General features: G+C 69.6%; 56 protein-coding genes (2 of these 56 cut by a window edge). 38 read left to right on the plus strand and 18 right to left on the minus strand.

Annotated elements, in window-relative coordinates; translation table 11 throughout:
* Together puuE and BLW83_RS01095 are read right to left on the minus strand one after the other, a co-directional pair.
* On the minus strand, window positions 1–1377 hold the 5' portion of the coding sequence (puuE, locus tag BLW83_RS01090; RefSeq protein ID WP_177172451.1) for an allantoinase PuuE. Its footprint begins 30 nt before the window's first position; the window shows 1377 of its 1407 coding nt (coding positions 1–1377); its start codon is at window positions 1375–1377; its stop codon lies off the left edge, out of view.
* A gap of 96 nt (window positions 1378–1473) precedes the next feature.
* The gene (locus tag BLW83_RS01095) at window positions 1474–2697 is read right to left on the minus strand and encodes an MFS transporter (protein ID WP_090844634.1); all 1224 of its coding nucleotides are present in this window, start codon (window positions 2695–2697) and stop codon (window positions 1474–1476) included.
* A gap of 267 nt (window positions 2698–2964) precedes the next feature.
* Here BLW83_RS01095 and BLW83_RS01100 point away from each other — a divergent pair, with 267 nt between their 5' ends.
* On the plus strand, window positions 2965–3756 hold the full coding sequence (locus tag BLW83_RS01100; protein WP_177172452.1) for a GntR family transcriptional regulator: 792 nt from the start codon (window positions 2965–2967) through the stop codon (window positions 3754–3756).
* Here BLW83_RS01100 and BLW83_RS01105 read toward each other — a convergent pair whose 3' ends face one another.
* The gene (locus tag BLW83_RS01105) at window positions 3757–4566 is read right to left on the minus strand and encodes an oxepin-CoA hydrolase, alternative type (protein WP_090844640.1); all 810 of its coding nucleotides are present in this window, start codon (window positions 4564–4566) and stop codon (window positions 3757–3759) included.
* 183 nt (window positions 4567–4749) lie between these two features.
* Here BLW83_RS01105 and BLW83_RS01110 point away from each other — a divergent pair, with 183 nt between their 5' ends.
* Together BLW83_RS01110 and BLW83_RS15375 are read left to right on the plus strand one after the other, a co-directional pair.
* Entirely contained in the window at window positions 4750–6123 is a 1374-nt protein-coding gene (locus tag BLW83_RS01110; protein ID WP_090844643.1) for a L,D-transpeptidase family protein, read from the plus strand.
* A 566-nt stretch (window positions 6124–6689) separates the two neighbouring features.
* Window positions 6690–7292 carry an extensin-like domain-containing protein gene (locus BLW83_RS15375; protein WP_143042707.1) on the plus strand — a complete coding sequence of 201 codons (603 nt, stop codon included), beginning with the start codon at window positions 6690–6692 and terminating at the stop codon, window positions 7290–7292.
* A 63-nt stretch (window positions 7293–7355) separates the two neighbouring features.
* On the opposite strand, the gene BLW83_RS01120 is transcribed toward BLW83_RS15375, so the two are convergent.
* Window positions 7356–8087 carry a Crp/Fnr family transcriptional regulator gene (locus tag BLW83_RS01120; protein WP_090845817.1) on the minus strand — a complete coding sequence of 244 codons (732 nt, stop codon included), beginning with the start codon at window positions 8085–8087 and terminating at the stop codon, window positions 7356–7358.
* A gap of 129 nt (window positions 8088–8216) precedes the next feature.
* Window positions 8217–9539 carry a FliI/YscN family ATPase gene (locus BLW83_RS01125; protein ID WP_090844650.1) on the minus strand — a complete coding sequence of 441 codons (1323 nt, stop codon included), beginning with the start codon at window positions 9537–9539 and terminating at the stop codon, window positions 8217–8219.
* Here BLW83_RS01125 and BLW83_RS01130 point away from each other — a divergent pair.
* Genes BLW83_RS01130 through BLW83_RS01175 form a run of 10 tightly spaced genes read left to right on the plus strand, consistent with a single transcriptional unit; the run spans window position 9538 to window position 15682 of the window.
* Window positions 9538–10020, plus strand: a complete 483-nt coding sequence (locus BLW83_RS01130) for a FlgB family protein (RefSeq protein WP_245728564.1) — start codon at window positions 9538–9540, stop codon at window positions 10018–10020. The genes BLW83_RS01125 and BLW83_RS01130 overlap by 2 nt on opposite strands.
* A 3-nt stretch (window positions 10021–10023) precedes the next feature.
* Complete coding sequence (gene flgC, locus BLW83_RS01135; RefSeq protein WP_090844653.1) at window positions 10024–10413, plus strand: flagellar basal body rod protein FlgC; 390 nt, start codon at window positions 10024–10026, stop codon at window positions 10411–10413.
* Between the two features lie 31 nt (window positions 10414–10444).
* Window positions 10445–10756 (plus strand): flagellar hook-basal body complex protein FliE, encoded by a 312-nt coding sequence (gene fliE, locus BLW83_RS01140; protein WP_090844657.1) that lies wholly within the window; start codon window positions 10445–10447, stop codon window positions 10754–10756.
* A complete protein-coding gene (locus BLW83_RS01145; protein ID WP_090844660.1) occupies window positions 10756–11022 on the plus strand; it encodes a flagellar biosynthetic protein FliQ in 267 nt (88 codons plus the stop codon). The genes fliE and BLW83_RS01145 overlap by 1 nt, the downstream gene beginning before the upstream one ends.
* 3 nt (window positions 11023–11025) lie before the next feature.
* Complete coding sequence (locus tag BLW83_RS01150; protein WP_090844663.1) at window positions 11026–11739, plus strand: flagellar hook-basal body complex protein; 714 nt, start codon at window positions 11026–11028, stop codon at window positions 11737–11739.
* Window positions 11740–11750: 11 nt separating this feature from the next.
* A complete protein-coding gene (gene flgG / locus BLW83_RS01155; RefSeq protein ID WP_090844666.1) occupies window positions 11751–12536 on the plus strand; it encodes a flagellar basal-body rod protein FlgG in 786 nt (261 codons plus the stop codon).
* Window positions 12536–12946: a flagellar basal body P-ring formation chaperone FlgA gene (gene flgA, locus BLW83_RS01160; RefSeq protein WP_090844669.1), complete on the plus strand. Its 411-nt coding sequence runs from the start codon at window positions 12536–12538 to the stop codon at window positions 12944–12946. Before flgG ends, flgA begins: the two co-directional genes overlap by 1 nt.
* 11 nt (window positions 12947–12957) lie before the next feature.
* Window positions 12958–13692, plus strand: a complete 735-nt coding sequence (gene flgH / locus BLW83_RS01165) for a flagellar basal body L-ring protein FlgH (RefSeq protein WP_090844672.1) — start codon at window positions 12958–12960, stop codon at window positions 13690–13692.
* 9 nt (window positions 13693–13701) lie between these two features.
* Window positions 13702–14265, plus strand: a complete 564-nt coding sequence (locus tag BLW83_RS01170; protein WP_090844676.1) for a hypothetical protein — start codon at window positions 13702–13704, stop codon at window positions 14263–14265.
* Window positions 14266–14299: 34 nt separating this feature from the next.
* On the plus strand, window positions 14300–15682 hold the full coding sequence (locus tag BLW83_RS01175) for a glycosyltransferase (RefSeq protein WP_177172453.1): 1383 nt from the start codon (window positions 14300–14302) through the stop codon (window positions 15680–15682).
* Window positions 15683–16055: 373 nt separating this feature from the next.
* Here BLW83_RS01175 and secA read toward each other — a convergent pair whose 3' ends face one another.
* Complete coding sequence (gene secA, locus BLW83_RS01180; RefSeq protein ID WP_090844682.1) at window positions 16056–18782, minus strand: preprotein translocase subunit SecA; 2727 nt, start codon at window positions 18780–18782, stop codon at window positions 16056–16058.
* A 201-nt stretch (window positions 18783–18983) separates the two neighbouring features.
* On the opposite strand from secA, the gene BLW83_RS01185 reads away from it, so the two are divergent.
* The 4 genes from BLW83_RS01185 (at window position 18984) to BLW83_RS15980 (ending at window position 22024) form a co-directional block, all read left to right on the plus strand.
* Window positions 18984–19907 carry a peptidylprolyl isomerase gene (locus BLW83_RS01185; RefSeq protein WP_245728565.1) on the plus strand — a complete coding sequence of 308 codons (924 nt, stop codon included), beginning with the start codon at window positions 18984–18986 and terminating at the stop codon, window positions 19905–19907.
* Window positions 19908–19909: 2 nt separating this feature from the next.
* A complete protein-coding gene (gene argJ, locus BLW83_RS01190) occupies window positions 19910–21292 on the plus strand; it encodes a bifunctional glutamate N-acetyltransferase/amino-acid acetyltransferase ArgJ (RefSeq protein ID WP_090844684.1) in 1383 nt (460 codons plus the stop codon).
* 67 nt (window positions 21293–21359) lie between these two features.
* Window positions 21360–21761, plus strand: a complete 402-nt coding sequence (locus BLW83_RS01195; protein WP_090844687.1) for a (deoxy)nucleoside triphosphate pyrophosphohydrolase — start codon at window positions 21360–21362, stop codon at window positions 21759–21761.
* Window positions 21762–21895: 134 nt separating this feature from the next.
* On the plus strand, window positions 21896–22024 hold the full coding sequence (locus tag BLW83_RS15980; RefSeq protein WP_090845821.1) for a hypothetical protein: 129 nt from the start codon (window positions 21896–21898) through the stop codon (window positions 22022–22024).
* Between the two features lie 217 nt (window positions 22025–22241).
* Here the strand turns inward: BLW83_RS15980 and mfd are convergent, their stop codons facing one another.
* Window positions 22242–25853 carry a transcription-repair coupling factor gene (mfd, locus tag BLW83_RS01205; protein WP_090844690.1) on the minus strand — a complete coding sequence of 1204 codons (3612 nt, stop codon included), beginning with the start codon at window positions 25851–25853 and terminating at the stop codon, window positions 22242–22244.
* 51 nt (window positions 25854–25904) lie between these two features.
* Complete coding sequence (locus BLW83_RS01210; protein WP_090844692.1) at window positions 25905–26471, minus strand: hypothetical protein; 567 nt, start codon at window positions 26469–26471, stop codon at window positions 25905–25907.
* Window positions 26472–26592: 121 nt separating this feature from the next.
* Between BLW83_RS01210 and hemB the strand changes: the two genes are divergently transcribed.
* Window positions 26593–27600, plus strand: coding sequence for a porphobilinogen synthase (gene hemB, locus BLW83_RS01215; RefSeq protein ID WP_090844695.1), 1008 nt, complete (start codon window positions 26593–26595; stop codon window positions 27598–27600).
* A gap of 175 nt (window positions 27601–27775) precedes the next feature.
* Here the strand turns inward: hemB and BLW83_RS01220 are convergent, their stop codons facing one another.
* The 4 genes from BLW83_RS01220 to BLW83_RS01235 all read right to left on the minus strand — a co-directional run bounded on the left by BLW83_RS01220 (window position 27776) and on the right by BLW83_RS01235 (window position 31003).
* Entirely contained in the window at window positions 27776–28435 is a 660-nt protein-coding gene (locus BLW83_RS01220) for a lytic transglycosylase domain-containing protein (protein WP_090844698.1), read from the minus strand.
* 331 nt (window positions 28436–28766) lie between these two features.
* Window positions 28767–29291 (minus strand): single-stranded DNA-binding protein, encoded by a 525-nt coding sequence (gene ssb, locus BLW83_RS01225; protein WP_090844702.1) that lies wholly within the window; start codon window positions 29289–29291, stop codon window positions 28767–28769.
* Between the two features lie 66 nt (window positions 29292–29357).
* On the minus strand, window positions 29358–30458 hold the full coding sequence (gene aroB, locus BLW83_RS01230) for a 3-dehydroquinate synthase (protein WP_090844705.1): 1101 nt from the start codon (window positions 30456–30458) through the stop codon (window positions 29358–29360).
* Window positions 30458–31003: a shikimate kinase gene (locus BLW83_RS01235; protein ID WP_090844708.1), complete on the minus strand. Its 546-nt coding sequence runs from the start codon at window positions 31001–31003 to the stop codon at window positions 30458–30460. Before BLW83_RS01235 ends, aroB begins: the two co-directional genes overlap by 1 nt.
* A gap of 228 nt (window positions 31004–31231) precedes the next feature.
* Between BLW83_RS01235 and BLW83_RS01240 the strand changes: the two genes are divergently transcribed.
* From BLW83_RS01240 to accC, 8 genes are all read left to right on the plus strand, one after another.
* A complete protein-coding gene (locus BLW83_RS01240) occupies window positions 31232–31474 on the plus strand; it encodes a hypothetical protein (RefSeq protein WP_090844711.1) in 243 nt (80 codons plus the stop codon).
* Window positions 31461–33086 carry a hypothetical protein gene (locus BLW83_RS01245; protein WP_245728566.1) on the plus strand — a complete coding sequence of 542 codons (1626 nt, stop codon included), beginning with the start codon at window positions 31461–31463 and terminating at the stop codon, window positions 33084–33086. The genes BLW83_RS01240 and BLW83_RS01245 overlap by 14 nt, the downstream gene beginning before the upstream one ends.
* Window positions 33087–33102: 16 nt before the next feature.
* Window positions 33103–34221, plus strand: coding sequence for a tyrosine recombinase (locus BLW83_RS01250; protein ID WP_090845823.1), 1119 nt, complete (start codon window positions 33103–33105; stop codon window positions 34219–34221).
* Between the two features lie 151 nt (window positions 34222–34372).
* Window positions 34373–36394, plus strand: coding sequence for a transketolase (tkt, locus tag BLW83_RS01255; RefSeq protein WP_090844714.1), 2022 nt, complete (start codon window positions 34373–34375; stop codon window positions 36392–36394).
* A gap of 271 nt (window positions 36395–36665) precedes the next feature.
* Window positions 36666–37598 carry a DMT family transporter gene (locus BLW83_RS01260; RefSeq protein ID WP_090844718.1) on the plus strand — a complete coding sequence of 311 codons (933 nt, stop codon included), beginning with the start codon at window positions 36666–36668 and terminating at the stop codon, window positions 37596–37598.
* Window positions 37591–38580 carry a lysophospholipid acyltransferase family protein gene (locus tag BLW83_RS01265; protein ID WP_090844722.1) on the plus strand — a complete coding sequence of 330 codons (990 nt, stop codon included), beginning with the start codon at window positions 37591–37593 and terminating at the stop codon, window positions 38578–38580. The genes BLW83_RS01260 and BLW83_RS01265 overlap by 8 nt, the downstream gene beginning before the upstream one ends.
* Before the next feature lie 49 nt (window positions 38581–38629).
* Window positions 38630–39136 carry an acetyl-CoA carboxylase biotin carboxyl carrier protein gene (gene accB, locus BLW83_RS01270; protein WP_090844725.1) on the plus strand — a complete coding sequence of 169 codons (507 nt, stop codon included), beginning with the start codon at window positions 38630–38632 and terminating at the stop codon, window positions 39134–39136.
* Between the two features lie 13 nt (window positions 39137–39149).
* Window positions 39150–40496 carry an acetyl-CoA carboxylase biotin carboxylase subunit gene (accC, locus tag BLW83_RS01275; RefSeq protein WP_090844728.1) on the plus strand — a complete coding sequence of 449 codons (1347 nt, stop codon included), beginning with the start codon at window positions 39150–39152 and terminating at the stop codon, window positions 40494–40496.
* Window positions 40497–40627: 131 nt separating this feature from the next.
* Here accC and BLW83_RS01280 read toward each other — a convergent pair whose 3' ends face one another.
* The 3 genes from BLW83_RS01280 to BLW83_RS01290 all read right to left on the minus strand — a co-directional run bounded on the left by BLW83_RS01280 (window position 40628) and on the right by BLW83_RS01290 (window position 42619).
* On the minus strand, window positions 40628–41149 hold the full coding sequence (locus BLW83_RS01280) for a gamma carbonic anhydrase family protein (RefSeq protein WP_090844731.1): 522 nt from the start codon (window positions 41147–41149) through the stop codon (window positions 40628–40630).
* Window positions 41146–41775 (minus strand): guanylate kinase, encoded by a 630-nt coding sequence (gene gmk / locus BLW83_RS01285; RefSeq protein WP_090844736.1) that lies wholly within the window; start codon window positions 41773–41775, stop codon window positions 41146–41148. Before gmk ends, BLW83_RS01280 begins: the two co-directional genes overlap by 4 nt.
* Before the next feature lie 169 nt (window positions 41776–41944).
* Window positions 41945–42619: a hypothetical protein gene (locus BLW83_RS01290; RefSeq protein WP_090844739.1), complete on the minus strand. Its 675-nt coding sequence runs from the start codon at window positions 42617–42619 to the stop codon at window positions 41945–41947.
* Between the two features lie 235 nt (window positions 42620–42854).
* On the opposite strand from BLW83_RS01290, the gene ispH reads away from it, so the two are divergent.
* From ispH to BLW83_RS01305, 3 genes are all read left to right on the plus strand, one after another.
* A complete protein-coding gene (ispH, locus tag BLW83_RS01295) occupies window positions 42855–43826 on the plus strand; it encodes a 4-hydroxy-3-methylbut-2-enyl diphosphate reductase (protein ID WP_090844742.1) in 972 nt (323 codons plus the stop codon).
* A gap of 135 nt (window positions 43827–43961) precedes the next feature.
* Window positions 43962–44411 (plus strand): ribonuclease HI, encoded by a 450-nt coding sequence (gene rnhA / locus BLW83_RS01300; protein WP_090844745.1) that lies wholly within the window; start codon window positions 43962–43964, stop codon window positions 44409–44411.
* Window positions 44411–45061, plus strand: a complete 651-nt coding sequence (locus tag BLW83_RS01305) for a trimeric intracellular cation channel family protein (RefSeq protein ID WP_090844748.1) — start codon at window positions 44411–44413, stop codon at window positions 45059–45061. The genes rnhA and BLW83_RS01305 overlap by 1 nt, the downstream gene beginning before the upstream one ends.
* Here BLW83_RS01305 and tgt read toward each other — a convergent pair.
* Both tgt and BLW83_RS01315 read right to left on the minus strand, forming a co-directional pair.
* A complete protein-coding gene (tgt, locus tag BLW83_RS01310) occupies window positions 45058–46185 on the minus strand; it encodes a tRNA guanosine(34) transglycosylase Tgt (protein WP_090844751.1) in 1128 nt (375 codons plus the stop codon). The two genes, BLW83_RS01305 and tgt, sit on opposite strands and share 4 nt — an antisense overlap.
* A gap of 141 nt (window positions 46186–46326) precedes the next feature.
* Window positions 46327–47067 carry a GNAT family N-acetyltransferase gene (locus tag BLW83_RS01315; protein WP_090845824.1) on the minus strand — a complete coding sequence of 247 codons (741 nt, stop codon included), beginning with the start codon at window positions 47065–47067 and terminating at the stop codon, window positions 46327–46329.
* A gap of 119 nt (window positions 47068–47186) precedes the next feature.
* Between BLW83_RS01315 and msrB the strand changes: the two genes are divergently transcribed.
* Window positions 47187–47585 (plus strand): peptide-methionine (R)-S-oxide reductase MsrB, encoded by a 399-nt coding sequence (gene msrB, locus BLW83_RS01320; RefSeq protein WP_090844754.1) that lies wholly within the window; start codon window positions 47187–47189, stop codon window positions 47583–47585.
* Window positions 47586–47620: 35 nt separating this feature from the next.
* Here the strand turns inward: msrB and BLW83_RS01325 are convergent, their stop codons facing one another.
* Window positions 47621–48079, minus strand: a complete 459-nt coding sequence (locus BLW83_RS01325) for an outer membrane protein assembly factor BamE (RefSeq protein WP_090844757.1) — start codon at window positions 48077–48079, stop codon at window positions 47621–47623.
* Window positions 48080–48337: 258 nt separating this feature from the next.
* Between BLW83_RS01325 and BLW83_RS01330 the strand changes: the two genes are divergently transcribed.
* The 8 genes from BLW83_RS01330 to BLW83_RS01365 all read left to right on the plus strand — a co-directional run.
* Entirely contained in the window at window positions 48338–48889 is a 552-nt protein-coding gene (locus BLW83_RS01330) for a YceD family protein (RefSeq protein ID WP_090844760.1), read from the plus strand.
* Window positions 48890–49038: 149 nt separating this feature from the next.
* Complete coding sequence (gene rpmF, locus BLW83_RS01335; RefSeq protein WP_090844763.1) at window positions 49039–49245, plus strand: 50S ribosomal protein L32; 207 nt, start codon at window positions 49039–49041, stop codon at window positions 49243–49245.
* Between the two features lie 19 nt (window positions 49246–49264).
* On the plus strand, window positions 49265–50446 hold the full coding sequence (gene plsX / locus BLW83_RS01340) for a phosphate acyltransferase PlsX (protein ID WP_090844766.1): 1182 nt from the start codon (window positions 49265–49267) through the stop codon (window positions 50444–50446).
* The gene (locus BLW83_RS01345) at window positions 50446–51417 is read left to right on the plus strand and encodes a beta-ketoacyl-ACP synthase III (protein ID WP_090844769.1); all 972 of its coding nucleotides are present in this window, start codon (window positions 50446–50448) and stop codon (window positions 51415–51417) included. Before plsX ends, BLW83_RS01345 begins: the two co-directional genes overlap by 1 nt.
* A gap of 183 nt (window positions 51418–51600) precedes the next feature.
* Window positions 51601–52362 (plus strand): imidazole glycerol phosphate synthase subunit HisF, encoded by a 762-nt coding sequence (gene hisF / locus BLW83_RS01350; RefSeq protein ID WP_090844772.1) that lies wholly within the window; start codon window positions 51601–51603, stop codon window positions 52360–52362.
* Window positions 52359–52673, plus strand: coding sequence for a phosphoribosyl-ATP diphosphatase (locus tag BLW83_RS01355; RefSeq protein ID WP_090844831.1), 315 nt, complete (start codon window positions 52359–52361; stop codon window positions 52671–52673). The genes hisF and BLW83_RS01355 overlap by 4 nt, the downstream gene beginning before the upstream one ends.
* Before the next feature lie 33 nt (window positions 52674–52706).
* Window positions 52707–53234, plus strand: a complete 528-nt coding sequence (locus BLW83_RS01360) for an MgtC/SapB family protein (protein ID WP_090844833.1) — start codon at window positions 52707–52709, stop codon at window positions 53232–53234.
* A 49-nt stretch (window positions 53235–53283) separates the two neighbouring features.
* Window positions 53284–53928: the 5' portion of a sulfotransferase family 2 domain-containing protein gene (locus tag BLW83_RS01365; protein ID WP_090844835.1), read on the plus strand. It continues 21 nt past the right edge of the window; 645 of the gene's 666 nt are visible here — the first part of the coding sequence; the start codon lies at window positions 53284–53286; its stop codon lies beyond the right edge, outside the window.

Consider the following 53928-nt stretch of genomic DNA (forward strand, 5'->3'; position numbering starts at 1 on the left):
CGCGATGCGCATCACCTGGCGTTCGGCCTCGGCGCGCTCGGCGCTGCTGTCGTTTTCCAGCCGCCGCGCCATCGCCGCCATGATCCCCGGCTTGTCGTGGTCGCGCACCGCGATGATAAAGGGAAAACCGTGGCGCGCGACGTAAGCCGCGTTCAGGCGGGTGAACTCGGCGCGCTCGGCGTCGGTCAGCGCGTCCAGCCCGGCGCTGGCCTGTTCGGCGGTCGAATCCGCGGTCAGGCGCTTTGCCGCCGCCAGCTTGCCGGCAAGGTCGGGGTGGGCGCGCAGCACCGCCAGCCGCTCATCATCGCCGGCGGCGCGGAACACCTGCGCCATGGCGCAGGCCAGCCCCGCGGCGCTGTCATGGGCGGCGCCCAGCTCGCCATCCCAGCAGCGTTCCGCGACCCAGGGGGAGTGTTCATAGATGCCGCCGAAACGGTCCACGAAAGCAGTGCGGTCCAATGCCGAAGGGCGCTCGGCCGCGCGATACGGATGCTCGGCGGCCCAGTGGCGCGCGATGTCCAGACGCGTGGCGAACCACACGCCCTCATGCGCGCGGACGTGGCCAAGGAACCGCCGCAGCGCCTCGGCCCGGCCCGGGCGACCCGCCAGCCGGCAATGCAGCCCGATCGACAGCATTCGCGCCCGGCCCTCGCCCCCTTCGCGCCACAGGCAGTCGAAGCTGTCGCGCAGATAGGTAAAGAAATCCTCGCCCGTGCCGAAGCCGCCGTTGGCAAAGCGCATGTCGTTGGCGTCCAGCGTATAGGGCACGATCAGCTGCGGGCGGCCATCATGAAGATGCCAGAACGGCAGCTCGTCGGCGTAGCTGTCGGCAAGATATTCAAACCCGCCCTCTTCGCAGCCCAGCGCCACCGTGTTCATGGACGCGCGGCCTTGATAGAACCCCAGCGGGCGGGCGCCGGTGACCTGCGCGTGCAGGGCGACGGCGCGGGCGATGTGCTCGGCCTCGACCTCGCGCGGGACGTCCTTGTAGTCGATCCATTTCAGCCCGTGGGTGGCCATTTCCCAGCCGGCATCCACCATGGCGCTTGTCTGTTCGGGGCTGCGCGCCAATGCGGTCGCGACCCCGTAGCAGGTGACCGGCAGGCCCGACAGCAGCCGGTGAAGCCGCCAGAACCCGGCCCGCGCGCCGTAATCATAGATGGTTTCCATGTTCCAGTGCCGCTGCCCGGGCCAGGGCTGGGCGCCGGTGATTTCCGACAGGAACGCCTCGGACGCCGCATCGCCGTGCTCGATCGAGTTCTCGCCGCCCTCTTCGTAGTTGACGACGATCTGCACCGCGATACGCGCGCCCCCGGGCCAGCGCGGATCGGGCGGGTTTTCCCCGTAGCCTCGCATGTCGCGGCTATAGCGCATCATCGGCGGTTCCTCCTTGGTCCTGCGGCGTGCAGGGTCATGCGCGCAGCCCGGCTTGTCCAGAGGCCGGGCGGCGGATTTCCGGCAGGCGGCAAGCGCTCAGACGCGGACCAGTTCGCGCTCTTTGGGCAGAAATGCGGTCAGCAGCCCCAGCGCCGGCAGCACCGAGCAGATCAGGAACACAAAGCGGATCCCCTGCGCATCGGCCACCTGCCCCAGCACCGCCGCGGCGATGCCCCCCATGCCAAAGGCAAAGCCAAAGAACAGCCCCGCAATCAGCCCGGTGCGGCCCGGCACCAGTTCCTGCGCGAACACCACGATCGCCGGCGCGGCCGAGGCCATGATGCCCCCCACCAGCACCGTCAGCACCGCCGTCGCCGCCAGCCCGACATGCGGCATCAGCAGCGAAAACGGCAGCACGCCGAGGATCGAGAACCAGATCACCCGCCGCGTGCCGACGCGGTCGCCGGCGATGCCGCCCAGCATCACGCCGGCGGCGGCGCCGAACAGCAGCAGGAACAGCATGATCTGGGCGCCCTGCGCCCCCATCCCGAACTTGTCGATCAGGAAAAACGTGTAATAGCTGGTCAGGCTGGCCATGTAGAACGCCTTGGTCATCGACAGCACCGCCAGCACGGTGATCGCCATGACGATGCGCCGTTGCGCCAGCGGCGGCCCCTGCATGATGCGCAGGGCACCTGCCTTGCGGCGGCCTTCGGCCCAGCGGCCCACCTGCCACAGCACGCCCGCACCGCCCAGTGCGATCAGCCCCAGCCAGCCCAGCACCGGCCGCCCCAGCGGCACCACCAGGAACGCCGCCAGTAGTGGCCCCAGCGCCTGCCCGCCGTTGCCGCCCAGCTGGAACAGCGACTGCGCGGTGCCGAAACGCCCGCCCGAGGCGGTGCGCGCCACCCGCGAGCTTTCGGGGTGAAAGATCGACGAGCCCAGCCCGATCAGCATCGCCCCCGTCAGCAGCATCGCATAGCTGCCCGCCTGCGCCAGCGTCAGCACGCCGACAAAGCTGCACAGCATCCCCACCGCCAGCGACCGCGGCATCGGGTGGCGGTCGGTGACCATCCCCACCACCGGCTGCAACAGCGACGCCGTGACCTGAAAGGCGAAAGTCATCAGCCCGATCTGCGCATAGCTCAGCGAAAATTCGTCCTTGAGCAGCGGATAGATCGCCGACAGCAGCGATTGCAGGATGTCGTTGACCATGTGGCACAGGCTGATCGCGATCAGCACCGGCCAGGCGGTGCGCGCGGCCGAGGCGGGCGCGACATGAGAGGGCGCGGCGCTGGTCGAAAGATTGCCGGTTGTCATGCTGCCCCTCTTGTCGCGTCCTGATCGGCCGGGAAACAATTCCGGCCCGGTTGCCTGCGCCGACTCACCCCCGGCGCGGAAAAGGTAATTTCCCGCGACAACAGGACGCAGCCGCACACCCAAGTCAACCCGGCAGACGCAGGGCCGGAATTCGCCCCTGGCGAGAGCCGGCGGCCGGATGTTCCACGACCTGCAAACCAGTCCTTATTGTCATGTTCCGATTGAATGGCCGGCGCTCTATGCTCGTCGCGCAAGGATCGGAGCAGCATGTCGAATTTAACTGGGCCGGCGGAAACGGCGACGGGGCGGGCAAGAACCGGCCGCTCTGTCGTCACCTGGGCGGGTATCCGCAGCGTGATCATGGACCGGATCAGCAACGGAACCTATCCTCCGGGATCGCTGATACCAACCGAACAACAATTCGCCGCCGAATTCGGCAGCGCCCGCGCGACGGTCAACCGCGCGTTGACCTCGCTTGCCGAACGCGGGGTCGTGGAACGGCGGCGCCGGGTCGGCACAAGGGTGGTGCTGGGGCTTGAGCCGCCGCCCGGCCGGGTCAGCCTGCCGGTGATCCGCGACATGGTCGAGGAACGGGGCTGGCGCTTTGGCTTCAGCTATCTTGGCCCGGTGGATCATCCCGCGGGCGGCGAGCCGGCCGAGCGGCTGTTTCGCAGCGATCCCGGCGATCTGCGCAAATTCGGCACGCTGTTTTACTGCGACGACCGGCTGTTCGGCGCCGAGCGGCACTGGATCGACACGGCGGCGCTGCCGCAGCTGACCGACACCCTGCTGCGGACCGTCACCGCGAATGAGTGGCTGGCCCACAACGCGCCCCTGACCCAGGTCGAGCGGATCGTGCAGGCCCGCAGCGCGGGCGCGGTGGGGGTCTCGCGGATGCTGCGCTGCCCGGCCGACGCGCCGCTGCTGGTCTATGAAACCACGCTGTGGATGGGCGCGCGCCCGGTCAGCTGGGCGCAGTTCAGCCTGTCGCCCGAGATCCGGATGGACGTGTCGGACTGTGAATGCGGCGCGCCCCTGATCGCGCCTCCGCAACGCTAGTCAGGCTTTCCGCAGCGCGCGGAAATCGGTGGCGCGCTTGCCCAGAAAGGCGGCGATGCCCTCGGCCGCCTCGGCCGAGCCAAGCGCGGCGGCCATCGGCGCCACCTCGGCCGCCAGCTGGCCCCGCATCAACTCGCGCCGCGCGCCGGTCAGCAGCGCCTTGATCGCGGCCTGCGCCTGCGCGGGGCCGCAGGCCAGCCGCGCGGCCAGCGCCTCGGCCTCGGCCAGGGCGCGGCCCGGCTCGGTCACGGTATTGACCGCGCCCAGATCATGCAGGCGCGCGGCGCTGACCGCGCGGCCCAGCAGGCACATCTCGGCCGCAAGCGCGGGCGGCAGCGCGGCCGACAGGCTGCCGGTCAGCCCCCCGTCCGGCACCAGCCCCGCATTGACGTATGAGGCCGCGAACTGCGCGTCGCGCGCCGCCACCACCATGTCGCAGGCCAGCGCCAGCGACAGCCCCGCCCCCGCCGCGCCGCCCTCGACCGCCGCGATCACCGGGCGCGGGCAGTCGAGGATCGCCGCGATCAGCCCTTGCAGCTCTTGAATGGCGGCGCGGCGTCCCGGCTCGTCCATGGTCTGCGCGGCGATCAGCACGTTCAGATCGCCGCCGGCGCAGAAAAACCCGCCGCTTTCATCCTCGGCGCCGGTCACCACCACCGCGCCGATCCGCGGCTCGGCCGCGGCCTGCGCAAGCGCGCGCAGCAACCCGGCCTGAAACCCCGAAGTCAGCGCGTTGCGGCGGCGCGGATTGTCGTTGACCACGACCAGATGCGTGTCCCGGTCGATGATCCTGCATGTCTCGGACGGCATGGGGTTTTCCTTTCTTGCGGTGCCTTGTGCAGCAAGCCAGCACGGCCTCCGCCCGGCAAGCCCGTTGACGCAAGGTCACGTTTTGCCTGCGGCCAGATAAAACATTCTTGAATCGCCGGGGATTGGCAGGCGGCGCCGGTCCTGCGAGTGGTAGCTTCGCGTTACCAGAAGGAACCCGACCGTATGCGCCGCCCGTTTTCCGCGCTTGCCGCCGCGCTGATGCTTGCCCCCGCCCTGCCCGCTGCCCTGCCCGCCGCCCTGACTCTGGCCGCAACATCCGCCCTGCCGGCCGCGGCGCAGGATGCCCGGGTTCACATGACCCTCGCCGATATCGAGGCCGCCAGCTATTCCGGCGCGGGCGACCTGCCGGCGGGCCAGTCGGCGCTGACGGCCAAGCTGCAAATCCTGCTGGACCGGGCGGGAATTTCTCCCGGCGTGGTGGACGGGTTCCGCGGCGGGATGAGCGCCAGCGCCATCCGCGCGTTCCAGCGGATGCACGGCCTGCCCCAGGACGGGCGGCTGAACCCGCATGTCTGGGCGCTGCTGGAACAGCACGCAGGCGCGCCGCTGACCGGCAGCTACACCATCACCGCGCAGGACGCGCAGGGGCTGGTGGACGCGATCCCCGCCGACTACGCCGAAAAGGCGCAGATGGATTCGATGGGCTATACCTCGGTCCAGGAACGGCTGGCCGAGCGTTTTCACATGGACGAGCGGTTTCTGGCGCAGCTGAACCCCGGCGCGGGTTTCGTCCCCGGCGAGGTCATCAACGTCACCATGCCCGGCAAGCCGATCCGCACCAAGGTGCTGCGCATCATCGTGGACAAGACCGGCGGCCGGGTCGCGGCCTATGACGCGACGGGTCGGCTGGTGGCCGATTACCCGGCGACCGTCGGGTCCAGCGCGACGCCTTCGCCCCATGGTTCGCATCTGGTGCAGGCGGCGGTGATCGACCCGGATTATACCTACAACCCCAACGTCAATTTCAAGCAGGGCGACAACGACAAGGTGCTGCGGATTCCGCCGGGGCCGAACGGGCCGGTGGGGAATGTGTGGATCGACCTGAGCAAGCCGACCTATGGGATCCACGGAACCGCGACACCCTCGCGGCTGTTCGTGAACCAGAGCAACGGCTGCGTGCGGTTGACCAACTGGGATGCGCAGGAACTGGCGGGGATGGTGGTGTCGGGGCAGACGATCGTCGATTTTCTGGACCCCGGCGTCAGCATGGCCGAGGTGACCAACCCGGTCGAGCCGACACCGCTGCCCGACACGGTGGCGGTGCCGCAGCCCCCGGGGCCGCAATCCACGGCGCTGCCTTCGGAGCCGGCCCCGACGCTGCCCCCGACGCTGCCCGCTGCGGGCGGGGCCGAGGCCGCGCTGACCCAAGCCGCGATCTCGCCCGCGCGACCGGTGGCGCGCGGGCTGCGGGGCGCGCCGCAAGGCACGGACCCGCTGGCGGCGGCGCTGAACGAGGCGACCCAGGGGGCGGTGCAGACTGTTCCTTCGACCACCCTGCCCGCTATGCCACCCGCCACGCCGCCGGTCGCGAACTGATGGGCGGGCGGGATACGCGCATGGGGCGGCACCCCGCTGTCGGCGCGCGCGTCCCGCCGCTTTGTCTGGGCCTGAGCCTTGCGCTGGCGCTGGCGTTCCCCGTGCCGCTGCTGTCCCAGCCGGTGCTGCGCCCGCCCCCGACAGGCTCGCAACCGCCTGTGGCCGGGGCTGTGGCGGGCGGGGCTGCCGAAGCCCCCGCACCTGCGCCCGCATCTCGGGCAATCGCCCAGCTTCCACCGCCGCCAAGGCCCGCGGCCGCCCCGGAGCCCGCGTCCGGGTCGCCGCCCGGCAGCGGCCGCCCCGAACGCAAGCCCGAGACCCCGGCATCTGCCCCCGCCGTTGCGAAAGGGGGCGACGACGCCGCCCCGGACGCACCCGCCGCCCCCACCCCGGCCCCCAAAGACGCCGCAACCGGCAAGCCCGCGACTGATTCCGATGCCGCGGATCGCCCGCAAGGCGGGGCGGCCAAGGGCATCGCCTCCGAACCCGCTCCCGCCTCCACCCACGATCCCGGCGCTGCTGCACCAGATGCCGCGCATCCGCCGCAAGACGCCGCCGACCCTGCCATGAGCGCCGCGCCGCTGTATCAGGGCCTGCGGGAAAGCAGGGTCGACCATGCGCTCTGCCGGGTGGGGCTGCGGTTTCTGGGGGTCGAGGCGACCGCCGCGCCCGCCGTCACCGACCCCGACGACCGCGATTGCGGCATCGCCCGCCCGGTCGAGGTCCGCGCGATCCAGCCGGGGCTGGTGCTGGAAAGCCCGGCGCTGATGCGCTGCGAAACGGCGCGCCAGCTGGCGCTGTGGATGCGCGACACGGTGATCCCGGCGGCGCGATGGCTTGAGGGCAGCCCGCGGATCAGCTCGGTGGCGCTGGGCACCTCTTATGCCTGCCGCGGCGTGGTGGGCGGGGCCTCGACGGCCAGGCTGTCCGAACATGCGCTGGGCAACGCGGTCGACATCGCCGGTTTCGGCCTTGCCGACGGCCGGCGGCTAAGCATCGCCCCGCGCGGCGACAGCGGCACCATCGAAATGGCGTTCCAGAACGCGGTGCAGGCCGGCGCGTGCCTGTATTTCACCACCGTGCTGGGGCCGGGCAGCAACGAGGCCCACGACGACCACCTGCATCTGGACATCAAGGCGCGCAGGAACGACTTTCGCCTGTGTCAATAAGCGGTCACGCCGCTTTGCCGCCCCCTTGCCTTGCCCCCTGCCCCCCTGCCCCCTGCTCCGCAGTCAGCGCCGGCGCCGTTCCAGATCCAGGTAATCCGCGCTGAAATGCGCCAGCCGCACCAGCTCGGGCCAGTCGAGAATCTCGATCTCGGTCCCCACCCAGCGCAGCAGCTTGCGGTCGCGCAGGTCGCGGACCGCCCGGTTCACATGGATCGAGGAATACCCCAGCAGGATCGCCAGTTCCCGTTGCAGCAGCGGCAGGGTCAGCCGGTGATCGCTCGCCACGCCGACGGCGGCCAGCCGCGTGTAGATCTCGCACACCAGATGCGCGAGATGCGCGGAAGATCGCAGCGTGCTGGCCGCGGCCAGCCACTGGCGATGCACCGCCGCGTCGATGGCCGTCGCCATCCACAGCAGCCGCGTCAGATGCGGGTGGTTCTCGGACAGGTCCAGCAGATAGCGGTGATGGACGAACTCGATCCGCGCCGGGCCAAAGGCCATCAGCCGGTCGTCGACCTCGGCCAGCACGAAATTATGCAAGTCCATGAAGTCGCCCGGCACATACAGCGCCGTGATCACCGGGCGGGGCACGCGGGCCGGCATGGTGTGCAGCCGCCCCGCCATGCCGTCCAGAACCAGGCAGCTGTGGCTCTTGTCCGGGCCGGGCGCCATGATGGTCTGGCCGTTCTGGAATTGCAGGGTTTCGGTGGGAATCGCGCGCAAGGCTGCCAGATCCTTGGCGCCCAGCTCGTCGCGGCGTTGCAGGTATCGGATGAAATATTCTGTCAGTGCCATCTCTGCCTCGGCCGTCCACAGCAACCGATTGAATGTCCACCATTTTACCGAGGCGCAAGCAACGTTCCAGCATATTAACATAAATCAGGCGAATCTTGCGGATCATGCGCCGCAGCGCCCCCGCCCGCATCATGCCACCCGCGCCGGCTGGGGACGCAGCGAAAGCGCATCGTGCAGCATCGCAAAGCTTTGCGCCGCGCCGGGCGAACTGCGGGCGACAAACGCGTCCAGCGCCGGATACAGCCGCACGGCCTCGTCCAGCCGGGGATCGCTGCCCGGCGCGTAAAGCCCGGCCTTGATCATCAATTCCGATTCCGCATAAAGCCCCAGCGCCGCGCGCGCCCGCGCGATCAGCGCGTTTTCAGCCTCGGACGCCGCGGTCGGCAGCGACCGCGACACGGACCGCAGCACATCCACCGCCGGGAACCGGCCACGCTCGGCGATGGCGCGGTCCAGCACCACATGCCCGTCCAGCACCCCGCGCAGGATGTCGGCCACCGGTTCCTCCATGTCCGAGCCCGCGACCAGCACGCTGAACACGCCGGTGATGTCGCCCACACCCTCGGCCCCCGGCCCCGAGCGTTCGGCCAGCGCCATGATCGCCTGCGCGGTCGAGGGCGGAAAGCCGCGGTTGCTGGCGGCCTCGCCCGAGGCCAGGGCGATTTCGCGATGCGCCTCGGCAAAGCGGGTGATGGAATCGGCCAGAAACAGCACGTGGCGGCCGTGGTCGCGGAAATGCTCGGCCACCGCCATCGCCGCCCAGGCGCAGCGCCGCCGCATCAGGGGCGACTGGTCCGAGGTCGCCGCCACCACCACCGCCCGGGCCATGCCCTCGGCCCCCAGGGTGGATTCGACGAATTCGCGGACCTCTCGGCCCCGTTCGCCCACCATGGCCACCACCACCACATCGGCCGAAAGCCCCCGCGCCAGCGCCCCCAGCAGAGTCGATTTCCCCACGCCCGAACCCGCAAACAGCCCGATCCGCTGCCCGCGCACGACGGGCAGCAGCGTATCGAACACCGCAAGCCCCGTATCCAGCCGCGCCCCCAGCCGCTTGCGCGTGGTCGCGGGCGGGGGGGCGGCGCGAAACCGGCGTCCCTCATGCCCCGAACGCAGCGGGCGCCCGTCCAGAGGCCGGCCCAGGGGGTCCACAATGCGCCCGATCCAGGCGTCGCAGGGCGAGATCGCGGGGCGGAACAGCAGCTCGACCCGGGCGCCGATCGACAGCCCGTCGGTCGGCCCGTCGGGCAGGATCAGCGCGTGCTCGGGGTCGAGCCCCACCACCTCGCCGCTGAGCGCGCCGTTCAGGAACCCGACCCGATCCCCGACCGAGGCGAAATGGTTCAAGCCCCCCACCTCGACCACCCCGGCGCGAATCGCCGCGACGCGGCCGAAATAGCGCCCGATTCGCAGCTTTCTGATGCGCTCGGCGGTCGATTCTATCCTGTTCATGCGTTTTCCCGTCGATTTCGGCCCGAAAATCATGGGCGTCGAAACGGTTTATAAACCTATGGGGGTTAAGACCGGGTTTATCGCGGATGAGGAGGACCCTCTTTTGTTTGAACGGATCGACACGATGCGGATGGCGCGCGACCTAGGCGTCCATGCCGCGAATCGCCAGCGGGTGATCGCGACGAATGTCGCCAATGCCGACACGCCGGGCTATCGGGCCCGCGATCTGCGCGACTTTGACCCCGACCGCGCGCCGGTTTCGCTGAAAACCACCCGGCCGGGCCATGTCGCGGCCGGGGGCTGGGGCAGCGCAGCGGGGGTCATCGACGCGCGCGGCGAGCCCTCGCCCAACGGGAACTCGGTCTCGATCGAGGATGAGATGCTGCGCGCGGCGGATGCCAAGCGCCAGTTCGACCTGTCGCTGTCGGTGATGCAGTCGGGGCTGACGATGATGCGCACCGCGCTGGGACGCAGGGGGTAAGACATGTCCGAAACTTCCGCCACCGCCATTTCGGCCTCGGGGCTGCGCGCCCAGGGGGTCAGGCTGCGCCATATCTCGGAAAACATCGCCAACGCGGACACGCCGGGCTATCGCCGCAAGCTGGTCAGGTTCGAACCCGACCGCGATTTCGGTCGCGACACCGGCACCGTCCGCGCCGGCCGCACCCGGCATGACCGGACCGAGCTGCCGCAGGTCTATGCCCCCGGCCACCCGATGGCGGGCGAGAACGGCTATTACCTTGGCTCGAACGTCGATCTGGTGATCGAGGTCGCCGACGCGCGCGAGGCCAGCCGCAGCTACGAGGCCAATCTCAAGATGTTCGAGCAGTCGCGGCAGATGTCTGCCTCGCTGCTGGAACTGATCCGCCGCTGAGCCGCCGCATCAACCAATGAAAGGGACGCCCATGATCTCGCTGACCCAATCCGCCCTGCAATCGGGCAGCCGCGTCGCCTCGGCCTATGCCGAGGCCCGCGCCGCCGCGGCCCCCGCCCCCGGCACGGCGCCGACCGGACAGGGCCTGACCGCCGCCGCCCGCGATTTTGCCGCCGTCATGGAACAGGCCGACGCCAACGCCGTCGGCGCCATGCAGGGGCGCAGCGACACCCACGCGCTGGTCCAGTCCATAGCCGAGGCGCAGATCGCGCTGGAAACCGCCGTCGCCGTGCGCGACCGCGTGGTCGAGGCGTATCAGGAAATCCTGAGGATGCCGGTCTGATGGACGAAAACCTGATCTTCGACATCACCCGGCAGGCGCTGTGGATCGCGGTGCGGATGGCCGCGCCCCTGCTGGCGGTGGCGCTGATCACCGGCGTCGCCATCGGGCTGTTTCAGGCGCTGACCTCGGTGCAGGAAATGACGCTGACCTTCGTGCCCAAGGTCGGGCTGATGCTGGTGGTGTTCTGGGTCTCCATGAGCTTCATGACCTCGACGCTGGCCGGTTTTTTCGCCGACAGCATCCTGCCGCTGATCGCGAGGGGCTAGGCCATGGACAACGCGATTTATGCTGCGCTGACCCGCCAGTCCGGGCTGATGAACGAAATGCGGGCGGTGGCCAACAACATGGCCAACAGCGCGACCACAGGGTTTCGGCGCGAAGGCGTGGTGTTTTCCGAACATCTGACCGCCATCGGGCCGGGGCGCGAGACGCTGTCGATGGCCAACGCCCGCGGCCGCGACGTGGACCTGACGCCTGCGTCGCTGTCCCAGACCGACGGCCGCCTGGACCTCGCGCTTGAACGCGAAGGGTTTTTCATGGTCGAGACGCCGCAGGGCAACCGGCTGACCCGCGCGGGCGCCTTCATGACCTCGGCCGAGGGCGAGCTGGTGAACGCCGACGGCCATCGGGTGCTTGACGACGGGCAGGCGCCGATTGCGCTGCCGCCGGATGCGCGCAGCGTGGGCGTCGGCCCCGACGGCACGATTTCCGCCGACGGGCTGCCCATCGCGCGCATCGGGGTCTTTGACCAGCCCGACCGGGCGCAGCTGCGCCACGAAGGCGGCACGCTGTTTGCCCCTGGCAACGCCGAACCGGTCGAAGAACCGCTGGTCCGCCAGGGTTTCCTTGAGGAATCCAACGTCAACCCGGTGCTGGAACTCGCCCGCATGATCGAGGTCCAGCGCGCCTATGAGCTGGGCCAGTCCTTCCTCGACGGCGAGGACCAGCGCATCCGCTCGGTCATTTCCGCAACCACCCGCTGAAAGGCTTAACGATGAGAGCATTGCAGATCGCCGCCACCGGGATGGCGGCCCAGCAGACCCGGGTCGAGGTGATTTCCCAGAACCTCGCCAACATGTCCACCACCGGCTACAACGCCCGCCGCGCCGAATTCGCCGATCTCGCCTATCAGCAGGTCACCCGCCCCGGCACCATCGCCGCAGCCGACGGCACCATGGTGCCCGCCGGGGTGCAGATGGGGCTGGGCGTGCGTCCCACCGCGGTGACGCTGACGCTGGCGCAGGGCACCTCCTCCCATACCGGCGGCGATCTGGACGTGGCGATCGAGGGCCACGGCTATCTTGAGGTGACGCTGCCCTCGGGCATTTCCGGCTATACGCGCGATGGCGGGCTGAAACGCTCGCCGGACGGGCAGATCGTCAGTTCCGACGGCTATCCGCTGGCGCCGGGGATCACCATTCCGCAGGAAACCCGCAGCATCGCAATCAGCCCCGCGGGCGAGGTCTTTGCCTATTTCGACGACCAGATCGAGCCGCAGAACCTGGGCCAGATCACTCTGGCCAGCTTTGTCAACGAAAAGGGGCTCGAGGCCATCGGCTCGAACCTGTTTCTGGAAACCACCGCCTCGGGGGCGCCGATGACCGGCAACCCCGGCGAACAGGGGCTGGGAACGCTGCGCCAGCAGTATCTGGAAGAAAGCACCGTCGATCCGGTGCGCGAGATCACCGAGCTGATCAAGGCCCAGCGCGGCTATGAGCTGAATTCCAAGGTGATCACCGCCGCCGACCAGATGCTGGGCGCAACGGTGCAGGTGCGGTGATGCGGATGCTGTTTCTGCTGGCATTGCTGCCCGGCACAGCGCTGGCCGACGGTCTGGTCGCGACCCGCGTCCTGCCCGCCGGCACGGTGCTGACGGCCGCCGACATTGCCCCCTTGCCCGGCACCGGCTCGGGGCTGACCCCGGATCAGGCCATCGGCCTGCAACTGCGCAGCGCGGTCTATGAGGGCCGCCCGATCACCGCCGCACATCTGGCCGCGCCGACGCTGGTCAGCCGCAACCAGATCGTGACGCTGTCCTACGACAGCGCCGCCCTGCGGATCGAGACCGAGGCCCGCGCGCTTGGCGCCGGCGGCGCCGGCGACGTGATCCGCGTGATGAACCTGGCCTCAAGGGCGACGCTGAACGCCCGCATCAACCCCGACGGCAGCCTGTCCGTCGCCCAGCGCTGAAGGATTCGCGCATGAACACCAGAACCGCCGTCACCGCGCTGTCGCTGGCGCTGGCGCTTGCCGCCTGCGGGCGCGTCGCCGATGTGGGCCGCCCCCCTTCGCTCAGCTCGCCCCACGCCGGCAGCGAATTCGATGCCATGTCCAAGCCGGTGTTTCCAATGCCCGCAGGCCCCGCTGCCCCCGGCGGGGCGGCGTCGCTTTGGTCCGGCCAACCCATGTCTCTGGTCGGCGACAGGCGGGCGCGGACCCGCGGCGACATCCTGACCGTGGTGATCGAGATCGACGACAAGGCCGAGATGCAGAACAGCTCGGGCCGCACGCGCAGCGCCTCGGAAAGCGTCGGGATTCCGCAGATGATAGGGGTGCCGCAGCGCCTGGACAAGATCCTGCCCGAAGGCGCCAGCACCGCCGAGCTGGCCTCGGCCAAGGGCGGCTCGACCTACAAGGGCTCGGGCAGCATCTCGCGGCGCGACAAGGTCACGCTGCGCGTCGCCGCCACGGTGATCGACACGCTGCCGAACGGGGTGCTGCATGTGCAGGGCTCGCAAGAGGTGCGGGTGAACCACGAGATGCGCGAACTGACCGTTTCGGGCTTTGTTCGCCCCTCGGACGTCAGCCGCGACAACGAGATCGCCTATGACCGCATCGCCGGCGCGCGGATCAGCTATGGCGGCCGCGGCCAGATCAGCGACGTCCAGCAACCGCGATACGGCCAGCAGATCGCCGATATCATCCTGCCTTATTGAGGGGTTGCCATGCTTGGAAAGCTGTTGCCGATCCTGCTGAGCCTTGTCGCCCTGATCGGGGGCGCGGTCGGTGGCGAATTGCTGCGGGGCGCGCCGCCGCCTCCCGCGGCAGTTGCCGCCCCCGACCAGGCGGCCCCTGCGGAGCTTGCCGCTCCGGACCTCGGCCCGCAGGCGGAACCGCCCCCCGCCACCACCCCGCGCGAGGCCGCCCCCGTTTCCGCCGCGCAACCCGAGCCTCAGGACGCTTCGGCCCCGGCTGCATGGTTCAAGTTCCCCCAGCAGTTCTTCGTGCCGGTGCTGCATGGCGGGCGACTGGACAGCACCATGATCCTGGCGCTGTCGGTCGAGATGCCCGAAACCGCCACCGAAGAGGTTTACGCCCATGAAATCAAGCTGCGCGACGCGCTGCTGCGGCAGCTGCTGATCCACGCGAATACCGGCGGCTTCGACGGCAACTTCACCACCGAGGCGCATCTGAAAAAACTGCGGGGCGACCTGACTGCGACGGCGCAAGCCATCGTGCCGCGCGTCCGCGAAGTCCTGATCGGCGACATCGCGCGGCAAGAGCGATGACGCCAAAGCCACTCGCACGATTCCGGGGCCGGCGGTGAGCAGCCCGTTCCCCATCGCGATCCTGCTGGCCTCGTATCAGGGGGGACGGTTCCTTGGCGCGCAGCTGGACAGTATCGCCGCGCAAAGCTGCGGGAACTGGCGGCTGGTGGTGTCGGACGACGGCTCGTCGGATGCCACGCAAGAGATCCTGCGCCGTTTTGCGGCCGCCCATCCCGATCGCGAAATCGAGCTACGCGAGGGCCCGCGCCGGGGCGCGACGCAGAACTTTCTGTCGCTGCTGGAGTCGGTCCGGCCGGGCGAGGCCGTCGCCTGGTGCGATCAGGACGACATGTGGATGCCCGACCGGCTGGCTTGCGGCGTGGCCGGGATCATCGCGGCGCAGGACGCCGGGTCAGGGACGGATGCGGTGTTGCCCGATGAGCCAGCGCGGCGCATCGAAACCCTGCGAAATTCGCGGCCGGTCGCGATGCGCGCGGAGATTGCCGCCTCGGCGGGAACCCGCGCCGGGGGCGCCGGTGAGAAGCGCGCGCGCGGGCAGCCTGCCGGGCAGCCTCCCGCGGTCAGCATCCCCGGACCCGGGACAAGAGACCGCAAGGCGCAGCGTCGGGGCGCATCTGATGACCACGTCCGGCCCGCCGCTGTTCCCGCCTTGCCCATGTCCCCGGACAGCAACCCGACGGCGGTGCTGCACGTCACCCGGACCATGATCTGCACGGCGGATCTGCGGCCGATCCGGCCGGCGCCGCTTTATCGACGCCCGCCCGGGTTCCGCAACGCCCTGGTGCAGGCCTGCACCCCGGGCAACACCATGTTGATTGACCCCGCCGGCGCGGCGCTGCTGCGGCAAGCGCGCGTCCACGCCATCAAGGCCGGGGTGGTTTCCCACGATTGGTGGAGCTATCTGCTGATCGCGGGCGCCGGAGGGCGGGTGATCCGCGACCCGGCGCAGACGGTGCTTTATCGTCAGCACGGCGCCAATCTGGTGGGGCGCAACGACAGTTTCCGGACGATGTGGCAGCGATTGCTGCGGCTGGGGACGGGCGATTTCGCGCTGTGGCTGCGTCGCAATATCCGGGCGCTACAGGGTGCGAGGTCGCTGCTGACACCGGAAAATGCCGCGCTGCTGGATCGCTTTGCCCATGCGCTTGACCAACCCGGTCCGGTGGCGGCGGCAGAGCTGGCGCGGTTGGGGATCTATCGCCAGACGCGGCCGGGATCTGCCGCCCTGTTTGCCGCGGCGGCGACGGGGCGGCTGGCCGCAGGTCGCGGCGGTGCGCCGTCGCGCGTCCGGCATCCCGCCGCAGATACGCCAGCCCAGGCCGCAGCCGCCGTTGCCGACAGGCCGCCTCCAGCGCCCCACAGGCAAGCCCCGCCGATTGCAATGGCGGTGCAAGAGGTTGAGCCAGCGCAGAGTTGACGGGCAGCGCTGCCGGGAAAGCGTCGCCGGGATATGGGCGCGGGGACCGCAGGGCCGAGAAACCGTCAGGGCCGCAGCAGCGGGGAGGCGGGAAAACGCCCGCGACGCCAAGAGCGCCCGGAACACTCCGGCGCTTGCCGTCGCTTTGAACAAGCGGCGCCCGGGCAGCGCGGGCCTGCCGGCCGCTCCAGCGGTCGAGCCAGACCGACACCGAACGGACCAGATGTTCCGTCGCGCGCAGGTCTGCCGGCCGTGCCGGCCAGCGCTGCCGTCCCGACCAAGGGACATGTCGCGTTCAGCCGCCCCGGCAGGGACGCACGGCAGTCACGAAACATCCAAGGGAAACAGCCCCGGATCCGGGGCTGTTTTCAGCCTACACCAGCGCGCCGTGGCAGTTCTTGAACCGCCGGCCCGAGCCGCAGGGGCACGGGTCGTTGCGCGAGGGGTTGCCCCAGGTGGTCGGGTCGTTTTCGTCGAAACCGGGGATGCGGCCCGCGACATCGGCGGCGCCGGCCTCTTCGTGGCTGGGCTGGGCGGCGGCCTGTTGCGCCTGCAACTGCACCTGATACTGGCGCAGCATCTCTTCGCGCTCGGCATCGGTCAGCGGGCGGATGCGGGCAAGGTTCTGCGTCACATCGTTGCGCAGCCCGTCCAGCAGGTTTTCGAACAGCTGGAACGCCTCGGTCTTGTATTCCGCCAGCGGGTCGCGCTGCGCATAGCCGCGGAAACCCACGACCGAGCGCAGATGTTCCAGCGTCACCAGATGCTCGCGCCACTTGCCGTCGATCTGTTGCAGCAGCACCTGCTTTTCGATCTGGGCCATCTGCTCGGGGCCGAATTGTTCGGCCTTTTGCGCCATATAGGCGTCGCTGGCGTCCCGGATGCGTTCCAGCATCGCGTCGCGGTCCACGCCGTCCTCGGCCGCCCATTCGGCGACGGGCAGATCCATGTTCAGCTGTTCGACCCCGGCCTTGCGCAGACCTTCGGTATCCCATTGCTCGGCATAGGTTTTTTCGGGCAGATAGCTGTCGATCAGATCCTCGATCACCTGCTGGCGCATATCGGCCACGATGTCGGCGACATCGTCCGATTCCATGATCTCGCGGCGCTGGGAAAAGATCACCTTGCGCTGGTCGTTCATCACGTCGTCGAATTTCAGCAGCTGCTTGCGGATGTCGAAGTTGCGGCCCTCGACCTTGCCCTGCGCGCGTTCCAGCGACTTGTTGACCCAGGGGTGGACGATGGCCTCGCCGTCCTTCATGCCCAGCGTCGACAGCACCTTGTCCAGCCGTTCCGAGCCGAAAATCCGCATCAGGTCGTCTTCCAGCGACAGGAAGAACAGCGAGCGCCCCGGGTCGCCCTGCCGGCCCGAGCGGCCGCGCAGCTGGTTGTCGATGCGGCGGCTTTCGTGGCGTTCGGTCGACAGGACGAACAGCCCGCCGGCATCCAGCACCGCCTGTTTGTCGGCGGCGTGTTCGGCCTCGATCCGGGCGCGCAGCTCGTCGGGGTTGGCGTCGGGGTCGGCAGCCAGCGCCTGCAACACCTTCATTTCCACGTTGCCGCCCAGCTGGATGTCGGTGCCGCGGCCGGCCATGTTGGTGGCGATGGTGACGGCGCCGGGCTTGCCGGCCTCGGCCACGATCTGGGCCTCTTGTTCGTGCTGGCGCGCGTTCAGCACGTTATGGGGAATGCCCTCGGCGCTGAGCATGTCCGACAGCATCTCGGATTTCTCGATCGAGGTGGTGCCGACCAGCAGCGGCTGGTTGCGGGAATGGGCTTCCTTGATCGCCTCGATCACGGCGGCGTATTTTTCGGCTGCGGTGCGATAGACGCGGTCGTGTTCGTCGACGCGCTGGATGGGGCGGTTCGTGGGAACCTCGACCACGCCCAGCTTGTAGATTTCGGCGAATTCCTCGGCTTCGGTCACCGCGGTGCCGGTCATCCCGCCCAACTTGTCGTAAAGGCGGAAATAATTCTGGAAGGTGACCGAGGCCAGCGTCACGTTTTCCGGCTGGATATCGACGCCCTCTTTCGCCTCGATCGCCTGATGCAGCCCGTCCGACAGGCGGCGGCCCTGCATCATCCGGCCGGTGAATTCGTCGACCAGCACCACCTCGGCGTCCTTGACCACATAGTTCTGGTCGCGGCGGAACAGCTTGTGGGCACGCAGCGCCTGGTTGGCGTGGTGGACGATGGTGGTCGATTCGGGGTCATAGAGCGTCTGCCCCTGCGGCAGGATCCCGGCCTCTTGCAGGCGCTTTTCCAGAAACTCGTTGCCGTCCTCGGTAAAGGTGGCGTTGCGGGTCTTTTCGTCGACCGTATAGTGGTTTTCGGTCAGCTCGGGGATAAAGGCGTCCAGCGTGCGATACAGTTCGCTGCGGTCCTGCGACGGCCCCGAGATGATCAGCGGCGTCCGCGCCTCGTCGATCAGGATCGAATCGACCTCGTCCACGATGGCAAAGAAATGCCCGCGCTGGGTCATTTCCTCGATACTGCCCTTCATGTTGTCGCGCAGATAGTCAAAGCCCAGTTCGTTGTTGGTCGCATAGGTCACATCTGCGCGATAGGCGTCGCGTTTTTCCTGATCGCCCTGGAACGGATAGACCACGCCGGTGCGCATCCCCAAGGCGGCAAAGACCTTACCCATCCATTCGGCGTCGCGCTTGGCCAGATAGTCGTTGACGGTAACGACATGCACGCCCTTGCCGGCCAGCGCGTTCAGATAGGCCGGAAAGGTGGCGACGAGGGTCTTGCCCTCGCCCGTCTTCATCTCGGCAATGTTACCCTGATGCAGAAAGATCCCGCCAAGCAGCTGGGTGTCAAAGGCGCGCAGGCCAAGCGCGCGGCGCGCGGCCTCGCGGCAGTTGGCAAAGGCCTCGGGCAGCAGCGCGTCAAGGCTTTCGCCGTCGCTGCCCTGCGCGCTGTTACCCTGCGCGCGGGCCTGCAATTCCCGGGTCTTGGCGACCAGATCCTCGTCCGACATCGCCTGGAACTGCGGCTCCAGCGCGTTGATGCGGGCCACCAGCGGGCGGGTGGCTTTCACCTTGCGGTCGTTGGGGGTGCCGAAGATCGACTTGGCCAGATTTCCGATGCCGAGCATGGTGTCCTGTCAGGTTGGGCGCGGCGGGCGTGACGCCCACTTGCCCCGACCGACGGCCTTGCCCTATCACGAGGCCGGAAAATCGGCGGCGGGCGCGCATTTTCGGTTGCGCCGGATGTAGGCCCCGCCCGCCCCGCTGTCAACGCCACCCCGGCCCGGATGGACCGCCGGGCAATCATTGCGAAAGGGGGCACAAGCTCCATGCTGAAAACCACTCCGGCCATCGCTGCTGCCGCCGCCCTGCTGATGGGCGCGCCCGCGCTGGCGCAGACGGCCGAAACCCCCGCCGCCTCCGCCCCTGCCGTGGCCCCCCCCGCCGTGGCCCCCCCCGCAGTGGCCGAAGTCACCGGCGCCCCCCGCGCCGACAGCGTGGTCGCCGTGGTCAACGGCGAGCCGATCACCCTGGGCCAGATGATCGCCATGAAAGAAGGGCTGCAAGGCGGCGCCGCCGATCTGCCCGACGTGGCCCTGTGGGATCTGATGCTGGACCAGATGATCCGCCAGACCGCGGTGGCGCAGGTCACCGCGCAATCGCTGACCCCGCGCGACCGCGCCATGCTGGAACTGGACCGGCGCGGCTATCTGTCGGCCGCGACGCTGGAACGCGTGGCCCAGCCCGAGCCGACCGAGGACGAGCTGCGCGCCGTCTATGACGCGGCCTTTGGCGACGCCGATTCGCCCAAGGTGGAATACAGCGCCGCCCATATCCTTGTCGCCACCGAGGACGAGGCCAAGGCCATCGCCGAGGAACTGGCCGGCGGCGCCGATTTCGCCGCGCTGGCGGCCGAAAAATCCACCGACAACAGCAGCGGGAACGGCGGCGATCTGGGCTGGTTCACCGCCGACATGATGGTCGAACCCTTTGCCCGCGCGGTCGAGGCGCTGGAACCCGGCCAGGTCTCGGCCCCCGTGCAGTCGCAATTCGGCTGGCATGTGATCTTGCTGAACGAAACCCGCGAACAGGCCCCGCCCGATTTCGACGCGATCCGCGAGCAGCTGTCCACGCAGGTCCGCCGCAACCGCGTCGAGGCCGAGATCGAGCGGCTGGTATCCTCGGCCGCCATCGACAAGACCGAGGGGCTGTCGCCCGAACTGCTGAACCGCTCTGAGCTGCTGGACAACTGATCATGGCCAAATCCCCCCGGAAAGCCGCGGAAAAACTGCTGCGCAAGGCCGAAAAAGCCGCGCGCAAGGCGCAAGAGGCCGCCGAACGCGCCGAAGCAGCCGCCGCATCGCCCGCCGCCGCCCCACCCCCCGCTGGCAAGGCTGGGCTGGCGGTGTCGCCCCTCGCCCCGGCCGGGTTCCCCGAACTGCCGGTGATCGCGGGTGTCGAATTCGCCGCCGGCGCCGCCGGGGTGAAATACAAGGACCGCACCGACGTGATGCTGGTGCGGCTGGCGCCGGGAACGGCGATTGCGGGGGCCTTTACCCGGTCCTCGACGCGGGCGGCCTGCGTGCTGGACTGTCAGGACAAGCTGGCGGGCAACCCGGGCAGCGACCAGGGCGCAGCCATCGTGGTGAATTCGGGCAACGCCAACGCCTTTACCGGCGCGGCCGGGCAGCGCTCGGTCGATGCGGTGACCGGGGCGGCGGCCAGCGCGCTGGGGGTGCCGGCGCGGCGGGTGTTTTCATCCTCGACCGGAGTGATCGGAGAGCCGCTGCCGCATGAGCGCATCACCGCCATCATGGACGATCTGGCCGGCAGGCTGGATCAGGGCGGGATCGCCGCGGCGGCGCGCGCGATCATGACCACCGACACCTTTCCCAAGGGGGCAGGCGCGGAAATCGACGCGGACGGCGGCACCATCCGCATTGCCGGCATCGCCAAGGGCTCGGGGATGATCGCGCCCGACATGGCGACGATGCTGGTCTATATCTTTACCGACGCAAGGATCGAGCCGGCGCTGCTGCAACGCATCCTGTCGGCGCAGATGGACGCGACCTTCAACGCGATCACCGTGGACAGCGACACCTCGACCTCGGACGCGCTGATCGTGGCGGCGACGGGGCAGTCGCAGGCGGGTGCGATCACCGACCTGCGCAGCAAACCCGCGCGCGCCTTTACCCAGGCGCTGGCCGGGGTGATGCGCGATCTGGCGCAGCAGGTGGTCCGCGACGGCGAGGGCGCGACGAAATTCGTCGAGGTGCAGGTGACCGGCGCCGCCAGCGACGCCGACGCCCACAAGGTCGCCATGGCCATCGCCAACAGCCCGCTGGTCAAGACCGCCATCGCCGGCGAGGACGCCAACTGGGGCCGCGTGGTCATGGCGGTCGGCAAGTCGGGCGCCCAGGCCGACCGCGACCGCCTGTCGATCCGCTTTGGCGACATGGTGCTGGCCGAGAACGGCTGGCGCGCGCCCGGCTATGACGAGGCCGCCGCCAGCGCCTATATGAAGCGGGCCGAGCTGGTGATCGGGGTCGATCTGGGGCTGGGGCGCGGGGGCCGCACCGTGTGGACCTGTGACCTGACCCACGGCTATATCGACATCAACGCCGATTACCGGTCGTAAAAAGGGGGGCTTTGCGCCCCCCGCCCATGCGGGCTCCCCCCGCGGGATATTCAGGCAAGGAAGAACAATGGCGCGGCTGGTTCTGGTGGCGGCGGTGGCCCTGATCGACCCCGAGGGGCGGGTGCTGCTGGCCCGGCGTCCCCCCGGCAAGCCAATGGCGGGGCTGTGGGAATTTCCCGGCGGCAAGGTCGATCCGGGCGAGACCCCCGAGGCCGCGCTGATCCGCGAGCTCGAGGAAGAGCTGGGCATCCAGACCTGGGATTCCTGCCTGGCGCCGCTGACCTTTGCCAGCCACGGCTATGAGGATTTCCACCTGCTGATGCCGCTGTTCGCCTGTCGCCGCTGGCAGGGCGTGCCGCAACCGCGCGAGGGGCAAGAGCTGGCCTGGGTTCGGGCCGACGATCTGGCGCGCTATCCGATGCCCGAGGCCGACCTGCCGCTGGTGCCGATCCTGCGCGACTGGCTTTAGCGTGCCTCAATCCGTTGCATGTTAACCACAATTTCGACGATGCGCGGATAAATTCCGATTTCTGTTAACTTTATCGTAAACCTTCCGGTCCATTTTCGAGAGCATCGGATCTGGGAAGAGGGAAGGACTTGAAGATGATTCGCACGATTGTCGTCGGAAGCTGCGTGTCGGTGCAGGGCACGTTCGAGCGTGACATGGGCAATGGCCGGATCGCGGTGCGGGTGGGCCAGAATACCTATGTCGGAAAGCCGGTGCTGAGCTGAGGCCCCGGGGGCCGGGATCGCCTCGCGTCCATGGCGGGCGGGGGGTGAACTCGCTGGACCGGGCGGCCAGGCCGGATGATGCTGGCGCGGACCGGAACACCCGGCAGGGAATGGCCGGGGTCCGACCATCAGGCCGGGGGTTGCGACCGCATACCCGGGCACCCGCCTTGAACAGGATCAGCGCCCCCTGCGGGTGCAACGCCGGAGGCTTGATACGCTAGAGCCTTTGCGCAGGTTTTCGCAGCTTGCCGGATATGGCTTTGGCCGCGGGGCTTTTGCCTGCGGGCTGGCTTGCCCTGCTCGCTGGCGCCGGTGTTGTTGCCGCATGTGGTGTTGCGGCGGCTCTGGCGGGATCAACCGCGTTTTGCATGGGGGCCTGACGCGCCGCCGCCGCCCCGGCCTTGATCTGCGCCGCCAGCTCCTTGGCGATGGCAAAGGCGCCCTTGATACGGTCGGCCTCGGACGGCCAGGGGCGGCTGACCACCAGCTTGTTGTCGGTGATCCGCGCCGCGCCCTTCTGCGCGGTCAGGAACTCGACCAGCCCGGCGGGGTTCGGGAACTTGTCCTGATGGAACTGGATCGTCACCCCCTTGGGTCCGGCCACCAGCGACGAGATATTCGCGCGCTTGGCCATCGCCTTGATGCGGATGACCAGCAGCAGCGTGTTCACCTCGCGCGGGAGGGGGCCGAAACGGTCGATCAGCTCGGCGGCAAAGCCCTCAAGCTCAACCTTGGTGGTCAGCTGCGACAGGCGACGATACAGCTCCAGCCGCACGTCGAGATCAGGGATGTAGCTGTCGGGGATCGTGACCGGCACGCCAAGGGTCAGCACCGGCGCCCATTCGTCCTCGGGGGTGCCCTCAAGCTCGCCCGATTTCAGCCGCTCGATGGTTTCTTCCAGCATCTGCTGGTAAAGCTCAAAGCCTACCTCTTTGATATGGCCGGATTGTTCCTCGCCCAGCAGGTTCCCGGCCCCGCGCAGGTCCAGATCCTGCGAGGCGAGGTTGAACCCCGCCCCAAGACTGTCGATCGAGCCCAGGAACTTCAGCCGCCGTATCGCCTGCGGGGTCAGCGGCACCCGCGGTTTCGTCGTCAGATAGCAATAGGCGCGGGTCTTGGACCGCCCCACCCGGCCCCGGATCTGGTAAAGCTGCGCCAGCCCGAACATGTCGGCGCGCCACACAACCATGGTGTTGGCCGACGGAATATCCAGCCCCGATTCCACGATCGAGGTCGCCAGCAGCACATCGTGGCTGCCGTCGTAAAACGCGTTCATCCGCTGGTCCAGATCGCCCGCCGCCAGCTGCCCATGCGCCACGATGGTGGACACCTCGGGGACGTGTTCGCGCAGCCAGTCCTCGACCTCGGGCAGGTCCGACAGGCGCGGCACCACGAAAAAGCTTTGCCCGCCGCGGTATTTCTCGCGCAGCAGGGCCTCGCGGATGGTGACGCTGTCGAACTCGGACACATAGGTGCGGATCGCCAGCCGGTCCACCGGCGGCGTGCCGATGATCGAAAGATCGCGCACCCCGGTCAGCGACAGTTGCAGCGTGCGCGGGATCGGGGTGGCGGTCAGGGTCAGCACGTGGATGTCGGAGCGCAGATCCTTCAGCCGTTCCTTGTGGGCGACGCCAAAATGCTGTTCCTCGTCGATCACCAGCAGGCCGAGGTTCTTGAACCGCACCTGTTTGGCCAGCACCGCGTGGGTGCCCACGACAACATCGACCGAGCCATCCGCCAGCCCCGCCCGCGTCGCCGCCGCGTCCTTGGCGCCGACGAAACGCGACAGCGGCCGCACGGAAATCGCGGTGCCGCGGAAACGCTCGGCAAAGCTGCGGAAATGCTGGCGGGCCAGCAGCGTGGTCGGCGCCACCACCGCCACCTGCATCCCCTGACTGGCGGCGATAAAGGCCGCGCGCATCGCCACCTCGGTCTTGCCGAAGCCGACATCGCCCACGACCAGCCGGTCCATCGGCCGCCCCGCCGACAGATCGGCCGACACGTCATCGATGGCCGCCATCTGGTCGTCGGTTTCGGTATAGGGAAAGCGGGCAGAAAAGCTTTCCCATTCATGGCGTTCCGGTTCCAGCACCGGGGCCGGGCGCAGCAGCCGTTCCGCCGCCACCCGCATCAGGCGGTCGGCGATCTGGCGGATACGTTCCTTGAGCCGCGCCTTGCGGGCCTGCCAGGCGCCGCCGCCCAGCTTGTCAAGCAGACCTTCTTCGTGCCCGTAGCGGGTCAGCAGCTCGATGTTTTCCACCGGCAGCAGCAGCCGGTCGCCGCCCGCGTATTCCAGCGCCACGCAGTCATGCGGCACCCCCAGCGCGCGGATGGTTTCCAGCCCCGTATAGCGGCCGATGCCGTGTTCGACATGCACCACCAGATCGCCCGGGGTCAGCGAGGTGGTGTCTTTCAGGAAATTTTCCGCCCGCCGCCGCTTTTTCGCGCCGCGGATCAGCCGGTCGCCCAGCACGTCCTGTTCGGAAATCACCGCCAACGCGCCGGTGGCCTGCCCGTCCGAGACGAAACCTTCCTCAAGCGGCCAGACCGCCAGCCCCAGCGCGCCGCGCCCCTCGGGCAGGTCGCGGAGGTTGCCGATCGGCGTGCCCGCCAGACCTTCGTCGGCCAAAAGCCCGCTCAGCCGCTCGCGGGCGCCCTCGGAAAAGCTGGCGACCACCACGCGGCGGGTCTTTTGCAGCTCGCGGATATGGGTAGCGAGCGCGCCGAACAGGTCGGTCTTTTCCGCCTGCCGCTCGGGTGCGAAATTCCGCCCTACCCGGCCGCCCGCGTCCAGCACCCCCGGGCCGGGGGGCTGCGCCAGCACCGACAGCCGGATCACCCGGTGCGCGGCCAGCCAGCGCGCCCATTCCTCGGCATCCGCGAACATCGCGGCCGGCGCGACCGGGCGATAGACATTGTCGGCGCCGCGTCTGGCCAGCGCCTCGCGCCGCGCGTCGTGCTGTTCGGTGATGGTGTCCCAGCGGGCGGCGCGGTGCTGTTCGGCGTGGTCGTCCAGCACCACCGAGGCGCCCGGCAGATAGTCGAAGACGCTGTCCAGCCGCTCGTGAAACCACGGCAGCCAATGTTCCATTCCGGCCAGTTTCTGCCCGGCGCTGACGGCCTCATACAGCGGGTCATGGGTGCCGCCGCCGTATTCGGCGCGGTAGTTCTGGCGAAAGCGGGTGATCGAGTCCTCGTCCAGGATCACCTCGGACATCGGCGCGATCTCGACGCTGTCGAGCGCGCCAAGGCTGCGCTGGCTGTCGGGATCGAAGCGGCGGATTCCGTCCAGCACGTCGCCGAACAGGTCCAGCCGCACCGGACCGCCCGGCCCCGGCGGATAGATGTCGATGATGCCGCCGCGGATGGCGTAGTCGCCCGGCTCGGTCACGGTCGGGGACTGCGAAAACCCCATGCGGGCCAGGAAACCGCGCAGCTGGCCCTCGTCCAGCCGCTCGCCCTTGCGGGCGGTAAAGGACGCCGCCCGCACCGTATCCGCCGCCGGCAGGCGCTGCACCGCCGCATTCACCGTGGTCAGCAGCACATAGGGCGCCCGCAGCCGCCCCGAGGCCAGCGCCGCCAGCACCTGCAAGCGCTGCGCCATGATCTCGCCCGAGGGCGACACCCGGTCATAGGGGGTGGTGTCCCAGGCCGGCAGTTCCAGCACCGGCAGCTGCGGGGCAAAGAACGCCAGCGCGGCGCGCATCGCCGCCATGCGGCGGTCGTCGCGGGCGACGTGGATGACGGGGGCGCCGCGCCCGGCCTCGCGCGCGATCAGCGCAGCGTCGAGGCCCTCGGGCGCGCCGGACAGGATCAGGGTTTCGGCCATGCGCGCTGACCTAAACCGCAGGGGGCGAGAGTCAAGCGGTGATCGGGTCCGTTACAGCCCGTTGGGGTGCAGCAGATGCCAGCGCGTCCCCCACATCGCCGCAGCCAGCACCGCCGCCATCGACAGCGCCAGCGTCACGCGCATATGCGCCGCGACCATGGCGGCAATGCGGGATGCAGCCTCGGCCACCGGCAGGCGGCCCGATTGCGCGTCGGCCAGCGAGGGCAGCAGCCGCCGCGCCAGCCGCACCCGCAGCACCGCCAGCCACAATAGCGGCGCGATCAGCAAAAACAGCGCCTGCGCGGTTTCCAGCCCGTGGCGAAAGCCCAGCCCGGCCAGCAGCGTCAGCAGGAACGCGCCCGCCCCCACCAGCATCATCCCGTCGCCCGGCGCCACCCGCCAGCGCGGCGCGACCAGCGACACCCAGTCCAGCAGACGCAGCGCCTCGGGCGGCTCGTCCCCGGCGGGTTTGCGGCGATTGGCGCGGATCAGATCGGGCGGGATGCCCAGCGCGCCGCGGGTCGCCCTGCTCCAGGCGATGGCCAGCAGCAGCCAATACCACATCGAGGCGAAGGACCGCGTGTCCAGAATGGCGATCAGCGCCCTCGCCCCGTCCATCCGCTGCCCCCTGCTTGCCAGACCGCCGCTTATCCTAGCCAGCGTGGCGACGGCGGCAAGCCACCGCGGTTGCAACCCCGGTCCCCGCCGTGGCAAGCATCCCCAAAAGCAGGAGCCCGCCATGCCGTCCACCCCCATCGTCGCCCCCTTTCCCGCCGCCCGCCTGCGCCGCCTGCGCCGCACGCCCGGCCTGCGCGCCCTGACCGCCGAACACCGGCTGTCGGTGGAAAACCTGATCTGGCCGATCTTCGTGACCGAGGTGGCGGGGGGCGAGGGCGAGGTGCCCTCGATGCCCGGGGTCGAGCGGCTGACGCTGGACGGCGCGAAACGCGCGGCCGAGCGGGCGATGGAACTGGGCATCCCTGCGGTCTGCATCTTTCCGCATTCAGACCCCGATCTGAAGACCGAGGACTGCGAGCGCGCCTGGGATCCCGACAATATCGGCAACCGCGCCATCCGCGCCATCAAGCAGGTGGCGCCCGAGCTGGCGGTGATGACCGACATCGCGCTGGACCCCTATAACATCAACGGCCACGACGGTTTTGTCCGCGACGGCATCATCGTGAACGACGAAACCGTCGCGGCGCTGGTGCGCATGGCGCTGGCCCAGGTGGATGCGGGGGCGGACATTCTTGGCCCCTCGGACATGATGGACGGGCGCATCGCGGCGCTGCGCTCGGCGCTTGAGGGCGCGGGTCACAAGGACGTGGCGATCCTGTCCTATGCGGCGAAATACGCCAGCGGCTTTTACGGGCCGTTCCGCGATGCGGTGGGGGCCTCGGGGCGGCTGGTCGGCGACAAGAAGACCTATCAGATGAACCCGGCCAACCGCGAAGAGGCGCTGCGCTGCGTGGCGCGCGACCTGGCCGAGGGCGCCGACATGGTGATGGTCAAGCCGGGGATGCCCTATCTGGACATCTGCCGCGAGGTAAAGGACCGCTTTGCCGCGCCGACCTATGCCTATCAGGTCAGCGGCGAATACGCGATGATCGAGGGCGCGATCCGCAACGGCTGGCTGGGGCGCGAGGTGATGCTGGAAAGCCTGCTGTGTTTCCGTCGCGCCGGCTGCGACGGGGTTCTGACCTATTTCGCGCCCACGGTGGCCGAGTTGCTGGCGCGCGAGGGGTAAGGGTCGGGGCCGCGTGGGTTGGGGGCTTTGCCCCCGGCCCGTTCCGGGCCTCCCCCAGGATATTTTCGCACCAAAGACGGGCTACGGGCGCGGCGAACTGCGGCGCTTGGGTCTTTGGTGAGGAAATATCCTTTGGAGTCCGGGGGTGGAAAACCCCGGTGCGGCGCTGCGTCCTTCAGCTGCCGAGGATCACCCGGACGTAGTTCGTCGTCTCGCGATAGGGGGGCACGCCGCGGTATTTCGTGACCGCGCCCGGGCCGGCGTTATAGGCCGCAAGCGCCAGCCGCCAGTCGCCGAAGGTATTATACATCATCCGCAGGTAACGCGCGCCGCCGTCCAGATTCTGCAACGGGTCGTTCGGGTTCACCCCCAGCTTGGCCGCTGTCGCCGGCATCAGCTGCGCCAGCCCGGTCGCGCCCTTGTGCGAGCGCGCGCCCGCATTCCAGCCCGATTCCTGCTGCACGAGGCGCAGGAACAGATCCTCGGGGATGCCGTGCTTGCGGGCGGCGGCGCGGGCATGGGGCAGATACTGGCTGCGCTGGTTGCCCGCATATCGCGGAATCGCCTGCCCCGAGGTCGACGCCCGCCCGTCGAGGCTGATGACCGTCTTGCCGGCCTGCGCCGATTGCGGCTTCAACCGTTCCGAGCGCTGGTATTGTGCGGCCAGCCGCGAATCCATGAGCTGGGTCTGGCGCTGGAACTGCGCCGTCCGCGATTTGGTTCCTCCGCCCAGCCGCAGCCCCTCGGCCTGCGCGGGTGCGGATATCGCCAGTCCGCCGCAGATCACCGCAGCCACCCCGGCCAGCCGCACTGCCCTTGCGATCACTGCGCCCATCAGAAGGCCCCCTCGTGTCGTCTTGTAATTTTGCGGCAAGACTAGCGCAGATCGACCCGCCTGCCAGCCCCGCAGGCGGCGCGGGCGGCGACGGGGGCGCGAAGATAGGCGGAAAATTGCCGATGAACGTGAGGGAGCCGAGGGCGATTCCGGCGGAGGGCCGGTTCGGCTGCGGTCCGGTGCTGCGACGCGGGGCGGTCCCCCGGCGCGGGGCGAGAGGTTCGGGCCAGGTGGGCCGGGCGGCGGGCAGTAGCACCTTGCCATCCCGCTGGTCCGCAACGAAAAAACCCCGCCGAAGCGGCGGGGTTGTTGCTGTCGGGTCCGGCGTGGATCAGAACGGGATTTCGTCGTCGAAGTCCGGGCCTCGGCCGCCGCCCGAGCCGGCGCCCTGGCCGCCGCCCGCGCCGCCGCCACCGCCACCATAGCCGCCGTCGTCATAACCCCCGGACGAGCCGCCGCCATAGCTGCCACCACCACCGCCACCGCCACCGCCGCCACCGCCGCTGCGGCCGTCGAGCATGACCAGCGTGCCGCCGAATCCGCGGATCACCACCTCGGTCGAATAGCGGTCCTGCCCGGACTTGTCCTGCCATTTGCGGGTTTCCAGCTGACCTTCCAGATAGACCTTGCTGCCCTTTTTCAGGAACCGCTCGACCACGCCGACGAGGCCCTCGGACATGATGGCGACACTATGCCATTCCGTGCGCTCGCGCCGCTCGCCGGTGTTGCGGTCCTTCCAGCTTTCCGAGGTGGCGACGCGCAGGTTGGCGACCTTTCCGCCGCTGGGAAAGCTGCGGATCTCGGGGTCCTGACCCAGATTGCCGATCAGGATGACCTTGTTGACGCTGCCTGCCATAGACGTTTCCCCGCGGGTTGAGTTCGGCCCTTTACTAGCCCGGGCGGCGGCCGGGCGGCAAGCCGGTCAGCGCGATCCCGCCAGCACCGCGGCGATGGAATCGGGCGCCACGTCGCCGGCGACAAAGGCGCGGCCGATGCCGCGGGCCAGGATCAGCCGCAGCTGCCCGTCGATCACCTTTTTGTCCTGCCCCATCAGCGCGATCAGCCCCGCGTCGTCGGGAAGCGTGCCGGGGATGTCGGCCAGCCGCGCCGGCATCCCCATCGCCGCCAGATGCGCGGCGACGCGCGAGGGATCCTCTTGCGCGCAAAGCCCCAGCCGCGCCGACAGGTCAAAGGCCAGCGCGCAGCCGATTCCCACCCCCTCGCCATGCAGCAGCCGCGCAGAATAGCCGGTGGCGGATTCCAGCGCGTGGCCAAAGGTGTGGCCGAGGTTCAGCAGCGCGCGGTCGCCCTGTTCGGTTTCATCGCGCGCCACGATGTCGGCCTTCATCCCGACGGAATGGGCGACCGCGTGCAGCAGCGCATCCGGGTCGGTGCGCAGGGTGGGGCCGTGGGTTTCCAGCCATTCAAAGAAGCCGGCATCCCCCAGCAGCCCGTATTTCATCACCTCGCCGTAGCCCGCGAGGAAATCGCGTTCGGGCAGGGTCGCCAGCGCGTCGGTGTCGGCCAGCACCAGGCTGGGCTGGTGAAAGGCCCCGATCAGGTTCTTGCCCTGAGCCGAGTTGATGCCGGTCTTGCCGCCGACCGAGCTGTCCACCTGCGCCAGCAGCGTGGTGGGGATCTGCACGAAACGCACGCCGCGGCGCAGGATGGCGGCGGCGAAACCGGCCAGATCACCGATCACCCCGCCCCCCAGCGCGATCACGATGTCGCGACGCTCGATCCGCTCGGCGATCAGCCATTCGACGGCGCGGCCCAGATGATCCCAGGATTTGGTGGATTCGCCCGCGGGCAGCGCCAGCGAGGTGACGGCGATGCCCTGGGCGCCAAGCGCTGCTTGCAGCGCGGGCAGGTGCAGGGCGGCGACGGCCTCATCCGTCAGCACCGCCACGCGCGGGCGGACCAGCAGCGGCGCGATCTCGGCCCCCGCACGGGCGATCAACCCGGGGCCGATGCGGACCTGATAGGAACGGTCGCCCAGGGCGACGGGGACGGTGCGGGTCATCACTTCTCCTGCGCAGAGAGGGAGTTGGCGGCGTCATGGGCGCGCAGCGCGTCCAGCACGCGGCCGGCGGTGGTTTCGATCGAATCGCCCTCGCGCACCTCGATGGTCAGCTCGGCCAGCGCATAGCTGGGGGCGCGCTCGGCCAGCATCCGGGTCAGCGTGCCCAGCGGGTCGGGCGTCTGCAACAGCGGCCGGGTCGGCTTGTGGCGCACCCGGTGCCACAGCAGCGCCAGCGGGCAGTCAAGCCAGACCGAGACCCCCGCCCCGGCCACCAGCGCCCGGTTCGCCGGCCGCATCCACGCGCCGCCCCCGGTCGAGACCACGGCGGGCGGCCCGCGCAGCACCCGGCCCAGCACCTCGGTTTCGCGGGCGCGAAAGAAATCCTCGCCGTCGCGGGCAAAGATCTCGGGGATGGTGGCGGCGGCGGCGCGGGCGATCTCGGCGTCGGTGTCCAGATGCGGCACACCCAGCCGGCGCGAAAGCTCTGCGCCGACGGCGGATTTTCCGGCGCCCATCATCCCGATCAGCACGATGCTGCGTTTCACCCGGCCACCCTCCTGCCCTGCTGGTCCTTGCCCGTGAATGACCCCAGTTTCGCCAAATTGCCATAGGCAGGGCGGCGTTTCACGTCGCGCACCGGCCAAGCCGCGCGATCACGATCCGCTGGCGGCGGCTTTCGCAGCGCGCCCGGACCGGCTATTCCAAGGGCAAAATACCTGCCCGCCCGCAGGAATGGCGGCCAGGCGGTGCAAACCGAAAGGATCGAGGGACCGATGCGGCTGTTGCGAGTCATTGTCTTTTTGCTGGTGGCGGCGCTGCTCGCCCTGACCGGATATGCGTATTTCGGCGACATGAGCGCCGATCCCCGCACCACCCGGGTGCCGGTGCGGCTGGATCTGGGCGCCGCACCCACCACCGCGCCCCCCGCCCCGGCAGCGACGGCCGAGCCGGCCGAGCCGCCCGTGGACCCCGCCGCCGATCCGGGCGCGCCGGGCGATGCCGATGCGCTGGACTGAGCGCCGGCCCCGCCGCCACGCCGCAGGGCTGGCGCTGCCGGCCGCGCTGTGCGTGGCGCTGGTCGCGCTGCCTGCCGCGGCACAGGTGGCGACCGGCAGCGCGCCGATTTCGGCCAACGACTGGCTGACGACCGGCACGCCGCCCCTGCCCCCGCCGACGGCATGGCGGCCGGGCGACGCGATCCCGCCCGATGCGCAGATCCTGCGCGCGCCGGGGGGGGCGGCCTCGGACATGCTGCCCGCGACCGGCCTGCCGCCCGCCGTCGGCGTCACCCGGCTGGCCGAGGGCAACCCCGACGGCAAGGGCGCGATCCCGGCCGAGGCCGCCCGGCTGCCGCGCGACCTGTGGGGACCGGCCCCCGCAGGCGAGATCGCGCAGGAAATCGCCCGCGCGCAACCGCGGCTGTCGGCCGGGCGCTGGCTGCTGCAACGGATGCTGACCGCGCAGCTCGACCCGCCCACCGGCACCGCGCAGGGCGACGAGGGGCGGCTGTTTCTGGCCCGCGTCGACCGGCTGATCGCGCTGGGGCGGCTGGACGACGCCGAATCGCTGCTGCGCGCTGCGGGGTGGAAGGACCGCGCCCGGTTCCAGCGCCGCTTCGACATCGCGCTTTTGCGCGACGAGGCCGATGAGGTCTGCCACGCCATCGCCGAGACTCCGGGTCTTGCCCCCGATCTGGGCGCGCGGATCTATTGCCTTGCCCGCGCGGGCGACTGGTCGGCGGCGGCGCTGACCCTGCATGGCGCGCAGGCGGGCGGGCTGCTGGAGCCGCAGCTGGCGACGCTGCTGGACCGTTTCCTGGACGACGGCTCGGCCGATCTTTCCGCCGACCTGCCGCCGCCGGTGCAGGTCTCTGCGCTGGAATTCCGGCTGTTCGAGGCGATCGGCCAGCCGCTGGCCACCGGCGACCTGGAACTGGGGTTTGCGTGGTCCGACCTGACCGGCAACGCGGGATGGAAAGCCCGGATCGAGGCGGCCGAGCGGCTGTCGCGCGCCGGCGCCATCGACCCGCTGCTGCTGGCCGCCACCTATCTGGAACAGTCGCCGGCGGCCTCGGGCGGGGTGTGGGACCGGGCGGCGGCGTTCCAGAAACTGGACGAGGCGCTGGCGCTGGACGATACCGCGGCGGTGGGGGCGATGCTGCCCGCGGCCACGGCGCTGTTTGCGCGGGCGGGGCTGGCGATGCCCTTTGCCCGGCTGGTCGGGCCGCAGCTCGACGGCGGCGCGCTGGACATGGCGGCGGCGGAAACCGCGGCATATCTGCGGCTGCTGACCGGCCTGCCCGCCGGCGACGCCGCTGCCCTGCCCCCCGACGACCGCGCCCTGATCGCGCTGGCCGCGGGCGATGCTGCCGGCTTTGCCGACACCGACACCGCCCCCGGCGCCGCCTATGCCGCCGCGCTGATGGCCGAGCCGCAGAACGCGCCGCCACCCGGCGGCCGCGGCCTTGCCCTGCTGTCCGCCATCGCCGATGTCGATGCGGGGCTTGACGGCGACACCGCCCGCGCCAGCGCCGGGCTGCGCCGGATGGTCGAACTGGGCCAGCCCGCCGATGCGCGCATGGCAGCGGTCGAGCTGCTGCTGGGCGAACATATGGGGCTGCGGCGATGACCCGCCCGGCGCCGCCATGACCCGCGACGGCGCCCTGCCCGGCGCCCGCGGTGCGGCGCAACCCCCGCGCCGCGACAGCGCCCCCGCCCCGACGCCGCACGCCGCGCCCGCCCCCGACGCTGCTCCGGCCGCGGCTCCGGCCGCTGCCCCACCCGGCCGACGCGGCCGCAAGGCGGCTCGATCCGCCGCCAACACCCCCGACCTGCGGCTGGTCGAGGCTTTCCTGGACGCGCAGGCGGCCGAGGCGGGGGCCGCGCGCAACACCCTGCTGGCCTATGGGCGCGACCTTGCCGATTTCGCCGCCTTTGCCGCGCATCGGGGCCTGACGCTGAACACCGCCACCCGCGAGGACATCGAAACCTACCTGTCGCGCTGCGAGGCCGAGGGGCTGTCGCGCGCCACCCGCGCCCGCCGCCTGTCCGCGATCCGCCAGTTCACCCGCTTTGCGCTGGACGAGGGCTGGCGCGACGACGACCCCGCGATCCGCCTGTCCGGCCCCGGCCGCAGCCAGCGCCTGCCCCGGGTGCTGTCGCAACCCGAAATCGCGCGGCTGTTCGACGCAGCCGGCCAGCACGGAGCGAACCCGCAAGACCGCGCCCGCAACCTTGCGGCGCTGGAACTCGCCTATGCCACCGGAATGCGCGTGTCGGAACTGGTCGCGCTGCCCGCGGCCAACCTGCGCGGCGACCCCGAGCTGCTGCTGATCCGCGGCAAGGGCGGGCGTGAACGCATGGTGCCGCTGACCGCCCCCGCCCGCCGCGCCACCGCCGCATGGCTGGGGCTGCGCGACGCGGCCGCCCCCGACAGCCCGCTGGGCCGGCTGGTCGCCGGCAAGGGCGCGCGCTGGCTGTTTCCGGGCGCCGGCGCCGCGGGGCACATGACCCGGCAGGCGTTCCACGCGATGCTGGCCAGCCTTGCCGCCGCGGCCGGGTTTGCTGCGGGCAAGGTCACTCCGCATGTGCTGCGCCACGCCTTTGCCACCCATCTGCTGGAAGGCGGCGCCGATCTGCGCGCCATCCAGGCGCTGCTGGGCCACGCCGATCTGGGCACCACCGAAATCTACACCCATGTGCTGGACGAACGGATGCGCGAGCTGGTGCTGACCCGCCACCCGCTGGCGCGGGACCGCGGCTGACGCTTTCTTTCTTGCACAAATATCCGGCGGGATCGTCGTATACGACGATGGGGCTGGCCACGGTCCCGCCGCTTGCAACCGCGCCGCCCTCTGCCTATCACCCGAAACGACCCCGCCCGAACCGAACCCACCCCCTGAACCGGAGCCGCCCATGCCCCTGACCGCGCGCCGCCTTGCCGATCCCGATCATTGGAGCCTTGCCAGCGCGATCCGCGTCCTGTCGATGGATGCGGTCGAACAGGCCAATTCCGGCCACCCCGGAATGCCGATGGGCATGGCCGATGTCGCCACCGTGCTGTGGCGCAAGCACCTGAAATTCGACGCCGCCGCCCCGAACTGGTTCGACCGCGACCGCTTCATCCTGTCGGCGGGCCATGGCTCGATGCTGATCTATTCGCTGCTGCACCTGACCGGGTTCGAGCAGATGAGCCTCGACCAGTTGCGCAACTTCCGCCAGTGGGGTGCCGCCACCGCCGGTCACCCCGAATACGGCCACGCCGAGGGGATCGAGACCACCACCGGCCCGCTGGGCCAGGGGCTGGCGACCTCGGTCGGCTTTGCCATGGCCGAGGCCAAGCTGCGCGCCGAATTCGGCGAGGATCTGTGCGACCACCGCACCTGGGTGATCGCCGGCGACGGCTGCCTGATGGAAGGCATCAGCCAAGAGGCCATCGCGCTGGCCGGCCATCTGCGGCTGGGGCGGCTGATCGTGCTGTGGGACGACAACCAGATCACCATCGACGGCGCGCTGTCGCTGTCGGATTCGACCGACCAGCTGAAGCGCTTCGAGGCGTCGGGCTGGCGCACGCTCAGCTGCGACGGCCATGACCCGGCCGACATCGACCGCGCCCTGACCGCGGCCGCGCAGGACGACGGCCGCCCGGTGCTGGTCGCCTGCCGCACCGTCATCGGCTATGGCTCGGCGAAAAAGGGCGGCACCTCGGGCATCCATGGCTCGCCGCTGGGCGCCGATGAAATCGCCGCCACCCGCGCCGCCTATGGCTGGGAACACGCGCCATTCGAGTTGCCGCAGGACATCACCGCCCGCTGGCGCGAGATCGGCGCCCGGGGTGCGGCTGCGCGCGAGGCATGGGCCGCCCGCGTCGATGCCCTGCCCGAGGACCGGCGCGAGGCGTTCGCCGCCCGCGTCTCGGGCGAGACCAGCGACAGGCTGGCCCCCGCCATCGCCGCGCTCAAGCAGAAAACCAGCGCCGATGCGCCCAAGGTCGCGACCCGCAAGGCATCCGAAATGGTGCTTGAAATCGTCAACCCGATCCTGCCCGAAACCATCGGCGGCTCGGCCGACCTGACCGGCTCCAACAACACGAAAACCGCCGATCTGGGCATTTTCGACGCCCAGAACCGCGCCGGGCGCTATGTGCATTACGGCATCCGCGAACACGGCATGGCGGCGGCGATGAACGGGCTGGCGCTGCACGGGGGCCTGCGCCCCTATGGCGGCACCTTCATGGCGTTTACCGACTATGCCCGCGGCGCCATGCGGCTGTCGGCGCTGATGGGGGTGCCGGTCGTCTATGTGATGACCCACGATTCCATCGGCCTGGGCGAGGACGGCCCCACCCACCAGCCGGTCGAGCATCTGGCGATGCTGCGCGCGACGCCGAACACCTGGACCTTCCGCCCCGCCGATCTGGTCGAAACCGCCGAGGCGTGGGAACTGGCGCTGACCGCGGACAGCACCCCCTCGGTGCTGGCGCTGTCGCGGCAGAACCTGCCGACGCTGCGGCTGGATCACACCGACGACAACCTGACCGCCCGCGGCGCCTATGTGCTGCGCGAGGCGTCCGGGGCGCCGCAGGCGATCCTGATGGCCTCGGGGTCCGAGGTGGAAATCGCCGTCAAGGCCGCCGAGACGCTCGAGGCCGAGGGCACCCCGACCCGCGTCGTCTCGGTCCCCTGCATGGAACTGTTTGGCGACCAGCCCGAGGATTACCGCGCCAGCGTCCTGCCCCAAGGCCCGGTCCGCGTCGCCATCGAGGCCGCGGTGCGCCAGCCTTGGGACTGGCTGCTGATGGGGGAACGCGGCGCCGAAAAACGCGCGGGCTTCATCGGGATGACCGGGTTTGGCGCCTCGGCCCCGGCCGACCGGCTTTACAAGGAATTCGGCATCACCCCCGAGGCCACTGTGGCAAAGGTCAAGGCGCTGCTGTGATCCCTGCCGCGCGCCCGGTCCGTCCCCATGCGACCGGGGCGCCCGCCCGCGCCGGGGCCTGCTCAACCCGGCGCAGTGAACCGGGGCACCCCCTGCCCCGGTGCTGCCGCATCAATCGCCACGGGACGGCCCACCACCGCGGGACGCCCCGCCCCCGCGTGACGCCCCGCCGCCCCGTGATCCTCGTGCCCGGCTTCCCCGCCCTTCTTCATCACTCAAATATCCCCCGCGGAGCGTCCGGCCGCGCCGCCCCGCACCAAGGGTTCGGACAATGAGCGCGCCCGCCCCGCCCTTTCGGCCGCTGCCACTGCCCCGGCAGTCGCTGGGGGTGCTGGCGCTGCTGGCGTCGGTGTTCTGCTTTACCGTCATGGACGCGCTGGGCAAGCAGCTGATGGCGCAGGGGTATCACCCGGCGCAGATCGTCTGGGTGCGCATGGCGCTGAATCTGGCGCTGGTGGTGCTGGTGCTGGCGCCGCGGCTGCGGGTGGTGGCGCGTTCCTCGTCGCCCGTGCTGCATGTCGGGCGCGGGCTGACGCAGCTGGCCTCGATCGCGCTGTTTTTCAGCGCGCTGCAATTCATCGGCCTGGCCGAGGCCACCGCGATCATGGACATCAACCCGGTGCTGATCACCCTTGGCGCGGCGCTGTTTCTGGGCGAAAGCATCGGCCCGCGCCGCATGGCCGGCATCGCGGTGGCGCTGCTCGGCGCGATGATCGTGATCCGCCCCGGCGCCGGCGTGTTCCAGCCGGCGGCGCTGCTGCCGCTGCTGGGGGCGGTCAGCTATGCCGCCGGCGCGATCATGACGCGGATGGTGCGCGGCGACGGCACCGCCACCTCGATCCTGTGGTCGACGGGGGTGGCGACGCTGGTCGCCACGACGGTGGTGCCGTTCGTCTGGCAGCCGGTCGCAACCGGCGATCTGTGGGCGTTTCTTGCGCTGGGGCTGGTCGGCACCGCCGCACAGGCGCTGCTGATCCAGGCCTTTGTCATGGCCGAGGCCGCCGCCATCGCGCCCCTGGGCTATACCGGGCTGGTCTGGGCCACGCTGTGGGGCTGGCTGTTCTTTGGCGCGATGCCCGACGGCTGGACCATTGCGGGGGCCGCGCTGATCGTCGCAGCCGGGCTTTACGTCTGGCTGCGCGAGGCCCGGACCACACGGCCCGCACGCCCCCCGGAACAGGGTGCCCGAGGCCGCAATGGCTGAGCGCCCCACCCTCACCGACCGGCTGGGCAACGCGGCCTTTGTCGCGCTGATGCGGCTGGTGCAGGCGCTGCCCTATCCGCGGCGGGTGGCGCTGATGGGCTGGCTGTTTGCGCATCTGCTGGGGCCGCTGGCGGGCTGGCGGCGGCGCATCCGCGCCAATCTGGCGCTTGCCTGCCCCGACCTGCCGGAGGCCGAGATCCGCCGCCTGACCCGCGCGGTTCCCGAAAACGCCGGCCGCGCCATGGCCGAGACCTATTCGGGCGCCGATTTCCTGGCCCATATCCGCAAGGGCAGCCGGCTGGACGGGCCGGGCGTCGCGCTGCTGGAAAGCGCGGCGCAGGCGGGGCGCCCGGTGGTGCTGGCCGCTGCGCATTTCGGCAATTACGACGCCATGCGCGCGGCGCTGGTCGCGCGCGGCTGGCCGGTCGGCGGGCTTTACCGGCCGATGAACAACCCGCTGTTCAACCGCCATTACGTCGCCGCGATCGAGGCGATTAGCACGCCGCTGTTTCCCCGCGGCCGCAAGGGGCTGGCCGAGATGCTGAAATTCCTGCGCGGCGGCGGGTTCCTTGCGCTTGGCTTTGACCAGCATGTGCATGGGGCCGCGGTGCTGCGATTCTTCGGCCTGCCGGCCGCAACCGCGCTGACCCCGGCCGAGCTTGCCCTGCGCCACGACGCGCCCCTTGTCCCCATCGCCGCGATCCGCCAGCCCGGCGGGCTGGATTTCCGCGTCCATGTCGGCGACCCGATCCCCCCCGCCTCGCCCAAGACGATGATGCAGGCGCTGAACGACGATCTCGAATCGCTGGTGCGTGCGCATATGGAACAATGGCTGTGGATTCACCGCCGCTGGAAGGTCCGCACCCCGGCGGACCCAGACTCCGGCCGCGACAGGGACGACGCCCCGCATCCGGCCCTTGCCGGCGGTCCCGTCGCCGCACCGTCCGAAACGATTTCCCTTGCGGCGCCCAAGCGTCTATAAGCCCCGCGAAACGCCGCGTTCCCAGAACGGCCACCAAGGCAGAAAGATCATGAGCGACAAAGACCCGACCCGGCACCATGCGGACGACACCGCCTTTATCCAGGCGCTGGCCGAGCTTCTGAACCGCAACGACCTGACCGAACTCAAGGTCGAGCGTGAATATGGCGAGGACGACCGGCTGACGGTCGAGCTGTCCAAACACGGGCGCCAGGTGGCGATACAGGCCCCGGCCTATGCGCCGCCGGCCGCCCAACCCGCCCCCGGCCCGGCCCCTGCCGCGCCTGCACCGGCCGCTGCCGCCGCCAGCGACCCGGCCAGCCACCCCGGCGCCGTGCCCTCGCCCATGGTCGGGACCGCGTATCTGTCGCCCGAACCCGGGGCCGCGGCCTTTGTCAGCATCGGCCAGCAGGTGGCCGAGGGCGACACGCTGATGATCGTCGAGGCGATGAAGACCATGAACCACATCCCCGCCCCCCGCGCCGGCACCGTGCGCCGCGTGCTGGTCGAGGATGGCACGCCGGTGGAATTCGGCACCACGCTGATGATCGTCGAATAAGGCGGGCCGGGCCATGTTCGACAAGATCCTGATCGCCAACCGCGGCGAAATCGCCCTGCGGGTCATCCGTGCATGCAGCGAAATGGGCATCAGTTCGGTCGCGGTGCATTCCACCGCCGACAGCGACGCCATGCATGTGCGCATGGCCGACGAATCGATCTGCATCGGCCCTGCGCCCTCGACCGCATCCTATCTGCACATGCCCGCGATCCTGTCGGCCTGCGAGATCACCGGCGCGCAGGCGATCCATCCGGGCTACGGGTTCCTGTCGGAAAACGCGCAATTCGTGCAGATGGTCGAGGATCACGGCCTGACCTTCATCGGCCCGCGCGCGGAACATATCCGGCTGATGGGCGACAAGATCACCGCCAAGGAAACCGCGAAATCGCTGGGCATCCCGGTGGTGCCGGGGTCCGAGGGGGGCGTGGCCGACATTGACACCGCCCGCCGCGTCGCGGCCGAAATCGGCTATCCGGTGATCATCAAGGCCACTGCCGGCGGCGGCGGCCGCGGCATGAAGGTGGCGCTGGACGATGCCGCGATCGAGGTGGCATTCCGCACCGCCCGGTCCGAGGCCAAGGCCGCCTTTGGCAACGACGAAGTCTATATCGAGAAATACCTCCAGCGCCCGCGCCATATCGAGATCCAGGTCTTCGGCGACGGCCGCGGCGGCGCGGTGCATCTGGGCGAACGCGACTGCTCGCTGCAACGCCGCCACCAGAAGGTGCTGGAAGAAGCCCCCGGCCCCGCCATCAGCCCCGAACAGCGCGACCGCATCGGCCGCATCTGCGCCGACGCCATCGCCCGGCTGCAATACGCCGGCGCCGGCACCATCGAGTTCCTGTTCGAGGACGGCGAGTTCTATTTCATCGAGATGAACACCCGCCTGCAAGTCGAACACCCGGTGACCGAGGCGATCTATGGCGTCGATCTGGTGCGCGAACAGATCCTCGTCGCCGCCGGCCAGGGGATGAGCCTGCGCCAGGACGACCTTGCGATCCGCGGCCACGCCATCGAGGCGCGGATCAACGCCGAGCGGCTGCCGAATTTCGCGCCCTCGCCCGGGCGGGTCAGCCAGTATCACGCGCCGGGCGGGCTGGGGGTGCGGATGGATTCGGCGCTTTACGACGGCTATGTGATCCCGCCCTATTACGACAGCCTGATCGGCAAGCTGATCGTCCACGGCCGCGACCGCGACGAGGCGCTTGCCCGGATGCGCCGCGCCCTGGGCGAGCTGATCATCGACGGGGTGGACACCACCGTGCCGCTGTTCGACCGCCTGCTGCGCGACCCCGAAATCCAGCGCGGCGAATATTCGATCCACTGGCTGGAACGCTGGCTGGCCGAGAACATGGGCTGACAGGCGCGGCCGCCCCTCAGCGGGCGGCCCGGCACCTCCAGCAAGCCGCGGCCTATCCTGCCGCAACCAGCCCCTCTTTGGTGTAAAAATATCCCCGCCGGAGGCAGGCCGGGCACCCGCCCGGCCTTTTCCTATTCCACCCGCCGCAACCCGGCCCGAAACCGCGCGGCATTTTCACGGTAATGCGCAGCGGACTGAAGCAGCCCGGCAATGGCCGCGTCGTCCAACTGCCGCACCACCCGGCCCGGCGCTCCCATCACCAACGCGCCGGGGGGGATTTCCTTGCCCTCGGCGATCAGCGCGCCCGCGCCGATCAGCGCGCCTGCGCCGATCTTTGCCCCGTTCAGGACCGTCGCCCCCATCCCGATCAGCGCGCCGTCGCCGATGGTGCAGCCGTGCAGCATGGCGCGGTGGCCGATGGTCACGTCGCGGCCGATGGTCAGCGGATAGCCCATATCGGTGTGGAACACGCACAGCTCCTGCACGTTCGAGCCGTGGCCGACGCGGATTTCCTCATTGTCGCCGCGCAGGACCGCGCCCCACCAGATGCTCGCCTCATCCTCGACCGCCACGCGGCCGATCAGCTGCGCGTCGGGGGCGACCCAGGCGCTGGCGGCGATTTCGGGGGCGATTCCGTCAAGTTCCCAGATCATGCTGCATCCTCCATCAGCGTGCGGACAAACCCGCCAAGGGCGGGGCGGCGGTCGCGGCGCAGCCGCTCGGCGGTCAGGATCGCGCGCAGATCGGCCTCGGTCGCGTCCAGATCGTCGTTGACCAGCACATAGTCGTATTCGGCCCAGTGGCTGATTTCATCGCGGCTTTTCTGCATCCGCCCGGCGATCACCTGTTCGCTGTCCTGCCCGCGGGCGCGCAGGCGGCGTTCCAGTTCCGCCAGGCTGGGCGGCAGGATGAAGATCGAGACCACCTGCGGCCCCAGCGTTGACGCGCGGATCTGCTGCCCGCCCTGCCAGTCCACGTCAAAGATGGTGTCGCGCCCCTCGGCAATCGCGGTTTCCACCGGGGCGGCCGGGCTGCCGTAAAGATTGCCGAACACCTCGGCATGTTCCAGCATCCCGCCCCCGGCCACCAGCGCCTGGAACGCGGCGCGGTCGGTGAAATGATAATGCTGCCCGTCCACCTCGCCCGGCCGCGGCGGTCGCGTGGTGGCCGAGACCGAGAACCGCAGGCTCTTGTCCCAATCCATCAGCCGGCGCGCCAGCGTGGATTTTCCCGCCCCCGAGGGCGATGAGATGATGATCAGCAAGCCGCTGCGCTGCATGGTCCCGCTTTCCTTTTTGCCCGACAGTTGCCCCGAGCGGCAGGGGGGCGTCAAGCGCGGGGCGGGAAAGAGTGAGGTGGGATGGGATAGGTTATTGCACTGATCCCGGGCAAGACGGCCGATATCACGGCGCGGCGTTGAAAGCCACGCCGGACTCGCATTTTGCTATTTACTCGGCTTCAGCCGGAAAGGCTCTCACATCGTCTGACCGCACCCCGACCCGACCGATCACCGTATCAATGAACCAGTCACTATGCCTGAGTTCCCCGTTAACGATGTAGAGGTTGCGGACTTCGTACTCATCCAACTCACCCTTATCGTTCTTGACCCAGATGAGCGCGTTGTTTTTGGCGGCATTATTGGCTTCGCGATACTGGAAATATTCCGGGTCTGCCTGCTGGCCAAGATCCTGCATGATCGCATCGACTTCAGCGTAGTCGGTGATGCGCTCATCCACCAGATAATAGCAGGCTCCCTCGTAGCCCCCGACCACTGCGACTGTGACCCCAGCAGCGACTATAGTCACCGGCGCCATGACAATCGAGGCAACCGTGCCGATAACTCCAGCGGTGCCCCCAATAATACCTACAGTACCTGCCCCGGATGCTCCGACAGCAACCGAGCCAAGCATCGTCGCACCAGTGGTTGCATTGACCAACGTGTAGAAACCCGCCACTTTCATGGCTGTGCCCGCGGTTGCAACCCCTGCGCTAGTAGCTGCGACCACTGCAGCACCATCTCCGCCAATCAACTGGCTAGGCCGGTAGTCGCAGATGGCTGCCTGCGCCAAAGAACCCGTTGCCGCGAATGCCGCAGCCATGATCAGCAAACGATCAATCCGCATGATAATTCCCCGCCAAAACCGATACCTGCATGGACACCTAGCAAACAAAACACTGGCAGTCACCTAACCAAATATACATGTTTTCAGGCTGATATGGCAAAATACCTGCATATTTGCGCCTCGCCAGCCAAATCATCGAGCCGCTTATACGGCAGCCACCACCAGCTGGCCGGCCGTTATCTCCCCGCGCGCCGCTTTGCATGGACCTTGGCCGCCGGGCGGGGTAATCGGGGGCATGTCCGAATCCCGCCCCATAAAGCCGCCCCTGACCCTGTATCTGGCCGCGCCGCGCGGGTTCTGCGCGGGCGTCGACCGGGCCGTGCAGATCGTCGAGCTTGCCCTCCAGAAATGGGGCGCGCCGGTCTATGTGCGCCATGAAATCGTGCACAACCGCTTTGTCGTCGACGGGCTGCGGGAAAAGGGCGCGGTGTTCGTGGACGAGCTGGACGAGGTGCCCGACGACCGCCCGGTGATCTTTTCCGCGCATGGGGTGCCGAAATCGGTCCCGGCCGAGGCGCGGGCCCGCAACATGGTATTCGTGGACGCGACCTGCCCCCTGGTCAGCAAGGTCCATGTCGAGGCCGAGCGCCACCATGCGGACGGATTGCAGATGGTCATGGTCGGCCATGCCGGCCACCCCGAGGTGCTGGGCACCATGGGCCAACTGCCTGCGGGCGAGGTGATCCTGGTCGAAACGGTCGAGGATGTGGGCCGCGTCACCCCTCGGGATCCGCAGCGGCTGGCGTGGATCACCCAGACCACGCTGTCGGTGGACGACACCGCCGAAATCGTCGCGGCGTTGCAGGCACGGTTCCCGGCGATCGTCGGCCCGGCCAAGGACGATATCTGCTATGCGACCACCAACCGGCAGGCCGCGGTCAAGGCGATCGCGCCGAAAATCGACGCGCTGCTGGTGATCGGGGCGCCGAACAGTTCCAACTCGCGCCGGCTGGTCGAGGTCGGGCGCTCGGCCGGCTGCGCCTATGCGCAGCTGGTGATGCGGGCCGCCGACATCGACTGGCGCGCGCTGGAGGGTATTCGTTCCGTCGGCGTCACCGCCGGCGCCAGCGCCCCCGAGGTGCTGGTGGACGAGGTGATCGCCGCCTTTGCCGGGCGCTACGACCTGACGGTCGAGCTGGTGGAAACCGCGCGCGAGCGGGTCGAGTTCAAGGTGCCCCGTATCCTGCGCGAGCCTGCGCCGGGTTGAGAGGTCGCAAGCGGGGGCGCTTCGCCCCCCGCGCCCCCCGAGGGTATTTCAGCCAGAAAGAAATCATCGGCCGCAGGGCAGCAGCAGTTTCCGCAGGCTGCCCGGGACGGCCAGGACATGCCTTGGAGACCTCTGATGCCTGAACTTCATGCCTGGACCGATGGCGCTTGCAGCGGCAATCCCGGCCCCGGGGGCTGGGGGGTGGTGATGCGCGCAGTTGACGGCGGGCGCGTCGTCAAGGAACGCGAGCTGTCCGGCGGCGAGCCTGACACCACCAACAACCGCATGGAGCTGATGGCCGCGATTTCCGCGCTTGAGGTTCTGACCCGGCCCAGCGCCATCACCATCACCACCGATTCGGCCTATGTGAAGAACGGCGTCACCAGCTGGATCCACGGCTGGAAACGCAACGGCTGGCGCACCGCGGATCGCAAGCCGGTCAAGAACGTGGATCTGTGGCAGCGGCTGGAAACCGCCGCCGCCGCCCATCAGGTCACGTGGGAGTGGATCAAGGGCCACGCCGGCCACCCGGAAAACGAGCGCGCCGACGAGCTGGCCCGCGCCGGCATGGCGCCGTTCAAGTGATGGGCGGGCTGGCCGCCAACCTGCCGGCGCTGGTCTGGCTGCTGGATTACGGCTCGGTTCTGGTGTTTGCGCTGACCGGGGCGCTGGTCGCCAGCCGGTTGCAGCTGGATCCGGTCGGCTTCATCTTCATGGCGGTGATGACCGCGGTCGGCGGCGGCACGCTGCGCGATCTGGTGCTGGGGCGGGACGCGGTGTTCTGGGTGGACCGGCCCTCGCTGGTGCTGCTGGCGGCGGGGGCGGCGATGCTGGTGTTCTGGGGCGCGCATCTGCTGCACAGCCGGGCGCGCTGGATCCGTTGGCTGGACGCGCTGGCGCTGGCCGCCGCCGTGCCCGCGGGCGTGGGCGTCGCGCTCGAGTCCGGGGTCTCGCCGGTGGTGGTGGTCATCATGGGCGTGTTCACCGGCACCTTTGGCGGGCTGATGCGCGACGTGGTCGGCAACGAGCTGCCGATGGTTCTGAAACAGGGCGAGCTTTACGTCACCGCCGCTTTTGGCGGGGCGGTCGTGGCGGCGGTGCTGATCGCGCTGGGGCTGGACCAGACGCTGGCGGTGGGCGCCTGCGGCGTGGTCACGCTGATGCTGCGGCTGGGCAGCATGGCATTCGGCTGGCAACTGCCGGTCTATCGCCCGCGCGCGCCCCGCGACCGCTAGAGCGGCGCGATATCGCCCTGCGCGCGCATCGCGTGGAAACCGGCAACCCAGGCGTCCAGCGTCCCCGCCGCGATCGCCTCGCGCATCTGCTGCATGATCTGCTGATAGTAATGCAGATTGTGCCAGGTCAGCAGCATCCCCGAGATCATCTCTCCGGCGCGGAACACATGGTGCAGATAGGCGCGGGAATAGCCCGAGCAGGCGGGGCAGGTGCAGTCCTCGTCCAGCGGCCGCGGGTCGTCGGCGTGGCGGGCGTTCTTGATGTTGATCTGCCCGCGCCGGGTCCACGCCTGCCCGGTGCGCCCGGAACGCGAGGGCAGCACGCAGTCCATCATGTCGATGCCGCGTTGCACCGCGCCCACGATGTCGTCGGGCTTGCCCACCCCCATCAGGTAGCGCGGCTGGCCCGCGGGCAGCAGCTCGGTGGCATAGTCGAGCACGCCCAGCATCGCCGCCTGCCCCTCGCCCACGGCCAGCCCGCCGATGGCGTAGCCGTCGAAACCGATCCCGCGCAGCGCCTCGGCCGATTCCTCGCGCAGGTCACGCTCGACCCCGCCTTGCATGATCCCGAACAGCGCATGGCCCGGCCGGTCGCCAAAGGCATCGCGCGAGCGTTGCGCCCAGCGCATCGACAGGCGCATCGCCTCGGCCTGGCGGGCGTGGGTGGCGGGCAGCGCCGGGCATTCGTCAAAGGCCATCACGATGTCGGACCCCAGCAGCCGCTGGATTTCCATGCTGGTTTCGGGCGACAGGAAATGGCGCGAGCCATCGACGTGGCTGGCAAAGGTCACGCCGTCCTCGGTCAGCTTGCGCAGCTCGGACAGGCTCATCACCTGGAACCCGCCGGAATCGGTCAGGATCGGGCGCGACCAGTTCATGAAGCGGTGCAGCCCCCCCAGCCGGGCGATGCGTTCGGCGCCGGGGCGCAGCATCAGGTGATAGGTGTTGCCCAGCAGGATGTCGGCGCCGGTGGCGCGCACCGATTCGGGCAGCATCGCCTTGACCGTGCCGGCGGTGCCCACGGGCATAAAGGCGGGGGTGCGGATCTCGCCCCGGGGCGTGCGGATGACGCCGGTGCGGGCGCGCCCGTCGGAGGCGTTCAGGGTAAAGGAAAAGCCGCTCATCGCCCGGCTTCTATCCCCGCCGCGCCGGGGCGGCAACCGCGCCGGCTGTTTCATCTTGCCACAAATATCCCGCGGGGATCGTCGTATACGACGATGGGGCGCGAAGCCCCGCTTGCGCCCCCGCCACTTCAGCCCGCCACCTCAGCCCGCCAGCCGCCGCAGGGCACGGGCGCGGGCTGCGGGGATGCGGCGCACCTCGACGCCGGTGAACACATGCATCGTGCCCAGGTCGCGGTCCAGCACCGCATGGTCGCCGACCCAGCCCCCCATCGCCAGATAGCTGCGCAGCAGCGGCGGCATCTCGGCCCGGACGCCGCCGGCATCGGCGCCGGCCGGCAGTGGGGCAAAGCGGCGGATCTCGGGCGACTTGATGCCGGGGCGCCAGCGCGCAGGCGCGGCATGGCGGTCGCGCAGCAGCGCAAAGGCCCGCGCATAGGCCGCCGCATCCAGCCCGGCGAACGACGAACAGCCAAACAGCAGCCCGGCCCCCGTCGCATCCACCTGCCGTGCCAGCCCCGCCCAGGCCAGCCGCAGGATGTCGGGATGGGACTGCGCGGGATCGACGCAGAACCGCCCCAGCTCGATCATCGGCCCGGCAAAGCCGCGCAGCCGCGACAGATCGTAATGCTGCGCCGAATAGCTGCGCGCGATCTGGGCACCGGACGCCAGCGCCAGCGTGCGGAAACAGCCCACCAGCCGGCCCGATTCGCGATGCTCGATCAGCGTGTGGCGGCACAGATCGTCCAGCGCGTCGGCATCCTCGCCCTCGACGCCCGGCCCATCCGCGCGAAAGCAGCGAAACCGCAGCCGCCGCGCCGCGCGCAGGTCGTCTGCACCCGCGGCGTAGCGCAGCCGATAGCGTCCGGTCTGAAGCTGGGGCATCATGCACCTCGTCGGGCGCCTGCCGGCGATGCGCCGGGCGCGGGCGCGCTTGTTCCGGCGTCTCATAACCCTAAATTGTTAATGATGCACAACGCAAACGCAGACGAAAGGCCAAGGAGATGGCAGACAGGATCACCCGCCCGGACGCGGAATGGCGCGAATTGCTGGACCCCGAGACCTATCGCGTGACGCGTCAGGCCGGGACCGAGCGACCGTTTTCACACCCCGGCTTTCCGCAGGGGCCGGGGCATTACGCCTGTGTTTGCTGCGGGGCGCGGCTGTTCGACGGCGACCAGAAATTCGAAAGCCACTGCGGCTGGCCCAGTTTTTCCCGCGCGGGCGGCGCCATCGGGGAACATCGCGACACCAGCCACGGCATGATTCGCACCGAGGTCCGCTGCGAGCGGTGCGACGCGCATCTGGGCCATGTGTTCCCGGACGGCCCGCCGCCCACCGGGCTGCGCTATTGTATCAACGGGGTGGCGCTGCGTTTCATCCCCGAGAGCGCGGCGGGCTGAGCCCCGCACCTGCCCGCCCCCGCGCGCGCCCCGAATCACCGGTTCAGGAAATCGCCGGGGTTGAAGCGGCCCAGGTTGCCCAGCAGCTGCCGCAGCAGCCCCGAATCGACCACGCCCGTGTCGGTGACGCGGCGCGACAGGGTGACGACGCGGCCACGTTCAAGCCCGAAGCGCTCGATATTGGACACGGTGCCGTTCTGGTCAAAGCTGACCGCCACCACCTGACGCTCGACCTCGCGCGGGCGGAGGGCGCCAAAACGTTCCCAGCGCGAGCCGACGTAATACCAGCCCGCCCCGGTCAGCAGCCCCTGCGATCCGGGCAGGCCGATCAGATATTCCAGATCGTCGCGCCGCGTCTGGCCGACAGCGACCTGCGCCAGCTCGTCGTCGGTCGGCAGATAGCCGTGGTTGCGATACATCCGCGTGCAGCCGGCCGCCGCCACCAGCGGCGCGGCAAGGGCCAGGGCGATCACCCGCCTGCGGGTCGTGGTCATCGTTGCCTTCCCCTCGTTCACGCGCCCCGCGCACCTGTCGTGATTGCGCGCCCGTGGCCGTTCTGCCGGGCCGTTCGGGACGCAATCGGTGTCGCTGGCGCTGTCGTGCCATGCCCGTAAACCGTCAGGAACGATCCCGACGGTTGACGGCGCCCGACCCGCTTAGCAAACTCGCCGCCGCCGCTCAAGAACATCGGGCGGGCGAACCCAGCCCTTCGCGCACCCGACCGCCACAGTCCAGACTTCAAGGCCCAGATCATGTCCCCTGCCCCCTATTCCCACAAGCTGCGGGTGTCGCAGCTGAACGCGCGGCGCGCCACGCCCGTCGAGCTGACCCCCGACCCCGAGACCCGCGCCCGCATCGCCGCATATCTGGGGCTGCTGTCGCTGCCGCAGCTGCGGCTGACCGGCACGCTCGAACCGGCCCCGAACGATTCCTGGCTGCTTGAAGGGCGGCTGACCGCACAGGTCGAACAGGGCTGCGTGGTGACGCTGGCCCCGGTCGCGACCACGATCGCCGAGGACATCCGGCGGGTCTATTCCCCCCATGTCGCCGTGCCCGAGGGCGACGAGGTCGAGATGCCCGACGACGAGACCGAGCCGCTGGGCCACATCATCGACCCCGGCGCCGTGCTGGTCGAGGAATTGTCGCTGGCCCTGCCGCTATACCCGCGCGCGCCGGGGGCCGAACTGCCGGATGCGGCGACCGCCACGAATGACGCGGCCGAGGACGCCGCCGGCGACACCCGCCGCCCCTTTGCCGGGCTGGACTCGCTGCTGCGCAAGAACGGCGACGACAACGGGAACTGAGGCCGGCCGCGCCGCGGCGGCAATCCACCGCTTTTTCCCTTGGCCCTTGCGGCTATCCGGTTTGTGCCGTATCTGCGCGGTTCGATCCGAAACACGACACGGCGGGAATCTGCGGATTCGCGCTGTGCATTGCCACCGAAGGTTGTCCCATGGCCGTCCCTCAGAACCGAGTTACCCGGTCCCGCCGCAACATGCGCCGCTCGCATGACGGTCTGTCCGCCGCGAACCCGAACGAATGCGCGAACTGCGGCGAGCTCAAGCGCCCGCATCACGTCTGCCCTTCGTGCGGTCATTATGCAGACCGCGAAGTCGTCGCCCAGGCGAACGACATCGACCTGGACGACGACGCAGCCTGATTGACCGCCGCAGGGTGCGATGACAGCCGCGCTTGTCCAGCCTGATCCGACCCAGCCCGGCCCGACCGGGTCGGTCGTGATTTCCGTCGATGCGATGGGCGGCGACCGCGGCCCGGCGGCCGTGATCGCCGGTATCGCCAAAAGCGCGCAGAAGAACCCGGACATCCGCTTTATCGTCCACGGACCCGAACCGGAACTGCGCCGCCTGATCGCCCGCCGCTCGAAACTGGTCGGGCGCTGCGACATCCGCCATGCCGAAAGCGTCGTCACCATGGACGACAAGCCCGCGCAGGTGGTGCGCTCGGCGCAGGGCACCTCGATGTGGTCGGCGATCGAATCGGTGCGCAACGGCGAGGCGACGGTCGCGGTCAGCTGCGGCAACACCGGCGCGCTAATGGCGCTGTCGATGCTGCGGCTGCGCAAGCTGCCCGGGGTGAACCGCCCGGCCATCGCGGTGCTGTGGCCGTCGCGCGGGCCGCAGGGGTTCAACATCATCCTCGACGTGGGCGCCGACATCCGCGCCGACGCCACCGACCTGCTGCAATACGCGATGATGGGCGCGTCCTACGCCCGCAACGGGCTGGGGCTGACCCGCCCCCGCGTCGGGCTGCTGAACGTCGGGACCGAGGACCACAAGGGCCGCCCCGAGCTGAAAGAGGCCCACCGCCTGATCGCCGCCGCCGCCGCGGTCGAGGGCGCCAACGTGGACTATGTCGGCTTTGTCGAGGGCGGCGACCTGATGAGCGCCCGCGTGGATGTGATCGTCACCGACGGGTTCACCGGCAACGTGGCCTTGAAGACCGGCGAGGGGACGGCCAAGCTGGTCGGAGATTTCCTCAAGGACGCCTTCGCCAACTCGATCATGTCGAAATTCGCGGCCCTGCTGGCCATGACCTCGCTCAAGCGGCTGCAAAAACGGATCGACCCGCGCCGGGTCAACGGCGGCGTGTTCCTGGGGCTGAACGGCACGGTGGTGAAATCCCACGGCGCCGCGGATGCGACCGGGGTGTCGGCGGCGGTCAAGCTGGCGTTCCAGCTGGCGCGCTCGGGGTTCAACGACCGGCTCAAGGCGCGGGTGGCGCAGGCGGCCGAGGCCGCGGAACAAGCCGGCCCCGCCGAAGGTTGGGACGAGACATCCGCGGGATCGGAACCACGGGACGCGGCATCGGGCCGTGCCCCACAGGCAGAGGCAGGACAGTAATGCGACGTTCGGTGGTGCGTGGAACCGGGCATTACCTGCCCTCGCGCGTGGTCGAGAACAGCTATTTCGAGCAGACGCTCGACACCACGGACGAATGGATCCGCACCCGCACCGGCATCGAGCGACGGCATTTCGCGGCCGAGGATGAATATACCTCGGACCTCGCGCTGGCAGCGGCGCGCGACGCGCTGGACCGCGCCGGCATCACAGCCGACGACATCGACGCGATCGTGCTGGCGACCTCGACCCCCGACCTGACCTTTCCGGCGGTGGCGACGATGGTGCAGGCCGGGCTGGGGATGACCCGCGGCTTTGCCTATGACGTGCAGGCGGTCTGCGCCGGATTCGTCTTTGCGCTGGCCAATGCCGACGGGCTGATCCGCACCGGCCAGGCCGACCGGGTGCTGGTGATCGGGGCCGAGACCTTCAGCCGGATCATGGACTGGACCGACCGCGGCACCTGCGTGCTGTTCGGCGACGGCGCCGGCGCCGTGATCCTGGAAGCGGCCGAGGGTAAGGGCGACAGCCACGACCGCGGCATCCTCGCCTGCGACCTCAACAGCGACGGCAAGCTGCGCGACCTGCTTTACGTGGACGGCGGGGTCAGCCGCACCGGCACCGCGGGCGCGCTGCGGATGCAGGGCAATCTGGTCTTCCGCCACGCGGTGGAAAAACTCGCCGCCACCGCCAACCGGGTGCTGGACAAGGCCGGGCTGGCGCCGGCGGACGTGGACTGGCTGGTCCCGCATCAGGCCAATCTGCGCATCATCACCGGCACCGCGCAAAAGATGGGCCTGCCGGTGGAACGGGTGGTGCTGACGGTGGCCGACCACGGCAACACCTCGGCCGCCTCGATCCCGCTGGCGCTGTCGGTCGCCGACCGCGAGGGGCGGTTCAAGCAAGGCGACGTGGTCCTGACCGAGGCCATCGGCGGCGGCATGAGCTGGGGCAGCGTCGTCCTGCGCTGGTAACCCCGCAGGCACTCCTGTTCGCTCATCCAGCCGGCCGCCGCGGGGCTCCTGCTCGGGGGTCGCCCCTCCCGGGCCCGTTCTTCATCACGAAAATATCCCGGGGTCCGGGGCAGCGCCCCGGTCCTGCCCGCGCGCCCAAGCAAACCCGCTTTTCATGGCCGCCCGCCCGCGCTATCAGGCGCCATGCTCAAGATCCGCATCATCCCCTGCCTTGATGTCGCCGATGGCCGCGTGGTCAAGGGCGTCAATTTCGTCGACCTGATCGACGCCGGCGACCCGGTCCAGGCCGCGGCCGCCTATGACGCCGCCGGCGCCGACGAGCTGTGTTTCCTCGACATTCACGCCACCAACGAAAACCGCGGCACCATGTATGACCTGGTGTCGCGCACGGCGGAAAAATGCTTTATCCCGCTGACCGTGGGCGGGGGCGTGCGCACGCCCGACGACGTGCGCGCCCTGCTGCTGGCGGGCGCCGACAAGGTCAGTTTCAACTCGGCCGCCGTCGCCGACCCCGACGTGATCGCGGCCGCAGCCGAGCGTTTCGGCAGCCAGTGCATCGTCTGCGCCATCGACGCCAAGACCGTGGCGCCGGGAAAATGGGAAATCTTCACCCATGGCGGGCGCCGCCCCACCGGCATCGACGCGGTGGAATTCGCCCGCACCGTCGCGGCCAAGGGCGCGGGGGAAATCCTGCTGACCTCGATGGACCGCGACGGCACGCGGGGCGGCTACAATATCCCGCTGACCCGGGCGGTGGCCGATGCGGTGGATATTCCCGTCATCGCCTCGGGCGGGGTCGGCACGCTGGACCATCTGGTCGAGGGCGTGACCCAGGGCCATGCCAGCGCCGTGCTGGCCGCCTCGATCTTCCATTTCGGCACCCATACCATCGCCGAGGCCAAGGCCCATATGGCCGCGGCCGGCATCAAGGTGCGGCTGGAATGAGCGCGCTGGAACGGCTGGCCGCCACCATCGCCACCCGCCGCGGCGCCGACCCCGAATCCAGCTGGACCGCACGCCTGCTGGCCAGCGGCCCCGAGAAATGCGCCGAGAAATTCGGCGAGGAAGCCATCGAGGCCATCATCGAGGCCGTGCGCGGCGACCGCGCGCGCCTGACCGCCGAGGCCGCCGATGTGCTGTATCACCTGCTGGTGATGCTGGCCGCGCGCGGGGTGACGCTGGCCGAGGTGCTGGCGGAACTCGAACGCCGCGAGGGGGTTTCGGGGATAAGCGAAAAAGCCTCGCGCCCCGACTGAACCGGGCCGCCGCAGCCAGCAGAGCCCGGACCCATGAACGCAATCGCCGAAGAACTCACCCGCGCCTTCAACCCTGCCGGTTCGATTCCGCTGGTGGTGGCGGCGATACGGCTGACCGCGGCGATGGTTCTGGGCGGCATCATCGGCTGGGAACGCGAGGTCCATTCCCGCGCCGCCGGGCTGCGCACCCATATTATGATCTCGCTTGCGGCGGCGGTGTTTGCGGTGCTGGCGGTCGAACTGGTGCATTTCCCCTCGGCCCCCGGGGTGATGATGCGGGTCGATCCGCTGCGGCTGATCGAATCGGTGACCTCGGGGGTGGCGTTCCTGGCGGCGGGCTCGATCGTGGTCAGCGGCTTCAGCGTGCGGGGGATCACCACCGGGGCCTCGATGTGGCTGTGCGGGGCGATCGGGCTGGCCTGCGGGGTGGGCAATATCTCGCTGGCGCTGCTGACCACGGCGCTGGCGATGACGGTGCTGTGGCTGATCCACCGCATTCTCAGCCCGCTGGCGCGGCGGCTGAAGAAACCGGACAATCCCCCTGAACAGCGCAAGGATTGACCGCAGCGCCTGTCTGGGCCAGCAAGCCCCGACCCAGCCGGAGCCAGCAGTGATCATTTCCCGCGGCCGCGCCTATGTGTTCGTCCATATTCCCAAGACCGGCGGCACCGCGCTGAGCCTGGCGCTGGAATCCCGCGCCATGCGCGACGACATCATCCTGGGCGACACCCCCAAGGCCCGCGCCCGCGCCCGGCGGCAAAAGTCGTTGCAGGCGGCGGCGGGACGGCTGCGCAAACATGCGACGCTGGCCGACATCGACGGGCTGGTGACGCCGCAAGAGCTGGCGCGGATGTTCGTGGTCACGCTGGTGCGCAACCCCTGGGACCGGCTGGTCAGCTATTACCACTGGCTGCGCGGCCAGCGTTTCGACCACCCGGCGGTGGCGCAGGCGCAGGCGCTGGGGTTCGGCGAGTTCCTGCACCACCCACAGACGCAGGCGGCCTTTCGCGCCTGGCCCTATGGCGCCTGGCTGCGCGACCGCGACGGGGTGGAACGCTGCGACGCCTGGGTGCGGCTGGAACATCTGGCCGAGGATCTGGCGCCCTTTGAGCGGCATCTGGGGTTTGCGCTGGACATGGGGCGCGCCAATGTCTCGGACCGCGACCGCGACTGGCGGCGGTATTACTCGGATGCGGATGCGACGCTGGTGGCGCAGCTTTGCGCCGTCGATATTGCGCGGTTCGGCTATCGATTC

Source organism: Paracoccus alkenifer, assembly GCF_900108405.1.
Lineage (GTDB): Bacteria > Pseudomonadota > Alphaproteobacteria > Rhodobacterales > Rhodobacteraceae > Paracoccus > Paracoccus alkenifer.

What these genes read in the sequence shown, in the direction of transcription:
- aroB (WP_090844705.1), bottom strand. Translation starts at nt 30,458, where the DNA reads ATGACCCGCACCGTCCCCGTCGCCCTGGGCGACCGTTCCTATCAGGTC.
- flgH (WP_090844672.1), top strand. Translation starts at nt 12,958, where the DNA reads ATGAACACCAGAACCGCCGTCACCGCGCTGTCGCTGGCGCTGGCGCTT.
- BLW83_RS01240 (WP_090844711.1), top strand. Translation starts at nt 31,232, where the DNA reads ATGCGGCTGTTGCGAGTCATTGTCTTTTTGCTGGTGGCGGCGCTGCTC.
- BLW83_RS01265 (WP_090844722.1), top strand. Translation starts at nt 37,591, where the DNA reads ATGGCTGAGCGCCCCACCCTCACCGACCGGCTGGGCAACGCGGCCTTT.
- BLW83_RS01290 (WP_090844739.1), bottom strand. Translation starts at nt 42,619, where the DNA reads ATGCGGATTGATCGTTTGCTGATCATGGCTGCGGCATTCGCGGCAACG.
- BLW83_RS01120 (WP_090845817.1), bottom strand. Translation starts at nt 8,087, where the DNA reads ATGGCACTGACAGAATATTTCATCCGATACCTGCAACGCCGCGACGAG.
- ispH (WP_090844742.1), top strand. Translation starts at nt 42,855, where the DNA reads ATGTCCGAATCCCGCCCCATAAAGCCGCCCCTGACCCTGTATCTGGCC.
- hisF (WP_090844772.1), top strand. Translation starts at nt 51,601, where the DNA reads ATGCTCAAGATCCGCATCATCCCCTGCCTTGATGTCGCCGATGGCCGC.
- argJ (WP_090844684.1), top strand. Translation starts at nt 19,910, where the DNA reads ATGGCCAAATCCCCCCGGAAAGCCGCGGAAAAACTGCTGCGCAAGGCC.
- BLW83_RS01260 (WP_090844718.1), top strand. Translation starts at nt 36,666, where the DNA reads ATGAGCGCGCCCGCCCCGCCCTTTCGGCCGCTGCCACTGCCCCGGCAG.
- BLW83_RS01280 (WP_090844731.1), bottom strand. Translation starts at nt 41,149, where the DNA reads ATGATCTGGGAACTTGACGGAATCGCCCCCGAAATCGCCGCCAGCGCC.
- rnhA (WP_090844745.1), top strand. Translation starts at nt 43,962, where the DNA reads ATGCCTGAACTTCATGCCTGGACCGATGGCGCTTGCAGCGGCAATCCC.
- BLW83_RS01315 (WP_090845824.1), bottom strand. Translation starts at nt 47,067, where the DNA reads ATGCCCCAGCTTCAGACCGGACGCTATCGGCTGCGCTACGCCGCGGGT.
- mfd (WP_090844690.1), bottom strand. Translation starts at nt 25,853, where the DNA reads ATGGCCGAAACCCTGATCCTGTCCGGCGCGCCCGAGGGCCTCGACGCT.
- secA (WP_090844682.1), bottom strand. Translation starts at nt 18,782, where the DNA reads ATGCTCGGCATCGGAAATCTGGCCAAGTCGATCTTCGGCACCCCCAAC.
- flgG (WP_090844666.1), top strand. Translation starts at nt 11,751, where the DNA reads ATGAGAGCATTGCAGATCGCCGCCACCGGGATGGCGGCCCAGCAGACC.
- BLW83_RS15980 (WP_090845821.1), top strand. Translation starts at nt 21,896, where the DNA reads ATGATTCGCACGATTGTCGTCGGAAGCTGCGTGTCGGTGCAGGGCACG.
- BLW83_RS01095 (WP_090844634.1), bottom strand. Translation starts at nt 2,697, where the DNA reads ATGACAACCGGCAATCTTTCGACCAGCGCCGCGCCCTCTCATGTCGCG.
- BLW83_RS01325 (WP_090844757.1), bottom strand. Translation starts at nt 48,079, where the DNA reads ATGACCACGACCCGCAGGCGGGTGATCGCCCTGGCCCTTGCCGCGCCG.
- flgC (WP_090844653.1), top strand. Translation starts at nt 10,024, where the DNA reads ATGTCCGAAACTTCCGCCACCGCCATTTCGGCCTCGGGGCTGCGCGCC.
- gmk (WP_090844736.1), bottom strand. Translation starts at nt 41,775, where the DNA reads ATGCAGCGCAGCGGCTTGCTGATCATCATCTCATCGCCCTCGGGGGCG.
- BLW83_RS01185 (WP_245728565.1), top strand. Translation starts at nt 18,984, where the DNA reads ATGCTGAAAACCACTCCGGCCATCGCTGCTGCCGCCGCCCTGCTGATG.
- BLW83_RS01125 (WP_090844650.1), bottom strand. Translation starts at nt 9,539, where the DNA reads ATGAACAGGATAGAATCGACCGCCGAGCGCATCAGAAAGCTGCGAATC.
- BLW83_RS01130 (WP_245728564.1), top strand. Translation starts at nt 9,538, where the DNA reads ATGCGTTTTCCCGTCGATTTCGGCCCGAAAATCATGGGCGTCGAAACG.
- BLW83_RS01110 (WP_090844643.1), top strand. Translation starts at nt 4,750, where the DNA reads ATGCGCCGCCCGTTTTCCGCGCTTGCCGCCGCGCTGATGCTTGCCCCC.
- flgA (WP_090844669.1), top strand. Translation starts at nt 12,536, where the DNA reads ATGCGGATGCTGTTTCTGCTGGCATTGCTGCCCGGCACAGCGCTGGCC.
- BLW83_RS01170 (WP_090844676.1), top strand. Translation starts at nt 13,702, where the DNA reads ATGCTTGGAAAGCTGTTGCCGATCCTGCTGAGCCTTGTCGCCCTGATC.
- BLW83_RS01220 (WP_090844698.1), bottom strand. Translation starts at nt 28,435, where the DNA reads ATGGGCGCAGTGATCGCAAGGGCAGTGCGGCTGGCCGGGGTGGCTGCG.
- accC (WP_090844728.1), top strand. Translation starts at nt 39,150, where the DNA reads ATGTTCGACAAGATCCTGATCGCCAACCGCGGCGAAATCGCCCTGCGG.
- BLW83_RS01360 (WP_090844833.1), top strand. Translation starts at nt 52,707, where the DNA reads ATGAACGCAATCGCCGAAGAACTCACCCGCGCCTTCAACCCTGCCGGT.
- BLW83_RS01305 (WP_090844748.1), top strand. Translation starts at nt 44,411, where the DNA reads ATGGGCGGGCTGGCCGCCAACCTGCCGGCGCTGGTCTGGCTGCTGGAT.
- BLW83_RS01195 (WP_090844687.1), top strand. Translation starts at nt 21,360, where the DNA reads ATGGCGCGGCTGGTTCTGGTGGCGGCGGTGGCCCTGATCGACCCCGAG.
- BLW83_RS01210 (WP_090844692.1), bottom strand. Translation starts at nt 26,471, where the DNA reads ATGGACGGGGCGAGGGCGCTGATCGCCATTCTGGACACGCGGTCCTTC.
- hemB (WP_090844695.1), top strand. Translation starts at nt 26,593, where the DNA reads ATGCCGTCCACCCCCATCGTCGCCCCCTTTCCCGCCGCCCGCCTGCGC.
- ssb (WP_090844702.1), bottom strand. Translation starts at nt 29,291, where the DNA reads ATGGCAGGCAGCGTCAACAAGGTCATCCTGATCGGCAATCTGGGTCAG.
- BLW83_RS01345 (WP_090844769.1), top strand. Translation starts at nt 50,446, where the DNA reads ATGCGACGTTCGGTGGTGCGTGGAACCGGGCATTACCTGCCCTCGCGC.
- BLW83_RS01105 (WP_090844640.1), bottom strand. Translation starts at nt 4,566, where the DNA reads ATGCCGTCCGAGACATGCAGGATCATCGACCGGGACACGCATCTGGTC.
- BLW83_RS01145 (WP_090844660.1), top strand. Translation starts at nt 10,756, where the DNA reads ATGGACGAAAACCTGATCTTCGACATCACCCGGCAGGCGCTGTGGATC.
- BLW83_RS01250 (WP_090845823.1), top strand. Translation starts at nt 33,103, where the DNA reads ATGACCCGCGACGGCGCCCTGCCCGGCGCCCGCGGTGCGGCGCAACCC.
- plsX (WP_090844766.1), top strand. Translation starts at nt 49,265, where the DNA reads ATGACAGCCGCGCTTGTCCAGCCTGATCCGACCCAGCCCGGCCCGACC.
- msrB (WP_090844754.1), top strand. Translation starts at nt 47,187, where the DNA reads ATGGCAGACAGGATCACCCGCCCGGACGCGGAATGGCGCGAATTGCTG.
- accB (WP_090844725.1), top strand. Translation starts at nt 38,630, where the DNA reads ATGAGCGACAAAGACCCGACCCGGCACCATGCGGACGACACCGCCTTT.
- rpmF (WP_090844763.1), top strand. Translation starts at nt 49,039, where the DNA reads ATGGCCGTCCCTCAGAACCGAGTTACCCGGTCCCGCCGCAACATGCGC.
- BLW83_RS01245 (WP_245728566.1), top strand. Translation starts at nt 31,461, where the DNA reads ATGCGCTGGACTGAGCGCCGGCCCCGCCGCCACGCCGCAGGGCTGGCG.
- tkt (WP_090844714.1), top strand. Translation starts at nt 34,373, where the DNA reads ATGCCCCTGACCGCGCGCCGCCTTGCCGATCCCGATCATTGGAGCCTT.
- BLW83_RS01355 (WP_090844831.1), top strand. Translation starts at nt 52,359, where the DNA reads ATGAGCGCGCTGGAACGGCTGGCCGCCACCATCGCCACCCGCCGCGGC.
- BLW83_RS15375 (WP_143042707.1), top strand. Translation starts at nt 6,690, where the DNA reads ATGAGCGCCGCGCCGCTGTATCAGGGCCTGCGGGAAAGCAGGGTCGAC.
- BLW83_RS01100 (WP_177172452.1), top strand. Translation starts at nt 2,965, where the DNA reads ATGTCGAATTTAACTGGGCCGGCGGAAACGGCGACGGGGCGGGCAAGA.
- fliE (WP_090844657.1), top strand. Translation starts at nt 10,445, where the DNA reads ATGATCTCGCTGACCCAATCCGCCCTGCAATCGGGCAGCCGCGTCGCC.
- BLW83_RS01330 (WP_090844760.1), top strand. Translation starts at nt 48,338, where the DNA reads ATGTCCCCTGCCCCCTATTCCCACAAGCTGCGGGTGTCGCAGCTGAAC.
- BLW83_RS01150 (WP_090844663.1), top strand. Translation starts at nt 11,026, where the DNA reads ATGGACAACGCGATTTATGCTGCGCTGACCCGCCAGTCCGGGCTGATG.
- tgt (WP_090844751.1), bottom strand. Translation starts at nt 46,185, where the DNA reads ATGAGCGGCTTTTCCTTTACCCTGAACGCCTCCGACGGGCGCGCCCGC.